50 protein-coding genes and 1 pseudogene (1 of these 51 running past the window's edge) are annotated in these 57671 nt (G+C 54.7%); 25 read left to right on the forward strand and 26 right to left on the reverse strand.

Going from position 1 to position 57671, the window contains the following annotated elements; genetic code table 11:
• Window positions 1-222, forward strand: a 222-nt coding sequence (locus ACR0B3_RS14175; protein WP_480809647.1) for a hypothetical protein, incomplete at its 5' end; no start/stop codon positions are given.
• A gap of 4 nt (window positions 223-226) precedes the next feature.
• Here ACR0B3_RS14175 and ACR0B3_RS14180 read toward each other — a convergent pair.
• The 7 genes from ACR0B3_RS14180 to ACR0B3_RS14210 all read right to left on the reverse strand — a co-directional run bounded on the left by ACR0B3_RS14180 (window position 227) and on the right by ACR0B3_RS14210 (window position 7765).
• Window positions 227-1738, reverse strand: coding sequence for a mannitol dehydrogenase family protein (locus ACR0B3_RS14180; protein ID WP_480809648.1), 1512 nt, complete (start codon window positions 1736-1738; stop codon window positions 227-229).
• Complete coding sequence (locus tag ACR0B3_RS14185; RefSeq protein ID WP_480809649.1) at window positions 1738-2511, reverse strand: L-iditol 2-dehydrogenase; 774 nt, start codon at window positions 2509-2511, stop codon at window positions 1738-1740. The genes ACR0B3_RS14180 and ACR0B3_RS14185 overlap by 1 nt, the downstream gene beginning before the upstream one ends.
• Entirely contained in the window at window positions 2508-3512 is a 1005-nt protein-coding gene (locus ACR0B3_RS14190; protein ID WP_480809650.1) for an ABC transporter ATP-binding protein, read from the reverse strand. The genes ACR0B3_RS14185 and ACR0B3_RS14190 overlap by 4 nt, the downstream gene beginning before the upstream one ends.
• A gap of 12 nt (window positions 3513-3524) precedes the next feature.
• Window positions 3525-4355, reverse strand: a complete 831-nt coding sequence (locus tag ACR0B3_RS14195) for a carbohydrate ABC transporter permease (protein ID WP_480809651.1) — start codon at window positions 4353-4355, stop codon at window positions 3525-3527.
• Window positions 4356-4367: 12 nt separating this feature from the next.
• The gene (locus tag ACR0B3_RS14200) at window positions 4368-5234 is read right to left on the reverse strand and encodes a carbohydrate ABC transporter permease (RefSeq protein WP_480809652.1); all 867 of its coding nucleotides are present in this window, start codon (window positions 5232-5234) and stop codon (window positions 4368-4370) included.
• A gap of 105 nt (window positions 5235-5339) precedes the next feature.
• On the reverse strand, window positions 5340-6644 hold the full coding sequence (locus ACR0B3_RS14205) for an ABC transporter substrate-binding protein (protein WP_480809653.1): 1305 nt from the start codon (window positions 6642-6644) through the stop codon (window positions 5340-5342).
• Between the two features lie 95 nt (window positions 6645-6739).
• A complete protein-coding gene (locus ACR0B3_RS14210; protein WP_480809654.1) occupies window positions 6740-7765 on the reverse strand; it encodes a LacI family DNA-binding transcriptional regulator in 1026 nt (341 codons plus the stop codon).
• A gap of 119 nt (window positions 7766-7884) precedes the next feature.
• Between ACR0B3_RS14210 and xylB the strand changes: the two genes are divergently transcribed.
• The gene (gene xylB / locus ACR0B3_RS14215) at window positions 7885-9321 is read left to right on the forward strand and encodes a xylulokinase (RefSeq protein ID WP_480809655.1); all 1437 of its coding nucleotides are present in this window, start codon (window positions 7885-7887) and stop codon (window positions 9319-9321) included.
• 236 nt (window positions 9322-9557) lie between these two features.
• Here the strand turns inward: xylB and ACR0B3_RS14220 are convergent, their stop codons facing one another.
• A complete protein-coding gene (locus ACR0B3_RS14220; RefSeq protein WP_480809656.1) occupies window positions 9558-10586 on the reverse strand; it encodes a LacI family DNA-binding transcriptional regulator in 1029 nt (342 codons plus the stop codon).
• A 238-nt stretch (window positions 10587-10824) separates the two neighbouring features.
• On the opposite strand from ACR0B3_RS14220, the gene ACR0B3_RS14225 reads away from it, so the two are divergent.
• From ACR0B3_RS14225 to ACR0B3_RS14240, 4 genes are all read left to right on the forward strand, one after another.
• The gene (locus tag ACR0B3_RS14225; protein ID WP_480809657.1) at window positions 10825-13014 is read left to right on the forward strand and encodes a DUF1989 domain-containing protein; all 2190 of its coding nucleotides are present in this window, start codon (window positions 10825-10827) and stop codon (window positions 13012-13014) included.
• A gap of 36 nt (window positions 13015-13050) precedes the next feature.
• On the forward strand, window positions 13051-14022 hold the full coding sequence (locus tag ACR0B3_RS14230) for an ABC transporter substrate-binding protein (RefSeq protein ID WP_480809658.1): 972 nt from the start codon (window positions 13051-13053) through the stop codon (window positions 14020-14022).
• Window positions 14023-14088: 66 nt separating this feature from the next.
• On the forward strand, window positions 14089-15138 hold the full coding sequence (locus ACR0B3_RS14235; RefSeq protein WP_480809659.1) for a quaternary amine ABC transporter ATP-binding protein: 1050 nt from the start codon (window positions 14089-14091) through the stop codon (window positions 15136-15138).
• Between the two features lie 10 nt (window positions 15139-15148).
• Complete coding sequence (locus tag ACR0B3_RS14240; RefSeq protein WP_480809660.1) at window positions 15149-16666, forward strand: ABC transporter permease; 1518 nt, start codon at window positions 15149-15151, stop codon at window positions 16664-16666.
• Window positions 16667-16885: 219 nt separating this feature from the next.
• Here ACR0B3_RS14240 and ACR0B3_RS14245 read toward each other — a convergent pair whose 3' ends face one another.
• The 7 genes from ACR0B3_RS14245 to ACR0B3_RS14275 form a co-directional block, all read right to left on the reverse strand.
• Complete coding sequence (locus ACR0B3_RS14245) at window positions 16886-17947, reverse strand: aldolase/citrate lyase family protein (protein WP_480809661.1); 1062 nt, start codon at window positions 17945-17947, stop codon at window positions 16886-16888.
• A 12-nt stretch (window positions 17948-17959) separates the two neighbouring features.
• Entirely contained in the window at window positions 17960-18760 is an 801-nt protein-coding gene (gene hpaH, locus ACR0B3_RS14250; protein WP_480809662.1) for a 2-oxo-hept-4-ene-1,7-dioate hydratase, read from the reverse strand.
• On the reverse strand, window positions 18757-19611 hold the full coding sequence (locus ACR0B3_RS14255; protein ID WP_480809663.1) for a fumarylacetoacetate hydrolase family protein: 855 nt from the start codon (window positions 19609-19611) through the stop codon (window positions 18757-18759). The genes hpaH and ACR0B3_RS14255 overlap by 4 nt, the downstream gene beginning before the upstream one ends.
• 88 nt (window positions 19612-19699) lie before the next feature.
• The gene (gene hpaD / locus ACR0B3_RS14260) at window positions 19700-20683 is read right to left on the reverse strand and encodes a 3,4-dihydroxyphenylacetate 2,3-dioxygenase (protein ID WP_480809664.1); all 984 of its coding nucleotides are present in this window, start codon (window positions 20681-20683) and stop codon (window positions 19700-19702) included.
• A gap of 12 nt (window positions 20684-20695) precedes the next feature.
• Window positions 20696-21547: a 3,4-dihydroxyphenylacetate 2,3-dioxygenase gene (gene hpaD / locus ACR0B3_RS14265; protein WP_480809665.1), complete on the reverse strand. Its 852-nt coding sequence runs from the start codon at window positions 21545-21547 to the stop codon at window positions 20696-20698.
• A 50-nt stretch (window positions 21548-21597) separates the two neighbouring features.
• Window positions 21598-23109 carry a 5-carboxymethyl-2-hydroxymuconate semialdehyde dehydrogenase gene (hpaE, locus tag ACR0B3_RS14270; RefSeq protein WP_480809666.1) on the reverse strand — a complete coding sequence of 504 codons (1512 nt, stop codon included), beginning with the start codon at window positions 23107-23109 and terminating at the stop codon, window positions 21598-21600.
• Window positions 23110-23111: 2 nt separating this feature from the next.
• Complete coding sequence (locus ACR0B3_RS14275) at window positions 23112-23495, reverse strand: 5-carboxymethyl-2-hydroxymuconate Delta-isomerase (protein ID WP_480809667.1); 384 nt, start codon at window positions 23493-23495, stop codon at window positions 23112-23114.
• Window positions 23496-23675: 180 nt separating this feature from the next.
• Between ACR0B3_RS14275 and ACR0B3_RS14280 the strand changes: the two genes are divergently transcribed.
• Window positions 23676-24041: a MarR family transcriptional regulator gene (locus ACR0B3_RS14280; RefSeq protein WP_480809668.1), complete on the forward strand. Its 366-nt coding sequence runs from the start codon at window positions 23676-23678 to the stop codon at window positions 24039-24041.
• A 34-nt stretch (window positions 24042-24075) separates the two neighbouring features.
• Here ACR0B3_RS14280 and ACR0B3_RS14285 read toward each other — a convergent pair whose 3' ends face one another.
• Both ACR0B3_RS14285 and ACR0B3_RS14290 read right to left on the reverse strand, forming a co-directional pair.
• The gene (locus ACR0B3_RS14285; protein ID WP_480809669.1) at window positions 24076-25428 is read right to left on the reverse strand and encodes an aminotransferase class III-fold pyridoxal phosphate-dependent enzyme; all 1353 of its coding nucleotides are present in this window, start codon (window positions 25426-25428) and stop codon (window positions 24076-24078) included.
• Between the two features lie 33 nt (window positions 25429-25461).
• A complete protein-coding gene (locus tag ACR0B3_RS14290; protein ID WP_480809670.1) occupies window positions 25462-26241 on the reverse strand; it encodes an IclR family transcriptional regulator in 780 nt (259 codons plus the stop codon).
• A 108-nt stretch (window positions 26242-26349) separates the two neighbouring features.
• On the opposite strand from ACR0B3_RS14290, the gene ACR0B3_RS14295 reads away from it, so the two are divergent.
• The 14 genes and pseudogenes from ACR0B3_RS14295 (at window position 26350) to ACR0B3_RS14360 (ending at window position 43190) form a co-directional block, all read left to right on the forward strand.
• Window positions 26350-27279 carry a tripartite tricarboxylate transporter substrate binding protein gene (locus tag ACR0B3_RS14295; protein ID WP_480809671.1) on the forward strand — a complete coding sequence of 310 codons (930 nt, stop codon included), beginning with the start codon at window positions 26350-26352 and terminating at the stop codon, window positions 27277-27279.
• 61 nt (window positions 27280-27340) lie between these two features.
• The gene (locus tag ACR0B3_RS14300; RefSeq protein WP_480809672.1) at window positions 27341-27877 is read left to right on the forward strand and encodes a tripartite tricarboxylate transporter TctB family protein; all 537 of its coding nucleotides are present in this window, start codon (window positions 27341-27343) and stop codon (window positions 27875-27877) included.
• Window positions 27878-27886: 9 nt separating this feature from the next.
• Window positions 27887-29419 (forward strand): tripartite tricarboxylate transporter permease, encoded by a 1533-nt coding sequence (locus tag ACR0B3_RS14305; RefSeq protein WP_480809673.1) that lies wholly within the window; start codon window positions 27887-27889, stop codon window positions 29417-29419.
• A gap of 5 nt (window positions 29420-29424) precedes the next feature.
• The gene (locus tag ACR0B3_RS14310; RefSeq protein ID WP_480809674.1) at window positions 29425-30909 is read left to right on the forward strand and encodes an aldehyde dehydrogenase; all 1485 of its coding nucleotides are present in this window, start codon (window positions 29425-29427) and stop codon (window positions 30907-30909) included.
• A gap of 15 nt (window positions 30910-30924) precedes the next feature.
• Window positions 30925-32220 (forward strand): aspartate aminotransferase family protein, encoded by a 1296-nt coding sequence (locus ACR0B3_RS14315; RefSeq protein WP_480809675.1) that lies wholly within the window; start codon window positions 30925-30927, stop codon window positions 32218-32220.
• Complete coding sequence (locus tag ACR0B3_RS14320) at window positions 32217-33167, forward strand: phosphotransferase enzyme family protein (protein WP_480809676.1); 951 nt, start codon at window positions 32217-32219, stop codon at window positions 33165-33167. Before ACR0B3_RS14315 ends, ACR0B3_RS14320 begins: the two co-directional genes overlap by 4 nt.
• Entirely contained in the window at window positions 33164-34396 is a 1233-nt protein-coding gene (locus tag ACR0B3_RS14325; protein ID WP_480809677.1) for a Tm-1-like ATP-binding domain-containing protein, read from the forward strand. Before ACR0B3_RS14320 ends, ACR0B3_RS14325 begins: the two co-directional genes overlap by 4 nt.
• A 335-nt stretch (window positions 34397-34731) precedes the next feature.
• Window positions 34732-35100 (forward strand): putative quinol monooxygenase, encoded by a 369-nt coding sequence (locus ACR0B3_RS14330; RefSeq protein WP_480809678.1) that lies wholly within the window; start codon window positions 34732-34734, stop codon window positions 35098-35100.
• A gap of 292 nt (window positions 35101-35392) precedes the next feature.
• Window positions 35393-35533 (forward strand): annotated as a pseudogene (locus tag ACR0B3_RS14335) (double zinc ribbon domain-containing protein); the annotation flags it as partial.
• A 120-nt stretch (window positions 35534-35653) separates the two neighbouring features.
• Window positions 35654-38749, forward strand: a complete 3096-nt coding sequence (locus tag ACR0B3_RS14340) for an adenylate/guanylate cyclase domain-containing protein (protein WP_480809830.1) — start codon at window positions 35654-35656, stop codon at window positions 38747-38749.
• A gap of 56 nt (window positions 38750-38805) precedes the next feature.
• The gene (locus ACR0B3_RS14345; RefSeq protein ID WP_480809679.1) at window positions 38806-39747 is read left to right on the forward strand and encodes a hypothetical protein; all 942 of its coding nucleotides are present in this window, start codon (window positions 38806-38808) and stop codon (window positions 39745-39747) included.
• Window positions 39734-40210 carry a hypothetical protein gene (locus tag ACR0B3_RS14350; protein ID WP_480809680.1) on the forward strand — a complete coding sequence of 159 codons (477 nt, stop codon included), beginning with the start codon at window positions 39734-39736 and terminating at the stop codon, window positions 40208-40210. The genes ACR0B3_RS14345 and ACR0B3_RS14350 overlap by 14 nt, the downstream gene beginning before the upstream one ends.
• Window positions 40207-42111 carry a GMC family oxidoreductase gene (locus ACR0B3_RS14355; RefSeq protein ID WP_480809681.1) on the forward strand — a complete coding sequence of 635 codons (1905 nt, stop codon included), beginning with the start codon at window positions 40207-40209 and terminating at the stop codon, window positions 42109-42111. Before ACR0B3_RS14350 ends, ACR0B3_RS14355 begins: the two co-directional genes overlap by 4 nt.
• Window positions 42108-43190 (forward strand): ferritin-like domain-containing protein, encoded by a 1083-nt coding sequence (locus tag ACR0B3_RS14360; RefSeq protein ID WP_480809682.1) that lies wholly within the window; start codon window positions 42108-42110, stop codon window positions 43188-43190. Before ACR0B3_RS14355 ends, ACR0B3_RS14360 begins: the two co-directional genes overlap by 4 nt.
• A gap of 99 nt (window positions 43191-43289) precedes the next feature.
• Here the strand turns inward: ACR0B3_RS14360 and ACR0B3_RS14365 are convergent, their stop codons facing one another.
• The 6 genes from ACR0B3_RS14365 to ACR0B3_RS14390 form a co-directional block, all read right to left on the reverse strand.
• A complete protein-coding gene (locus tag ACR0B3_RS14365; RefSeq protein WP_480809683.1) occupies window positions 43290-46079 on the reverse strand; it encodes a bifunctional aconitate hydratase 2/2-methylisocitrate dehydratase in 2790 nt (929 codons plus the stop codon).
• Between the two features lie 260 nt (window positions 46080-46339).
• The gene (locus tag ACR0B3_RS14370; RefSeq protein ID WP_480809684.1) at window positions 46340-46750 is read right to left on the reverse strand and encodes a RidA family protein; all 411 of its coding nucleotides are present in this window, start codon (window positions 46748-46750) and stop codon (window positions 46340-46342) included.
• A 15-nt stretch (window positions 46751-46765) separates the two neighbouring features.
• Entirely contained in the window at window positions 46766-47263 is a 498-nt protein-coding gene (locus ACR0B3_RS14375) for a sarcosine oxidase subunit gamma (RefSeq protein ID WP_480809685.1), read from the reverse strand.
• 1 nt (window position 47264) lies between these two features.
• Window positions 47265-50135, reverse strand: a complete 2871-nt coding sequence (locus tag ACR0B3_RS14380) for a 2Fe-2S iron-sulfur cluster-binding protein (protein WP_480809686.1) — start codon at window positions 50133-50135, stop codon at window positions 47265-47267.
• On the reverse strand, window positions 50122-50379 hold the full coding sequence (locus ACR0B3_RS14385) for a sarcosine oxidase subunit delta (protein ID WP_480809687.1): 258 nt from the start codon (window positions 50377-50379) through the stop codon (window positions 50122-50124). The genes ACR0B3_RS14380 and ACR0B3_RS14385 overlap by 14 nt, the downstream gene beginning before the upstream one ends.
• A 14-nt stretch (window positions 50380-50393) precedes the next feature.
• Window positions 50394-51644 (reverse strand): FAD-dependent oxidoreductase, encoded by a 1251-nt coding sequence (locus tag ACR0B3_RS14390; RefSeq protein WP_480809688.1) that lies wholly within the window; start codon window positions 51642-51644, stop codon window positions 50394-50396.
• A 297-nt stretch (window positions 51645-51941) separates the two neighbouring features.
• On the opposite strand from ACR0B3_RS14390, the gene ACR0B3_RS14395 reads away from it, so the two are divergent.
• Window positions 51942-52718 (forward strand): phytanoyl-CoA dioxygenase family protein, encoded by a 777-nt coding sequence (locus ACR0B3_RS14395; RefSeq protein WP_480809689.1) that lies wholly within the window; start codon window positions 51942-51944, stop codon window positions 52716-52718.
• Window positions 52719-52751: 33 nt separating this feature from the next.
• Here the strand turns inward: ACR0B3_RS14395 and ACR0B3_RS14400 are convergent, their stop codons facing one another.
• Entirely contained in the window at window positions 52752-53801 is a 1050-nt protein-coding gene (locus ACR0B3_RS14400; protein ID WP_480809690.1) for an aromatic ring-hydroxylating dioxygenase subunit alpha, read from the reverse strand.
• A gap of 104 nt (window positions 53802-53905) precedes the next feature.
• Window positions 53906-54826 carry a LysR substrate-binding domain-containing protein gene (locus ACR0B3_RS14405; RefSeq protein ID WP_480809691.1) on the reverse strand — a complete coding sequence of 307 codons (921 nt, stop codon included), beginning with the start codon at window positions 54824-54826 and terminating at the stop codon, window positions 53906-53908.
• Between the two features lie 95 nt (window positions 54827-54921).
• Here ACR0B3_RS14405 and ACR0B3_RS14410 point away from each other — a divergent pair, with 95 nt between their 5' ends.
• From ACR0B3_RS14410 to ACR0B3_RS14420, 3 genes are all read left to right on the forward strand, one after another.
• Window positions 54922-56007 (forward strand): hypothetical protein, encoded by a 1086-nt coding sequence (locus tag ACR0B3_RS14410; protein ID WP_480809692.1) that lies wholly within the window; start codon window positions 54922-54924, stop codon window positions 56005-56007.
• A gap of 154 nt (window positions 56008-56161) precedes the next feature.
• The gene (locus ACR0B3_RS14415; protein ID WP_480809693.1) at window positions 56162-57106 is read left to right on the forward strand and encodes a fatty acid desaturase family protein; all 945 of its coding nucleotides are present in this window, start codon (window positions 56162-56164) and stop codon (window positions 57104-57106) included.
• A 3-nt stretch (window positions 57107-57109) separates the two neighbouring features.
• Window positions 57110-57427, forward strand: a complete 318-nt coding sequence (locus ACR0B3_RS14420; RefSeq protein WP_170723123.1) for a non-heme iron oxygenase ferredoxin subunit — start codon at window positions 57110-57112, stop codon at window positions 57425-57427.
• 7 nt (window positions 57428-57434) lie between these two features.
• Here the strand turns inward: ACR0B3_RS14420 and ACR0B3_RS14425 are convergent, their stop codons facing one another.
• On the reverse strand, window positions 57435-57671 hold the 3' portion of the coding sequence (locus ACR0B3_RS14425) for an amino acid ABC transporter permease (protein ID WP_480809694.1). It continues 645 nt past the right edge of the window; the window shows 237 of its 882 coding nt (coding positions 646-882); its start codon lies beyond the right edge, outside the window — the gene reads right to left on this strand; it ends in the stop codon at window positions 57435-57437.

A 57671-nucleotide genomic window follows, 5' to 3' on the forward strand; every position in this document is an offset into this window, starting at 1 on the left:
ACCCAGAACACCGAAACTTCAGCTTTGAAAAAACGAGCCGTTACGTTCGGACTTGCTGTGCTGGGCACCGGTGTATTTTGGGCGCTGAACCCGCAGTATCGGAACTACGCGGCCATGAAGTGGTTGATGGATCAAAAGTTGCCAAGTGGATATCCTCAAATCGCACGCTCACCAGCCGCTGCAAAGATAGGAGATCTGGGGGTCAGTCGAGAATTGCGATAGGAAATTACCGCGAATTTGTATACAGCGCAGAATATTCGGCAATAGCTGCCCGACTGCCCCGCTCCCAGATCAAGGTCAACCAAGAGGCAAAAGCTTTGGAATATTGTGCGCTGCGGCCAAAGTCTCCATAGTACTGGCTTTGATCGAGCCAAAGCTCGGGATCAAATTTTGACGCACGCGCTGTCTTTTGCAGGTTCTCCCAATGCGGATCATTGGGGGCGATATCTGAGCCATCTTCACGAATACCGGCACACATCCTGCACCAAAATGCCTCGGCCAGTGCAAGGCCATGTGTGGAAGTTCCGGATGCAACTGCATCGCGCAACGACGGCAGCAAAAACCCCGGGTGTCGGGAAGAGCCGTCAAACGCGACCCGGCGCGTTGTGTCATAAACGGCGCTGTTCGAAAACCGCTGTACAACCAAACCAAGATACTCTTCTCCGGTCGTCCCCGGCACGGCTTGAACATGGGGCAGGATTTCATCGCTCTGCACCTTCTGGAAAAACGCCAGGATATCGGGGTCCTGCATGCAGTCTGAAATAGTCGGGATATGCAAAATCTCTCCGACATTCGCGAGCAGTTGGTGGCCCCCGTTCAATATCCGCAGCTTCATAGCCTCATAGCTGTGAACATCCCGGGTGACCGTGACGCCTACTTGTTCCAAAGGTGGTCGCCCAGCGCAGAAATCATCTTCGATAACCCATTGGCGGAAATTTTCGTGTGATACGGGGGCACGATCATCGATCCCAAGCGCGTGGCATTGGGCGACAACCTGATCAGTCGTGGCGGGCACGATGCAATCCACCATCGAGTTCGGGAAAGCACCGTTCCGGTCTATCCAATCGGCAAGATCAGGATCAGATAAACGCGCCAGTCCCACCACACAATTGCGCAATATCGTTCCATTGCCCTGAAGGTTATCGCAGCTTAGTGCCGTAAACGGTGGCGCTCCGTTCTCCCGGCGTTGCTTTAGCGCGGCAACGATTGCTCCAAAGGCTGTATTCGGCTGATGGGGGTTGGTGACATCATGGCGGATTTCTTCGTGATCTGCGTCGAATTCGCCCGTGTTGGTGTCCAGGAAATACCCGCCTTCCGTGACAGTAAGCGAGACAATACGAATGGATGGATCAGCCATTTTGCGGATCAACGTCGCGTTGCCCTGCTCGATCGGCAGGTAGTTGACCATTGGACCAATAACTTCGGCAGAAACACCCCGTGGATCAAGCTCAATCAATGTCGTCAAACAATCCTGGGCCAACAACTTTTCTCGCATCCGGGCATCGTAGCTTCGCACGCCCGCCCCCAGGATCGCCCAATCCGTAGCTAGCCCTTGTTGCATCAACTGATGAAAATACCAAGCTTGATGCGCCCGGTGAAAGTTACCCACTCCGATATGGACAACACCCGGTGTTAAATCCGAGACGTCATATGTCGGCGTTACGACCGCGTCGGTCAACGCGGAAAGACCTCCTCGCCCGAGCTCTACCAGAGCATTAGTGTTTGCCGCAGGGTTCATCAGCTCATCCAGTTTCCGCCGTCGACATTGTAGGTTTGCGCAACGATGTACTCGGCCTCATCAGAGGCCAAAAATACCGCCATACCGGTCAGGTCTTCCGCACGACCCATTCGGCCATAAGGCACAGACTCCGCAACTTCGCGTTTTTTCTGCCCGGGCGGCTTTCCTTCGTGCTTAGCAAAGAAAGCATCCACACCGTCCCAATGTTCGCCATCCACCACGCCCGGAGCTATGGCGTTAACGTTGACCCCATAAGAGATCAGATTCAGCCCGGCGGATTGTGTGAGCGATATGATCGCCGCCTTGCTTGCACAATAAACGGCAACCAAAGGCTCTCCCCTTCGTCCGGCCTGAGATGCCATGTTGATGATACGGCCCTTGGTCCCGTGCTCGATCATATGGCGTGCAACCGCCTGCATCGTGAACAGCGTTCCAGACACGTTGATGTCGAACACGCGGCTATAGTCGTCTCGCTCAATCTCAACGATTGGGGCGGCTGAGAATATAGCCGCATTGTTGATCAGAATATCGATCGGACCAAAGTGTTCAGCCGTTTGTGCAACGGCTTGGTCAATGCTTTGCTGGCTGGTCACATCCATCCGAACGGCGATTGCGGCATCACCGATTTCGGCTGCTGCATCTTTCGCGCGCTCGGTATCGACATCAGCAATTGCAACACGCGCGCCCTCTGCCGCATAGGCCTTGGCAAAGGCGAGCCCAATGCCACGTGCAGCCCCGGTGATCAGGGCAGTTTTGCCCGCAAGACGTTTCATTCGATCCGCAAACCACTTGCATCAAAACGGTGAATCACGTCTGACCGTGGAGTTAGATGAATGCGATCTCCGTGGCGAAAACCAACCTCACCGTCCGCGCGGACTGTGATTGTATCGGCCAGACCGGTCTCGTGCACGTGGAAGAAGGTATCAGAGCCCAGATGCTCTGAAACACTCACAACGCCTGACCACTCCCCTTCGGTTTCCGATACAGTGATATGTTCGGGACGGATGCCGATGCTCTGAGCGCCATGTCTTGCGGCCTCTGGACCCTCGATGAAATTCATCTTGGGTGAGCCGATGAACCCAGCAACAAATTTGTTGCGTGGCGCACGGTAAAGCTCCAAAGGGCTGCCGACTTGTTCGATTACTCCGGCCTGCAGAACGACGATCTTGTCGGCCATTGTCATGGCCTCGACCTGATCATGGGTCACGTAGATCATCGTGGTCGCAAGACGTTCGTGCAACTCGCTGATCTCCAGCCGCATACCAACGCGCAGTGCCGCATCCAAGTTCGACAGCGGTTCGTCGAACAGGAAAGCGGCCGGTTCACGAACAATCGCGCGACCAATTGCAACGCGCTGACGCTGGCCGCCTGACAGTTGCCCGGGGCGTCGATCCAAATAATCGCTCAGGTTCAGAACGCTCGCTGCACCTTCAACGCGCTTGTCGATTTCGGCTTGGTCCAATCTGGCCATGCGTAGCGGAAATGCGATGTTCTTGCGCACGCTCATATGTGGGTACAAGGCATATGACTGGAAAACCATCGCCAGACCACGCTTGGCGGGCGGCACATCAGTCGCATCCGAACCGTCAATATCGATGGAGCCCGAGGTGATATCTTCCAGCCCAGCGATCAAACGCAGCAGCGTGGACTTGCCGCAGCCCGAGGGGCCGACGAAGACAGTGAACTCGCCATCTTCGATGGTCAGATCCAGAGGTGGAATGACCTGCACATCACCGAAGCTTTTGGTCACAGACTTGAGTTGAATACGTCCCATAAGTCGTTTTCCTTATTTCACAGCGCCGAAGGTCAGGCCGCGTACAAGTTGTTTCTGGCTGAACCAGCCAAGGATCAGGATAGGTGCGATCGCCATTGTCGAGGCCGCACTTAGCTTGGCAAAGAACAGGCCTTCGGGGCTGGAATAACTGGCGATGAAAGCTGTTAGCGGAGCCGCATCAACGGCCGTCAGATTAAGCGTCCAGAACGCCTCATTCCAAGCCAAGATGAAGTTCAACAGAACGGTCGAGGCGATACCGGGCACGGCCATTGGTGTCAGGACATAGAGGATTTCCTCTTTCAGCGTCGCCCCGTCCATCCGCGCGGCTTCCAGAATTTCGCCCGGAATTTCGCGAAAATAGGTGTAAAGCATCCATACGATGATCGGTAGATTGATCAGCATCAGCACGACAACCAGCCCTCCGCGTGTGTCGAGCAGCCCCAGTCGAATGAACAGCAGGTAAATCGGATAGAGCACCCCAACCGCAGGCAGCATCTTGGTGGACAGCATCCACAGCAGGATGTCCTTGGTCCGCTTGGACGGGACAAAGGCCATTGCCCAGGCTGCGGGAACCGCGATGATCACACCCAGTATGGTTGAACCACCCGCGATGATCACCGAGTTCCAAAGGAACCGCATATAGTCCGAGCGCTCTTGCACGATGGCATAGTTCTCAAGCGTCCAGTCGAAGTTCAGGAACAAGGGTGGGCTTGCAATCGCCTGCGCCTCTGTCTTGAAACTGGTCAGGATCGTCCAGAGGATTGGAAAGAAGATCAGCAAACCAATTGCCCATGCGATTGCGGTGTTCAGTGATTTACGGCGGGTTGTGACGGCGCGGGCCATGATCTTACCTCCTCACGCGTCCAGGTTCTTGCCGACGATGCGCATCAGGAAGATGGCAACGATGTTGGCAAGGATGATTGCGTAGACACCTCCGGCTGAACCCAGGCCAACATTCTGGCTTTCCAGCACGCGCTGGAAGATCAGGTAGGTGAGTGTACGGGTGCCGAATGCGCCGCCGGTGGTCACGAATATCTCGGCGAAGATCGACAAAAGAAAGATTGTCTGGATCAGGATCACGATCGTAATCGCTCGGCTCAGATGCGGCAGAACGATGTGATAGAACCGCTTCAGAACTGGCGCTCCGTCCATTTCTGCCGCTTCCAGCTGTTCGCTGTCCAGAGACTGGATCGCGGTCAGCAGGATCAGCGTCGCAAACGGCAGCCACTGCCACGAGACGATCATGATGATCGAGGTCATCGACGCTTCGGACAGCCACGAGATCGGCTCGGCCCCGAAAAAACGCCATAGATGCGCCAGCAGGCCGTTCACCGGGTCCATGAACATGTTCTTCCAAACCAGTGCCGATACGGTGGGCATCACAAAGAACGGCGCAATCACAAGGATGCGGACGACGCCCTGCCCCCACATGGGTTGATCCAGCAGCATCGCAAGCAGGATGCCCAGCACGACGGTGATGATCAGGACACCGCCTACGATCACCAAGGTTGCTTGGACCGCAGGCCAGAAGGAACTGGACGAGACAAACCGGACATAGTTGTCGAACCCGACCCAGCCCAAATCACCACCGCGCAGCGGCAGATACTTCTTGAAAGAAAAATACAGCGTCATCGTCAGAGGCACCAGCATCCAGCCAAGCAGCAGGACCACTGCAGGTGCCATCATCAGGCGAGCAACGGATCGGGAATGTTGAGTAGCCATTACGCAAACCCTCTCTGTTCAGGCGTAACTCAGCCTGTGAGAAAAACGCGAATTGTGGAAGGGTAAAGCGGGGGGCAAAAGCTGCCCGCCCGCGGGGAGTGTGCCTCAGTAACCTGCGGCTTCCATTTCTTCAGCGGTGAAGGCCTGCGCTTTCTCAAGCGCCTCCTCTACCGTTTGCTGCCCGGCATAGACGGCCGAGAATTCCTGGCTCACTTGCGTAGCAATGCCCGCAAACTCAGGAATTGCTGCAAACTGTATGCCGACATAGGGCACTGGTTTGACCGTCGGGTTGTTCGGATCAGCTGACAGGATCGAATCCAGCGTCATCTGTGCGAATGGAACCTTCAGGTATTCCGGGTTTTCATACAGAGATGTACGTGCACCCGGTGGAACATTGGCCCAGCCTTCATTTTCGGCAACCAGTTCGATGTAATCCTTTGAAGTGGCCCACTCGATGAACTGTTTGGCCGCATCCTCTTGCTGGGTGCCCGCCGGGATCGCCAGAGCCCAGGCCCAGAGCCAGTTCGAGCGCTTGTCGACACCTTCCGAATTCGGAGCCAGCGCAAAGCCAACCTGGTCAGCAACCGTCGAGTCGTCAGGATTGGTCACAAACGACGCCGCAACGGTTGCGTCGATCCACATACCGCATTTGCCCTGCTGGAACAGCGAGAGGTTTTCGTTGAACCCATTGGTTGCATAACCTGCCGGACCGGATTCCGACATCATGTCGACAAAGAAGGTCAGCGCCTCATTCCATTCGGGCTGATCGAACTGGGGCTTCCAGTCTTCGTCAAACCATCGCGCACCAAATGAGTTTCCGGTGACGGTGATAAAGGCACCGCCTTCACCCCAACCGGCCTTGCCGCGCAAACAGATACCGTTGATGTCATTGTCACGGTCGGTCATCGCCGCCGCTGCTTCGCGGATAAACTGCCAGGTTGGCGCCTCAGGCATCTCAAGACCAGCCTTTTCCATCAGGTCCTTGCGATACATGATCATCGAGCTTTCGCCATAGAAAGGCGCGGCATAAAGCGTCCCTTCGTGGCTGAGACCATTGCGCATGGCGGGCAGAATGTCATCCACATCATATTCGGCCGACATCCCCTCAAGCGGCACCAACCAGCCATTTGCGCCCCAGATCGGGGTTTCGTACATGCCGATGGTCATGATGTCGAACTGACCACCTTTGGTAGTGATGTCGGTGGTTACGCGCTGACGCAGCACGTTTTCTTCAAGTGTTACCCACTCGACGTCAATGCCGGTCGCTTCGGTGAATTTGTCAGTATAGCCCTGCATCCGGATCATGTCGCCGTTGTTGACGGTGGCGATTGTAATGGATTGCGCGTGGGCAGCTGCCGTGGCGACGAATGTCAGTGCAGTCGCCGCACGAAGTGCGTTCTTCAGATACATCCCTGTCCTCCCTGAGCTTGGATGTCGTACAGAGAACCTAGGATATAAATTGTCGCGGCGTCAATAAAAACTTTACGCGCGTTAAAATTTGAATCTCACGCAGAATCCCTCAGGACAAGCCGCGCGGGAAATAGCGTTTCGGTCCGATCGTCGAATTTTCCTCCACTTTCAATAAGTTCAAACAGCGTCTCCACACTGCGCCCGGCGACATTATCGTAATCATGCGCCGCTGTGGTCAGTGACGGGCATGTAAATTTTGCGAACGGATGATCGTCATTTGACGCAACGCGCAACGTGCAATCTTCCTTTCGGCCGACCCGAATCCCCTGCTCAAAGCAAGCCGCAAGGAAGCCAATGGCCAGTCGATCATTGCTGCAAAGAACGGAGTTGGTTTTTAGCGTGCGCTCTTGCAGGGTCTTCAACGCGCCTTTGTGCCCGATCTGTTCAAACGCCCACCCTTTGCCATCGACCTTGATGATATGCGGCTCGAACCCAAGACGCTCCATCACTTCAACATAGGCCTTTCGGCGTTTATTGGCGTTCGGGTTCGCGGGCGTGCGCATCTCAAAGAAAGAGGGCGGTTCGCCTGTCCGGGTCATGTATTCCACGGTCTGCGACACAAAACTGAAATTGTCCGATCCAACAAAAGCGGCCCCTAACCCATCAAGGTTACTGTCAAAGAGCACCGTTGGTACATTGGCACAAAATTTCTCAATCGCTGAGCGGTCTGAAATCCGACCCAATGGCGCCAACAAAACTCCCGCCGGCTTCATAGATTGCAGGCCGTCCAGAATCTCGTTTTCCAACTTTTGCTCACCATGGGCGCTGAAGAGCGAAGGCCTATAGCCCGCAGCAATACAGCTTTGTTCCAGATAGCGCGCAATCTCGGCGAAAAACGGGTCGGCCAGATAGGGAACAACAATGCCGATATTCTTTGTCAGCTTCCGGTTCTGATTCACGGCGTAGATGTTTGGACGATAGTCAAACCGTTCAAGAGCCTCTTCGATGCGGGCCCGTGTTGTTTGCCGAACGCTATCTGGATCGTGGAAATACTTGGATACCGTGGGCCGCGAGATCCCGCTGAGGGCCGCGAATTCTTCCATATTCTTGATTTTGGTCATGCCGGTCTGCCTGCGGATCTTGGTCGCCTTGATCTTATCCTAATTTTACATATTCTTTGCGCGCGCTAAAAATCAATAGCCAGACATGGTCCGGGCGATTGTGCAAGCATGGGGTTTAGATGTATCTTGGGATCGATATCGGAACGTCAGCAATCAAAATTGTTTGCGCAGACGCTGATCGAATTCTAGCCACCTCTTCAAAAGAGATTCAGACTTCCTCTCCGCAGCCCGGCTGGTCAGAACAGCACCCGGACCTGTGGTGGCAGGCAACGCGTGATGCACTGAAGCAGCTTGCCGGGCAAATCACGCTATCAGACGTAAAAGCCATCGGATTGTCCGGTCAAATGCATGGAGCCGTTTTGCTGGACCGCAATCTGCGCCCGATTCGCCCGGCAATCCTTTGGAATGACAGCAGGGCGGCACAAGAATGCGATGAACTGCGCCTATCCCAGCCGCAGATTGGTCAGATCGCAGGCGTCCTTCCGCTGCCGGGATTTACAGCGCCCAAGATTGCGTGGCTCAAAAAACATGAATCTGCAAACTATGACCGACTTGCATATATCCTGCTGCCGAAAGACTATGTCGGCCTATGCCTACATGGAGAGTTGGCGACCGACACGTCCGATGCCGCCGGGACACTGTGGCTCGATCAAGCTTCACGTACTTGGCACGGTGGCGTTGCAGAGGCCACTGACGTAGTGCCCGAATGGCTACCGCAAGTTTTCGACGGCCACATCGTCGTTGGGACAGTTACCGCACAAACTGCAGCAAAGACCGGACTGAAACCCGGCATCCCCGTCGTGGCAGGCGGAGGAGATGCGGCAACTGGCGCAGTATCTTTAGGCGCGACCGAACCCGGGCGCGGATTTATCTCTCTCGGAACATCCGGCCAACTGTTTGTTGCAGATCGTAAATTCAAACCCAACCCGGAACGCTACGTGCACGCCTTTGCGCACACAGTACCGGACCGCTGGTACCAAATGGCAGCAATGCTGAACGGAGCAAGGCCGATTTCGTGGATCGGCGGACAACTGGGATTGTCTGCGTCCGAAGTTGTTGCGCTTGCAGAAACGGTCAGCAGCGACCGAATGCCGATTTTCTTGCCCTATCTGACAGGCGAGCGTAGCCCGCTCGGAGACCCACATATCCGGGCCTGTTTTTTCGGCCTTGAGGATTCGACAACACGCGCAGATATCTGCCGTTCCGTGGTCGAAGCAATTGCATTTTGCTTTGCTGACGCAGCGCGGAGTTTCGGCGACACAATAGACAACTTGCCGGAACTTGCCGCAATTGGAGGTGGCAGTAGATCTGATCTGTTGCTGGGTCTCATCGCAACTGTGATCGGGAAACCCATCGTCCGCTCAAACGGTGCGGATTCCGGCCCAGCCCTTGGCGCCGCTCGATTGGCAGCTTGTGGCATCGGCGCGTTGAGCATTGATGATATTGCGAGTCAACTTCCGGGCACTGACAGGTTCGAACCCGCTGACACGCCAGAATTGTTCGAGCGATTGTCGCGGTTTCGCAAGTTGTATTTCGCAGTCCGTGCTGTCGATTAGTTGCCTTTGTGAAAAATTCAGCCGCAAACCATGATCGGCTTGTTGCAGCACCATGAGGCATTATCCATCCGATGATTGATTTTAGGCAGCACGCAGGAATATCTGATACCGGACTTCAAAAGCTTCGCTTCCACTGCAATAGCTCTGGTAAGAATCAAAGCCGCCAACATGATCCGCCTATGACGTTTTGGAGTCTCAATAAGCAATTGCACATAGCCAGCCGATCAAAGATCGCTCTAGCCGTTCGAGCTTCTGTTGCGGATCGTTGAGCTTCTTTCAATCAGATTTGCCTCCAGCTTTTCAGCCATTGGCCTGTCCTGAGACGAGATCCAACGCGCAAGTGCCGCAGCGGCCCTTTCACCCATTCGAGAGACAGGAAGATGAATCGTAGTTAATGATGGGACAGCAACAGCAGAGCTCGGCAAGTCGTCAATACCCATCAACGATACGTCATCGGGCACACTTATTCCTTTCGATTGGAGCCCAAAAAGGACGCCTAACGCTAGAACATCTGAAAGGCATAGGATGGCGTCGGGCGCAATCGATCTACTTACAATTCGCTCAGCGGCTTTGGCGCCACCGCTGAGGCTAATATCGGTCTCAATCATTGAGAGTTCATCCGCCTCGTGCTTAGAGCGCAGGCCAGAAAGCCGCGCTCTTGTGCGATCATTGTTATGAACAGGCCCGTGCACGATTGCAATTCGTCGATGACCAAGCCCGATAAGGTGTTGCATCGCCAGTTGCGCCGCAGCTTTGTTGTCGTACCCAATCGTTGGGAACGGGTTGGTGTCATCGTAGCTGGACGTAACAATCGTCGGGATGATTGTGCGATCAATCAGATCGTGAAACTCGGCGTTGTGCGTTACTCCGGTGACGATCAAACCCTCCGCCCCGATATCCACCAGACCTTTCGCCTTTGCAGCTTCAACGTCCAGGTCAGAATCGGTTGTGGAGACTATCAGCGAAAGCCCATCTTCGGACAACCTTCGTTCGAGAGCGGCCAAAAATCGAGCAAAAATGGCATTGTCCAATGTAGGAACCAGAGCGCCAACGAATCGGGTGCGACCAGAGTTGATTGCCCTCGCAGCTGCACTGGGTACAAAACGAAGTTCTTCAATTGCATTCTGGACTTTTTCCAGCGTGTCTTTCTTTACTACGCCCGGCTCGTTCAAAACCCGCGATACTGTTGCGACCGACACACCTGCTGCTTTTGCAACATCCCTGAGATTTGCGCGCTTCTTCAGCGCAGGGTCTTTTTGTTTCACCTGAAATTGCGTCCATCTGTCGAATTCTTATGAAAGTGTTGACATATGTAACTAGTTTCATCAACCTCTGTAACTAGTTTCATAACAAGAATCCAAAGACGATATGCAAGGTACCGAAGTCTTACACGCATTCACAAATACAGGGTTCGATAGCCTGGGGCGCAGGTTCCCGGGCTTCCCTGAAACCGCCAACTCTCGGAGATTTGTCTTAGCCCCACGTGAGGCGGAACGCGTTGAGATGAGCACCGGAGACCTTTTGTCTTTGGATGCAACGCTGCAGTCTGTTCCTGTCGACATCGTTGCCATTTCCAATGGGCGATCCGCACTATCACACCTAAAAATCGAGGCCAACGGGGCGGTTGATCAAGCAAAATTCGACAGTGAACGATACGCGAGTTGGATTTTATCAAATGGTGGCAACCCCGAACACGAGGTTGCGTGTCACAGATTAATGACCTCTTCCGAACCCTTGATTCTGCGGGCCTTTGATCACGTAACACTATGGTTGATCCGACCAACCCCAGTTTCTGGCCTGATCAAAGGTATGGGGACAGGTTGCGTTACAGCTTCGCATCAACGTGCAAATTCGGACGATCCCCTGCTACCGCCACTGCTTGGGGATACGCGGGATGAATTCACCGTTCGGCGCGGAACAGGGATCGCATACGAACTGAAGGCAGGTGAATTTGTACAGATCATCGACGTAGAGGGGCAGCAGTGCTCTGACTTCATGGCATTTCGTTCTGACGCGTTGGAACGAGGATCTGAGTGGATGATCGACTCGACCGCAACTCGCTCGATTGTCCGGCGGGCCTATCCCGGCCCCGGTTTGCTGGACAAGTTTTACGATCGAGAAATGCGGCCACTGTTGAACGTAATGCAGGACACCTGCGGTCGCCACGACACTTTCGGCCTTGCCTGTACCTCACGAGGTTATGAAGAGCGCGGCTTTCCAGGCCACGTAAACTGTTCTGACAATATGTCGAACGCGCTGGCTCCTTTCGGCGTCGCAAGGCGATCAGCTTGGCCAGCGATCAATTTCTTCTGGAATACATGGATCGACCCAACGTCGCATCACATTCTGACCGAAGAATCCTTCTCACGACCCGGCGACTATATCGCAATGCGCGCTATGGAAAATCTTGTTTGTGTTTCAACCGCTTGTCCGGATGACGTTGACCCAATCAACGGATGGAACCCGACAGATGTGCATGTACGCATCTACCGTCCTGAAACCCCGATCCGTCGCGCTGTTGCCTATCGCGAAAAGGAAGATGCCCCAATGTCGATCAGTCAGGAATCTGCATTTCATGACCGGCTTGCCCCTCTGACTCAGCTCTTCGCACCCGCACGCGATCTTTGGACGCCGGTCAGCTTTCCCGCGCATGGCACACTGGGCGAGTATTGGGCATGTCGTGAGGCTGTGACTGTGCAGGATATGAGCGGCTTGCGCAAATTCGACATCATTGGTCCGGATGCCGAAAAACTGCTTCAGCAGGCTACAACGCGCAATGTCGCCAAACTGGCTGTCTGGCGGGGCTCCTATACGCTTATGTGCGATGAAAGTGGCTCGGTCATAGATGATGGAACGCTGTTCCGCCTTGCGCCCGATATTTTCCGTTGGTGCTGCGGCTCAGAAGAAAGCGGCAGAACGCTACAGTCTTTGGCAACGGATTTGGGCCTTCAGGCTCGCGTTCACGCAATGCGAAACGCGATGCCGAACCTTGCAATTCAGGGACCAAATTCGCGAGCCCTTCTGCGTAAGTTAGCTTTCACCCAGCCGCACGTACCTTCGTTGGATGATTTGAAGTGGTTCGGTGTCACTGTCGCACGGCTCAATGATCGAGAGGGCGCTCCGTTCATGCTGTCGCGCTCCGGCTATACAGGAGAATTGGGCTACGAGATCTTTTGCTCAAAATCCGATGCGGTCGCTATATGGGATGCCGTGATAGAAGCGGGAGACGAATTCGGGATCACGCCCATGGGTTCTGCCGCGCTGGACATCATCCGGATCGAAGCTGGGTTAGCAGCGGCAAACGCGGAATTCGCACCAGGTATAGACGCGTTCGAGGCGGGGTTGGGCTTCGCAATCGATCTGAACAAGAACAACTTTGTTGGCAAAGCAGCGCTTGAACGAAATGCACGAGAGCCGCGCCGATTGCTTAAAGGGCTCTTGATCGGATGTGATGACGTGCCGGCCCACGGTGCCCCAGTCTATGTAGGCGAGCGGCAGGTCGGGGTGGTCACTTCGGCCACGCGCTCACCAATGTTGGAACACGCCGTCGCAATGGCGCGTCTTTCGGTTGAGTTTGCACACAACGGCACCCCGCTCGAAATTGGACAGCTCGACGGACGGATGAAGCGCCTGAGAGCAACGGTATCAGACACTCCATTCATAGACCCGCAACGCAAGCGGGCGCGCGCCTGATGGCGCACCACAAACTACGCAACGGGAGAATATCAGATGAATAGACTAACAACACTTACAGCAACACTGGCTTTCGCTTTGGGCACGACATCTGCACTGGCGCAAGAAAAAGTTATGGTTGGTGAGCCCAGCTGGCCCGGCGCAAAAATCATGAGCCGTGTGATCGGACAGGTGATCGAAACTCGTTTAGGCGGTGAGGTTGGTTACGCACCGGGTGCCAACGCCGTGATCTTTGCATCCATGGACGGTGGCCGCGGCGATATCGACGTGCATCCGGACGTTTGGTTGCCGAACCAATCTTCATTCACCGATGAATATGTAGATCAAAAAGGCACTGTCGCGCTGTCTTCTGGAAATTACGAAGGTCGCGCAGGTATTTGTGTTCCTAACTATATGGTCGAAGATCACAATATCAGATCGATCTACGATCTGGCCACGCCGATGGCACAAGAGCTGTTTGATTCTGATGGTGACGGCACGGGCGAAGTGTGGGTAGGGGCATCTGGCTGGGCCTCGACCAATACCTTCAAGGTTCGTGTTCGGGATTATGGGATCGAAACGTTCCTGACGCCAACCACCGAGGATGAAACAGTATTTTACTCGCGCCTCAAGGATCAGATCGATCAGAGGAAAGGCGCTGCCTTTTATTGCTACGCACCGCACTACGTACATGCGCTCTATGACGTGACAATTCTGGAAGAACCCGAGCACGACGCAGCAACCTACAAGATGGTTCAGCCGGATCAGGATGCGGATTGGTATAACAAATCCCATGTCAGCACGGGTGAGCCCGTAAAGACCGTGACAGTTGCCCATTCCAAATCGTTGGAACAGCGCAATCCGGCAGCGGCTTCATTTCTAAGCAATATCAATATGGAAGCCGATCAGCTAAGCGGGCTGACCTACGAAGTCGTTGTGAAAGGGCGCGACACTGATGAGGTTGTCGCCGAATGGATCGCGGCAAATGGCGATACGATTGATGGTTGGCTTGGACTGAAAACCAACTGACGTCGAATTGCCCCCGACTTGTTGGTCGGGGGCAATATCTGCAAGTTAGACCAAGGTGGGATCAGCATGACAGCGGATATCGCAATTGATGCACGCGGCGTTTGGAAGGTGTTCGGACCAAAGGCACAAGATGCACTGAAAGCTATTCATAGTGAGGGGCTTAGCAAAGCCGAAGTATTGGAACGCTTCAATTGCGTTGTTGGCGTCGCCGATGCCAGCTTTGAAATCGAGCGCGGGGAGCTGTTCTGCGTAATGGGACTGTCCGGTTCAGGAAAATCGACCCTAGTGCGTCATGTGAACCGTCTTCTTGAACCCACGGACGGACATATTTTCCTGGATGGCGATGATGTCATGGGCCTAAACGACGAAGGCCTTCGCGATCTGCGCAACCGACGCGTTGCCATGGTCTTTCAGAACTTTGGCCTGATGCCTCACCGCACCGTTCGAGACAACGTCGCCATGCCATTGGAAATTAGGGGCACAGGTAAAGCGCGGCGCTGGGAAGAGGCGGACCGCGTTCTTGAGCTTGTGGAACTTAACGGCTGGGAAGACAAATACGCACATGAACTCTCGGGCGGTATGCAACAGCGCGTCGGGCTTGCCCGCGCTATCGCTGCAGATCCGGAGATTTTGTTGATGGACGAACCGTTTTCGGCACTCGATCCGCTGATCCGCAAGCAATTGCAAGATCAGTTCATGGAGCTCAGTCATAAGCTTAACAAGACCACAATGTTCATTACACATGACCTCGACGAGGCAATACGCATTGGTCATCGCATCGCCATCATGAAGGATGGGCGTATCGTACAGATCGGCACGCCGGAGGAGATCATTCTGAACCCCGCCGATGACTACGTCGCCGATTTTGTCGCAGGAATTTCTAAACTTAATATGATCTTCGCCCACGCGGTGATGAAACCGGTCGATGAATTCGAGGCAAATCACGGTGAGGTTCCCAATGACGCCAAGAAAGCACATCCCGATATGGATTTGTCTGACTTGATGAACCTTTGCGTCGATGGGCATGGCGTTGTGGCGGTCACGCAAGACGGCAAGACCGTTGGTGTGATCAATCGCGCGGGGCTCATCCGCGCAATTCAAGACAGTCAGGCTTAAGGGGGCGACAATGAAACACGTTGATGCACAACAGGTCCAACCCGAAACCGCCGACCGATTGGATTCCCTCATCGGTGAATTCGTTGGCCAGAGTCAGGCTTATTATCAAAAAACCTTCTCTTACATGATGCAGGCGCCGGGATATCGCTTTACCCTCAACAAGGCGGCGGCAATTCTTGGCCCGATCTGGTTTGGTGCTCGCGGCCTCTGGTCTTGGTTTCTGGGCTTTCTGGTGCTTGAAACCCTGGCCTATATTCAAATCGGATTGGGCCTCTTTGGCGATCTTGGGAGGGAATTCCGAGAGCGCGCTGATCAGATCGAGCAAACATTAGAGCTGCGTCGACAGCAGATCCAAGCAGCGGAGCAATCCGGGGCGGCATCACTGGACTCTTTGAAACGAGCCGCGGAGTCACTCGAAGGTGCGTTAGCCAATGCTCAGAACGCCGCTCAAAATGCAGATTCCACAGGCGTGACTTATCTGGCTGTCGGGATAGTTCTGCTTTTGGCAATAAAATTCCTGGCGGCATCATTGGCAAACTGGACGCTGGAAGGACAATTCGCCAGATGGCGTTCGGATTCCAGCGTGCCTCATGGGTGGTCCGCGCCCCGGATGATCATCGCCTCGGTGCTAACTCTGGTTGTTGTCGTGCTCTCTGCGATCAAATTCGCGCAACCAGATGCCTTGGCTGTTCTGAAGACTTTTCCAACCAACCGTGATTGGCGTCTGAATGTCGGTGACGGTGTGCAGGCCGTATTTGAGTGGACCAAGACCGCCGGCAGGGGGTTCTTTGACGGTCTAACCTATGGCATGCGCACATTGCTGGACTGGATCGAAGTGGTTCTTGTCGATACACCTTGGCCCGTCGTGGCATTGGTGATCATTATGCTGGGCTACCTGTCCGCTGGACCGCGTGTCGCAATCTTCACAGGCGCAGCTCTCGCCTATCTGGGCCTGCTGGATTTCTGGGAAAAAGCGATGACAACTATCGCGCTGCTTGGGGCTGCGGCGCTGATCTCAATTACTCTGGGAATTCCACTTGGTATCTATTGCGCGCGCCGCCCTCGGGCTTTTGCGATCGTGCGACCCATCTTGGACTTCATGCAATCGATGCCTTCATTCGTATACTTGATCCCCGTTGTCGCTTTTATTGGGGCAGGCAAACCTGCTGGAGTTGTGGCGACAATGATTTTCGGTAGTCCACCAGTCATTCGCTTTACCGTGCTGGGGCTACAACAAGTGCCTGAAACTGTGCGAGAGGCAGCGCTCGCCTTTGGTGCAACTCCTCGGTATCTGCTCTGGAGGGTGGATCTTCCGTTGGCGCATAAAACAATCATGGCAGGCGTAAACCAAACCATTCTGATGTCACTGGCAATGGTCGTTGTTGCCTCTCTGATCGGGGCAAAGGGATTGGGCGAAGATGTACTCGAAGCCCTACAATACGCCGCTGCGGGGCAAGGTATCTTGGCCGGTTTGGCAATCCTCTTTTGCGCATTGATCCTTGATCGCATTGTGGCGGGCAAGAAATGAAATAGCGCTGCAAATATTGCGCCTTAGGTGTCGCAACCAACTTCCGGGGCTTGTTAGCGCAAGCCCCACCCGCAAAAATCAAGACACCGTGAGGCAGCGATGACAATCGCGAAAGCCCTCGTTAGAGAATGAGGGCTCAGAAGCGAAACATACGCTACTTGTCGACCACACTCAGGCAGCACACTAGAGCTGTCCTTAAATACGCTTCACCTTACTCCATCAGTCAGCTTTCCAGATCAACTCAAATTCTTCGCGAAAGGCGAAGCGTTTCAGATGGTCTGTTATTACCGTTTTCCATAGTTTCAGATCCCCACGGGGACCGGTTGAAGCCTCAATTTCCAGACCTTCAGGGTTGGCTGTCATCTTAACTACGTTGCCGTTGTCAAAAGTCACTGTCCCCTGATTGGTATCGAATTCAACCTGACCTTTATGCGACCAGTGCTTGCACAATTGTTGTAAGTATTTGCCCGCATTTTCAGTCGCCGCGTAACCGGATACTGCCTGCCTTGGCAACAACGCAAGACCACTTTGCGCTTTGGATCGCATACTGTTTGCGAACAGTGTGACATCAATATCCGTGGCCAGAAAAGTTACCCCGATATCAAGGCATCTCCGCTGCATGGCCGGGTCCAGCGTGAGTATTCCTGCAGCCCTTCCCGCCGCGACAATGCGTTTCAGACCGTCTTCAACCGCCTGCATGACGTTCGGGTGGCCAGCATCGCCGATGTGGCCCATATCGGCGGCAAGGTCAGCCGGCCCGATAAAGATGCCATCAACACCATCAACCGTCAGAATCTCGTCCAACGCCGCCATGCCAGCGTTGTTCTCGACCTGTATCAACAAGCAAATCTGGTCATCCGCCGTCGTAAGGTAGTCCGGGATTGCTGCAAATTGCGAAGCGCGCGCTAGGGACGAACCCACACCTCGGACACCGAATGGCGGGTATCGCACCGCGCGTACCAGTTCGCGCGCTTGATCCGCGCTTTCGACCATCGGAACCAAAATGCTCTGAACACCCGCATCAAGGTATTGCTTGATCATCCAGGTCTCACCGATCGGCAGACGTGCGACCGGAGCGCTGGGTGAGCCTTCGATCACGCGGACCTGTTCAAGCGTCGAGCGCAGATCATTGGGCGCATGTTCGCCATCAACCAACAGCCAGTCGAATCCCGCTGTCGCGGCGATTTCTGCTGCGTAGGCATCAGCCATCCCGATCCAGCACCCGATCTGAGGTTGCCTGGCCTTCAGCGCGGCCTTGAACGCGTTTATGGGTGCGGGCATGGCATTGCTCCTTTAGGCAAAATTGATATCAACAGACCCGAAGGCCCCAAAATCGGCGTGGATTTCCGTACCCGATGGGCAGGCAATTGGGCGGATGAAGCTGCCCGAAAGGATGACTTGGCCCGGTTCGATGGTTTGACCGTATTGCGCCATACGATGGGCCAGCCAGACAACACTTTCAACCGGATCGTTCAGCACACCGGCCCCCAGACCCGTTTCTTCAATCTCACGATTGCGGAAGGTCAATGCACCAACCCAACGTAGATCAAAAGCATCTACCGCGTGGCGTTCAGCACCCAACACGATACCGGCATTGGCAGCGTTGTCGCTGATCGTATCAAAAACAGTACGAGACTTTCCGGTTTCTGGGTCCATTGGTTGAATCCGAGTATCGAGGATCTCGATTGAGGGCGCTACGTAGTCGGTTGCTTGCAGAACTTGCGCGCGGGTCACGCCTGCGCCACCGATGGCTTCCTTCATGACAAACGCAATCTCAGCCTCGATCCGGGGTTGAATGAACCGGCCTGCGGGTACAGTTCCGCCATTTTCGAACACCATATTATCAAACAAAATACCGCTGTCGGGAATGTCGATATTCAGCGCATATTGCATCGCTTTTGAGGTCAACCCGATCTTCCACCCAATCACTTTGCGCCCTTCAGCCAGCTTGGCGCGATAGATGGCGTTCTGGACCTCATAAGCATCGTCCATCCCCATTTCGGGATGGCGCAATGTCAGAAGGCCGATCTGTTCATGAGTCTGCTCGGCCCGTAGCAGATCGGTCGCGGCGCGCGCGTGGTCTTCTGGGGTCATACGTGTTCATCCTCGATGGTGTTGCGCAGGGTACCAATACCCTCGACCGAGACTTCCACCACATCACCAGGCGCCAGGTATTTAGGGGGATCAAACCGCGCCCCTGCCCCCGAGGGTGTGCCCGTGACAATGATATCGCCGGGCTGCAAGGTCATGAAGGTTGAGATGTACTCGATCTCACGTCGGATCGGGAACATCATTCGGTTCAACCTGTCGTCCTGCCGAAGCTCACCATTTACATGGGTCTGAATACGGGCCGCATCCAGCTGGGCGGCATCGGAGAAAGGCACCAACCACGGGCCTATCGCACCCGAGCGGTCCCAGTTCTTGCCTTGCGTGACATTGAATTTTGCATGGCGAACCCAGTCGCGGATCGTGCCTTCGTTACACAAGGTCAGGGCGGCGATATGATCATAGGCATCATCCTGGGAAATCCGGCGACCGGCCTTGCCGATGACGATGGCCACTTCGCCTTCGTAATCTAGTGTGTGGTTCTCGGGCGGGCGGATCAAAGGGCGGTTATGGCCGGTAAAGCCACTGGCGAACCGCGGAAAGAGCGACATGTATTTCGGCTGGGCGCTACCATCTTTGTATTCCGCATTGCGATCAGGAAAGTTCACACCAACGCAGAGAATGCGCCGGACATCGGGCATCACCATCTCATAGGTGAAGTCGGTATGTATCACGGATTTGCCTTCGGTTGCCAATGCCAATTGGCTGAACGCCCCTGAGGCGATAACCTCATACAGGCTTCTGTAACTGGGAAAGTCATCATTCAACGCGATCGCGCCCGCATCGGTGATGGCACCAAAAAATGTTTCACCGTTGGCAGTGTAGGTTGCAAAGCGCATCAGGCCTCCTTGGCGGAACTATGCCCACTGGTTCAGAGATAGGTAAGTTCCACGACATCCTCCAGCCCGGAACATGAAAGCAATTGTTCTAAGGGGCGATGATGGGGGATGCATCAAGGTCTGGCTCGTTAACATCCAAGCCAACAAAGGGAGTGCCATGCTCAAACCAACTGCGCGGTGCCGGGGCACCCCAAAGCGTTTGACGCTGCGGGTCCTTCAAGTCCCACTTGATCGGTTCGAGATCAGGGTCAACTGTCTGATAGTCCGAGCAATAAATCTCGATCCGGTGACCGTCCGGGTCGAGAATGTACAAGAAGAAAGCATTCGAAATGCCATGCCGTCCCGGCCCGCGTTCGATGTTGTCGACATAGCCGGTGGTTGCCATCAAATCGAGCAGATCGATGATGTTCAACGGCGTTGGAACCCAAAAGGCCACATGATGCATCCGAGGGCCTTTGCCATTGGTAAAGGCCATATCATGCACCCCACCCTTGCGATGCATCCAGGCGGCCCAGAGCCGTTTGCTGTCCTCGTCTTCCGTATACTCGGTCACACGGAACCCGAAATCACTGTAAAAGGCGACACTGTCGTCGACATTGGTCGAGAAGCAGTTGAAGTGATCGATCCGCAGTGGTTTCACACCACGATACAGCGCGTATTTCTGATGGATCGGCTCCAGGCGTTCCATCTTGTGATAGAACTCCAGCGGTATGCCCATATTGTCCGAGGTTAATAGAGTCCGGCCCTGATAAGTACGCTCGACCCATGAGGTCGGGCGGCCTTTGGATTGAAAATACGCCTCAGCCCGATCCAGATCCCCTTCGTCGAAGGTTTTGAAACCCATGACTTCAACGGTGCCCGGCTGATCGGACTTCTGCAGGATCACACAGTGGTGCCCGCGTTCTTCCATCGCGCGCAGGTAGACATGCGTGTCACTTTCATCCGAAACCTGAAGGCCCAGAACCTCTGAGTAGAATTTGCGCGATGCAGCCAGATCGCTGACGTTCAGGCAAACATGGCTCAGCCGGATCGTGTTGAAGTCGGGGTACAGGTTAGGGGCTGGAACGGGCATGGAAACCTCCTGTTAAACGGGGAAGATGGCGTTGGTCTGACCTGTGCCAGAGCTCGGGAAATACTCGGTCACAACCTCGCATTTCTTGTCATAGGCATCCCACCCCAACGCGCCATAAAGCATTGATGTGTCATGCATCGAGCCTTCGCCACAGCAAAAATTGGCATAATCGCCCAGCATTTTCAGGAACGTGGCGTGGTCGCCGTTCTTCCACATCTCAAGCACATGCAAGTCCATCTGACGGTTGAATTCCGAGCTGATAGTGAAAGTGCCGTTATTGGCGGCATAATCCTTGTTGGACCAGATCTTGTGCGACAGCGAGCCTGACGCGACCAACAGCACCTTTTCATCGCTGGCCTCAACCGCTTCGCGAATGGCCTCGCCGACGATGCGGCTTTCATCATGGCTGTGCACAGTGGCCCAGGCCGCGACCGAGACAACTTTCATCTCATGTTCGCGGCTCATGAACCGCATCGGGACCAGCGTGCCGTATTCAAGTTCAAGACTGTCCAGGTGATGCGCCAAAGTGTACGCGCCCTTGTCCGACGCAATCTTTGCGATGGCGTCGCCCATTTCAGGATTGCCCTTATAGGAGTACGGCAAGTTTTGAATGAATTGCGGGAACTCGTTCGACGTGAACAGACCTTCGAACTTCTCATTGGCATTAATATGGAACCCGGCATTGATCACCCAATGCGTGTCGCAGATGATCAACGTGGTAGCACCAAGCGCTTTGGCACGGCGCGCGATATCGCGGTGGCCATCAATGGCGGGCTGGCGTTTGCCTTTCACCGGGCCTTCCTGCTCGGACATGAGCAATGTGGGCACATGGGTCATTTTTGCGGCAAGAACGATTTCTCCCATGGTCTCCTCCTGGAGTTATGGTTTTCGCGCGATTGTTGTCTGAGGGGCCGCTATAGCTTGCCCAACTGCATGATCTTGTGTTGGCCCGTAGCAAAGCCGATGTGCTTTTGTTCCATGTAAAATTCAAAACTCCAGTCGCCGCCATCACGGCCGATGCCGGACGCTTTGACCCCACCAAATGGTGTCGGCAGATGACGCACGTTTTCCGAGTTGACCCAGATCATTCCGGCCTCAAGCTTGTCTGTGAAACGCAATGCGCGGGTCAGGTCGTTGGTCCAGACATATCCGGTGAGGCCGTATTGAGTATCATTTGCGATCTGCAGCGCCTCTTCTTCGGTTGAGAACGGAATCGCGGTCAGGACAGGGCCAAAGATTTCCTCGCGCGCGATACGCATCTGGTTGTTGGCGTTGGTAAACAAAGTGGGACGCACGAAATACCCTTCTTCACCCACCTTGACGCCACCGGCTGCAATCGCTGCGCCGTCTTCTTTGGCGATGTCGAAGTATGAGGTGACCTTGTTGTAATGCTCTTCGGTCACTAGCGGGCCGATCTCGGTGGCCGGGTCGAGCGGGTGTCCGACCTTGATATTGTTAACACGCTCGACCAGTTTGGCCTCGAATTCCTCCTTGATGGTGTCTTGTACCAGCAGGCGGGAAGAGGATGTGCACCGTTCGCCGTTGATCGAATAGATCATGAAGATCGCTGCATCCAGCGCACGATCCAAATCGGCATCGTCAAACACGATGACCGGGTTTTTACCACCCAATTCCAGATGCATCCGTTTCAGAGTGTCTGCACCCTGCTTCGTGATAATGCTCCCCGTGCGGCTTTCACCGACGAAGGCAATGGCCTTGATCAACGGATGCTCGGTCAGTCGTTTACCGGCATCTGGACCAAAGCCGTTGACGGTATTCAGTACACCTTTGGGAAGCCTGGCCTCTTCCGCGATTTCCACCAGTAGCCGGGCTGACAGCGGTGAATCTTCAGCTGGTTTGTGGACGACCGTACAACCAGCAGCCAGTGCCGGAGCGATCTTCCACGTCGACAACATAAATGGCGTGTTCCATGGGGTAATCACACCAACGGGTCCAATCGGTACACGGGTGGTGATGTTCATCAGGGTCGGAGATTTTAGGTGCTGACCATCCCGTGCCTGCACAACTTGATTGGCGAAATACCGAAAGTTCTCAGCCCCGCGCAGGGCCGCTTTGGACATGAACCGCAGGGTCTGGCCAGTATCCCAGCACTCACACAGCGCGATTTCTTCCGCGCGAGCCTCAATCCCATCCGCAACATTCAGTAGAATCCGACGGCGTTCTGCGGCAGGCATATCTCGCCAATCCGCGAATGCATCATGTGCTGCCTGCGCGGCCACATCAATATCTTTCGCAGTACCATGAGCGACGTTGCAGATTACCGATTTGTCGACCGGTGAAACCGACTGAAACACCCCACCCGAGCCGTCCCTGTCTTCACCTGCGACCCGGTTCTTAATTCCGCTTTCCTTAAAGCGAGCAAGAAAGCTATCCAATTTTTCTATGTTTTTATTCAGATCGCTCATGTTCAGGTCTCCAGATGGTCTCGGATCGTGCCGGTTTTGGGAGAGAGGTCAGGATCGATGTCCCGCATCTCAACCGACAGCGCGATAGAATGTTGACGCATAACGGGCTCCAGATAGGATCGGGCGCCTTCAAAAATGCGCTGCGTTGCGTCTTTCTTTACGGCGCCTGACCGACCAGCGCGCAACCGGATCGAAATATCGACGAAGCCATGCGCAGGATTACCATCGGCGATTGCATAGTGATCAGCGCGCATGGCCCGAACACGAATGCCGGGCGTCGGGAAAGTCTCGATCCCGGCAGCCGTCTTACGAATGCATTCGCAAAGCCCACTTATGTCGACCCAGTCGTCAAGATTGCCGGAATATTCGACGTGGAAATGCGGCATGATTCTCCCTCATTTAGTTAACATGTTTACTTTATGATTTCGACACCGTCAAGATGTTGCTTTGTTAATCTTTGCAATTCCCAAGGCAGCAATCTACAAAACAGCATGAACGCTCAGAGCCATACAAAAAGTACATCCCGATCTCTGCCGATTGCACTATTGCGCGCACGCGAGACCGTGATGGCACCTGTCCGCGATATGCTGCAAGGCATTCAAATAACCGAACAAAAATGGCGCATCCTTCGCGTGCTGGATGAGCTGGGCGAAGTCGAACAAAGCACGATCGCCAACGAGGCTTGCTTGTTACTGCCCAGTCTTACACGCATCCTGCGAACGATGGAGGCAGATGGGCAGGTTACCCGCCGCCAGAGCGCACATGACAAACGGCGTACCATGGTGACGATCACAGATACGGGGCGTCAGATCCTGAAAGACAACCTAGCAACGTCACTGGCAATCTCCAAAAGCATCGAGGCACAGATGGGTCAGGAGAAGCTGGACAAGCTGCTGGATCTGCTCGAAGAGCTTCAGGCGGTCAAAACATGACCCCGCTTGATTGAGAAGCAGGGCCATAACGGATTCACAAACGCGCCAATCCAGTATCCAGCGCTGAAAGTATCTTGGCCACATCGTCGGATGTAACGATCAGCGGCGGCGAAAGGATGATGTTGTTGCCAGAGACCCGGACCATCACACCGTCCTCATAAGCCCCTTTCTGCACTTTCAACGGTAGGTGTTTCGCTATAGGGGCCTTGGTTTCGCGATCCGAGACCAGCTCCAGCGCACACATCAGCCCTTCACCGCCGCGCACATCGCCGATTGCGTCATGCTTATCAGCCAGTTTCATTAGGCCCTCGAACAGTTCATCCCCGCGGGCTGCGGCGTTCTCCCAAATCCGCAGACGATTGATTTCCGAAAGCGCCGCCAAGGCCGCTGCTGCACCAACCGGATGGCCAGAATACGTATAGCCCTGATCGACCGAAGCCATTCCGGTGGTATCGCTCTCGAACACTTCAGCAACCGAGCCCGAAATCATCGCCGCACCAAACGGGAAATAGCCATTGGTAATGGCTTTGGCTGTTGCCATGATATCGGGCCTAACCCCCCAATGCCGCGCGCCGCTCTCGCTTCCGGTACGGCCAAAGGCTGTGATGATCTCGTCCGAGATCAACAGAATTCCGTACTTCGAACAAACCTCGCGCACCATGGGCATAAAGCTTTTGTGCGGTGGAATTACGCCCCCTGCCCCCAGAACCGGCTCCATTATGAAAGCCGCGACAGTATTCGCACCCTGAAAGGCAATCTCGGCCTCCAACGCCTTGACGCACAGCTGGGCCAGCCGCTCGGGATCAGTTTCGTCAAACGGGTTGCGATATGTCCAAGGGGCTGGCACGTGGAAACAGCCGGGCATCATTGGCTCATATGCCGCGCGGAACTTCTGATTGCCGTTAACTGAGGCAGCCGCGAAATGAGTACCGTGATATCCTTGCTTGAGGCTGATGAACTTGGTGCGACCAGCCTCGCCGCGCACTTTATGGTACTGACGCGCAAGCTTCAGCGCGATCTCAACGGAATCCGAACCACCCGAGGTAAAGAACGCCCGCGTGAGCCCGTCAGGCGCGAAAAACTGCGCCAACTCATAGGACAGCTCAATCGCCTTGTCATTGCTGGTGCCCCGAAAGGTCGAGTAGTACGGCAGCGCGTTCAGCTGATCGTTGATCGCTTGTTTCACCGGTTCGCAGGAATAACCCAAGTTGACATTCCACAGACCACCCACTGCATCAATCGCCTTGTGACCATCAATATCGATAATGCAGACCCCTTCTCCACCGGTCAGGATCGTCGGCGGATTGTTCTGGCTATCTGCCGGATGCGCCATTGGATGCCAGAAATGGCGGGCATTGTTTTCCTTAAGGAAGTTGGAGTCTTTCATGTCACGGTTCTCCGGAGGATCGTCCACCAACGGTCATGGGTGGAACACGGTTGGAAAATTTTCAGGCAACTGACCGCCGAAATTTGCGGTCAGATCACGCGAGAGAGATTGAAGTGATTTCAGGATCACTGGCAGGCGTTCGCTGGTCGCCCGATTCTCGGGAACAGCGATCGAGATCGTTCCCAGGGCGATCTGATCGATGCCGAAGATGGGGGTGGCGAAACCAAATACGCCCTCCTCAAAGCTGCCATTGCTGTTGGCCCAGCCGGCCTGCTGAACCTGAGCAACCTTTTCTTTGATAAGCTTGGGATCGGTCAAAGTGGATTCGGTGAAACGCACCTGCTCCGATTGATCCAGACCGTCCAACAGGAAGGATGGACCAAAGGCGAGCATGCATAGACCCGCTGCTGTAGCATTAACAGGGATTATCTCGCTTGGGTCGAAACTGACTCGGACGCTATGCATGGTGGCCTCAACCACCACCGCAGTCTGCAATATCCCTTGCTCCAACAGGGTAAGATGCAGGCTCTCACCAACCTCCTGCATGGCCATCTGCATTCTCTGGCGCGCGCCTTCCAAGCCAGGTTTGGCAATTTGGCGCAACGCGGCCAGTCGCAAAGCAGCCGGTCCAATTGCGTAGGTTTTTGATTGAGGGTTCTGTTCTATCAGCCCGAATTCTTCAAGCGCCCTCAGGTGACGCAATGCTGTTGCTTTATTCAATCCGGACATACGCGCGATCTGACTCAGGCCGATTTCAGCCATAGTGTTTGAAAATAAATCTAGCATTTTTAATGCGTTAAGCGCCGCGCCCATGAGATTACTTCCTCCCGCTGAGGTTATACTTGACAGAATGAACTTAACAAAGCAAGATTATTATTGTTAACACGGTTCAAATAATGAACCACTTATCGGGAGGTGTAAATGAAAAAGTTTTTAGCGGCAGCCCTGATGGCAGCCTCTGCGACCGCTGCTTTGGCAGAGTATCCAGAAAAGCCGGTATCCTTCGTAGTTCCGTGGCCTCCGGGTGATCTGGAAGACGTCCTCACGCGGATGATCGCGGATGAATTTCAGGCGATGTACGGCATCCCTGCAGCGGTGGTGAATAAACCCGGTGGCGGCGGTGGCCCTTTCCCCGGCGCTGTTGAAGTCGCGACTGCACCGGCAGACGGGTACACGGTCGGCTCATTCGTGATTGGCGTACCTGTCATCGGGCCGGAAATTGGCATTCCCGAGTTGAACCCAAATCCGTTTGAGCCAATCGGCATCTTCCTGACCTACCCGTTCGTGATTGCGTCAAGCAAAGATGCTCCGTTCCAGAATTGGGGCGAACTGGTTGAGCACGGTAAATCAAATGATGTGGCGCTTGGCCATTTTGGTTCGGTTCTTCCACCCACCCAGGTCACCTTTGCCGCCGCAGTCAGCAGCGGGTTCGATTTTGCCAGCGAGGCCGCGTTTGATGCACTGGACTGCAACACTCTGGCGTCGGGTGATGTAGATGTCATCAACACCACACTGCAACTCATTCTGCCCTGCCTTGATCAGGTGAATGTTCTGGCCAGCATCGGTGGGGATCGGATTTCACTGGTTCCTGATACGCCGACTGTCGTTGAGCTGAACCCAGAACTGCCGTTGGCGCTGTGGAACGGATTGTTTGTTCATAAGGACACGCCTGCAGATGCGCGTGAGAAGATCACTGCGGCTGCTCAAAAAGCGCTGCAATCGGACAAAGCCAAGCAGCTGGCCGAGGAAACCGGTGCACTGATCTATTGGCAGGATCCCGACACTTCGAATGCGCAGATCGAGCAGGACAAAGCTTCGTTCGCAAAAATCGAAGAAATTCTGGGCGAATAAATCCCCAAGCAAGGCGCGGGCAGAGATTTCCGCGCCCTGCTTTTAGGGTCGGGAGGAAGACATGATCGCAAAGACGTTGCAAGACATGTTCAAGCGATATCGCCGTCCGGGCGATATAGTATTTGCCGTTCTGTTTCTTGCCTTTTCGGTATTTCTTCTGTCGCAGCTTGGCGAACAGACACAGGTCGTCAAGCGCACCAAATGGTTTGCACAACCCGGATTATGGCCCACGATCGCAGTTTGGTGCATGGTTCTGTTCAGCTTCCTGCATTGGCTCAGCTCTGCCTTGTCTGATCGGATCGAAGGTCGTTGGGTTGAGGTCGGGTTCTGGGTTCGGTCGCTGGAATATGTTCTCTATTTCCTAATCTATGTTCTACTGGTTCCCCAGCTTGGTTATCTAGCTTCCACGATGTTATTCGCGGTTTTTCTGACCCTGCGCTCAGGTTTCCGTGGCTCGGGCGCAATTGGCATCGCGGCCCTGTTCGGCTTTGTTGTGACCATCGTGTTTCGGGGGTTTCTGCAAGTCAAAATCCCTGCCGGAGCCATCTATGAATACCTTCCTGATTCAGTCCGCGCCCTCGCGCTGACTTACCTGTAGGGGGCTATTATGGAAACACTTCTGTCCGGTGTTTCGATCCTGCTGCAATGGCAGGTCATCGTCGCCTTGTTTATCGGATCAATCGGCGGTGTCATTATAGGTGCGTTGCCTGGAGTGGGCGCTGCCGTTGCCATCGCCATCCTTCTGCCAGCCACCTTTGCCTTCGAGCCTATCGTCGGGTTGACGTTGCTGCTGGGTATCTACGGATCCTCTATGTATGGCGGCGCAATCCCAGCCATCCTGATCAACACACCCGGCACTGCCGTCAATGCGCTGACCACCTATGACGGCTATCCCATGACCAAGCGCGGCCAAGGTCACAGGGCATTGTCACTGGCCTATTCTGCCTCGTTCTTCGGGGGTGTTTTCGCGATCATCTGTCTGATGGTGCTTTCGCCGGTGTTGGCCATGATCGCCCCACATTTCGGCAGCCGTGAGATTTTTCTGGCCGCGTTGTTGGGAATTGTTCTGGTCGTTCTGGCCCACCGGGGTCAGATATTTGCGGCAGGCATGCTTGCAGCCTTTGGCGTCTTTCTGAACACGGTCGGGTTGGAGCCTGTCAAATATACCCGCCGCTATACGTTCGATCAAAGCTGGCTGGCCTCAGGTGTTGACTTGATCGTGGTCGTGCTGGGTCTGTTTGCGCTCAGCCAAGCTTTTCTTTTGCTTCTGGAAAAGAACCACGCACCGGAAGACACCCATGTCAGCGGTAATATCTTTGCCGGTTTGAAGGAACTGTTGGGCCTGAAAAGGATCGCCACCGTTTCTTCAAGCATCGGGGTTTTCATGGGCATGGTGCCGGGAACAGGTGAGTTCACCTCGCAATTTCTGTCCTACACTTATGCTCAGAAGTCATCGAAAGACCCTGACAAATTCGGCGACGGCTCGCCCGAGGGCTTGGTGGCGTCAGAGGCCGCGAATAACGCAGTGCCGGGGGCTGCGATGATCCCGCTGCTTGCCCTTGGTATTCCCGGTGAAGCGCTGACCGCGATGATGCTATCGGTCTTCTATGTTCACAATGTGATCCCCGGCCCGCAGCTGTTCGAAAACCAGATGGATTTCATCATGGCGCTGTATATGGCGCTGATCCTTCTGAATGTGATCGTTCTGATCTTTTTGCTGTTTTCGACAAACCTGCTGCTCAAGATCATTCAAATCCCCACACGCTTCCTTGGCGTGATGATCCTGATCCTTGCCTTTGTCGGCGTGTACAGCCTGCGCAACTCGATCACCGATTGCGCCATTGCTGCCGGGTTTGGGGTCTTTGGTCTGATCCTCAAAAGACTTGATCTACCGATTGTGCCGATCATCCTGGGCATGGTTCTGGGCGGCATTATGGAAACCAAGCTGCGCAGTGCGATGGCACGGGTCAAAACACCGCTGGATTTCATTGACCGACCGATTGCCGCGATTCTGTTTGGCCTGATCGTGCTGATCCTGATCCTTCATTTCCGTACGCTGTACTATGAATTCAAGAACAAGCTTCGGCCTGAACCCCATGTGCCCGCCGTGGATTCTGACCACCCGAACCAACAAGGATAATCTACATGGATCAGTCTTCCATTGATACGTTGCGCGTGCAGGAGATTGCCCCACGCGGCCTTTTTATCAATGGCGCCTTCCATGCTGGAGAAACCGGTGCCTTGCATCAGGTGCTATCGCCTATCGATGGCCAGCCACTGGCTCAAATCGCCGAAGGAAGCCCAGCGGATGTAGATTCAGCCGTGCGCGCCGCACGGACAGCGTTTCAGGATGGGCGATGGTCACGCATGGCCCCTGCGGGCCGCAAGAAGATTCTTTTGAAGCTGGCAGACCTAATCGAATCCCAGGCGCTTGAAATCACAGTGCTGGGTGTGCGGGACAACGGTACCGAGATCAATATGGCCTACAAGGCCGAGGCGCTCTCGGCAGCTGCGACCTTCCGATACTACGCCGAAGCCATCGATAAAGTTTACGGTCAAGTCGCCCCGACCAGCCACGATGTTCTGGGCCTTGTGCATCATGCCCCTGTCGGAGTTGTCGGGGCAATCGTTCCCTGGAACTTTCCGCTGATGATCGGCAGTTGGAAAATCGCCCCGGCCCTTGCGGCGGGCAATTCCATTGTCCTGAAACCTGCCGAAAGCGCCTCACTCAGCCTGTTGAAAATCGCCGAACTAGCCGCCGAAGCCGGTGTTCCTGATGGTGTGTTCAACGTGGTAACCGGGCACGGCGCGATCGTAGGCGAAGCGCTGGCCTTGTCCATGGATGTGGACATCATGGTATTCACGGGATCGGGTGCAACGGGTCGGCGGCTGCTGGAATACTCGGCACGGTCCAATCTGAAGCGTTGCTATCTGGAATTGGGCGGTAAATCACCAAACATCGTTTTTGCGGATGCGCCAGATTTGGCGGAAGCAGCCAAAGTCTCAGCCGCCGGGATTTTCCGCAATTCTGGCCAGGTCTGCATCGCCGGCTCACGTTTGCTGGTGCAACAGGATATTTACGAGGATTTCGTGGCCGAGATCACGCGCCATGCCGAAGCCTTCCGTGTGGGCGATCCGCTGGACCTGAGCAGCCAGATCGGCGCCGTACATAGCTTGCCCGAGCTGAAAGCCAATTTGGATTTCGTTACGAAAGCCGAAGCCGAAGGTGCCGAACGTCGCACAGGTGGTAACCGCATTCTGGCCGAAACCGGCGGCTACTATATGTCGCCCACGGTTATGGCTGGCGTCAAAGAATCGGACCATCTGTTCCAGAACGAGGTGTTCGGCCCGGTCTTAGCCGTAACTCCGTTCAAAGACGAAGCCGAAGCGATCCGGCTTGCAAATGCTACGGCCTATGGTCTGGCAGGCGCGGTCTGGACCTCGAACCTCAGCCGCGCGCATCGGATGGTCGCCGAAGTGCGGACCGGGGTCATGCACGTCAATACATATGGCGGTGCAGACCTGACCGTACCGTTGGGGGGCGTGGGCCAATCCGGAAACGGGCACGACAAGTCGCTGCATGCGCTTGAGAAGTATTTCGATCTGAAAACCGCCTGGATAAAGCTATGACCAAGGGATCGCTGAATGACGCTTCCGTCTAAATCTGTTGAACTTATCGAACGGCGGGCGCGGCTGCTGGGACCCAATGTCTCGACCTTCTACGAAGAGCCGGTGCACTTCGTGAAAGGCGAAGGGGTTTGGTTGTGGGATGCCGACGGGCGCAAGTATCTAGATTGCTACAATAATGTACCTCATGTCGGCCATTGCAACCCACGGGTGGTCGAAGCGATTCATCGTCAGGCATCGACCCTGAACACCCACACTAGATATCTTCATGACGGTATTCTGGACTATGTTGAGAAACTGACAGGAACAATGGATGCCGCTCTGGATACGGCGATCCTGACCTGCACCGGGTCCGAGGCAAACGACATCGCGTTGCGCATGGCCGAAAGCATGACCGGCAATCGCGGGATCATCGCCACGGATGCGACCTATCACGGAAACACCGCGCTGGTCAGCCAATTGAGCACGTCAAATGTCCCGACGGTTGGTTTCGGGTTAGATCAATACTTCCGCTTTGTCCAAGCCCCGGACAGCTATCGCGACCCCGATCCAGATGGTACAAAATTCGCAAATACCGTTGCAGAGCAGATTGCTGCGCATGAAGAAGCGGGAACTGGATTTGCAGCCTTAATTGTCTGCCCCTATTTCCTGAACGAAGGCTTCCCGGACCACCCCGATGGCTGGCTGAAACCCGCAGCCGAGGTGGTGCGCAAGGCAGGTGGTCTTTTGATCTGCGACGAGGTCCAATCCGGATTTGGCCGCACTGGAACCCATCTGTGGGCGCATCAAAAAATGGGTGTGGTGCCGGATATCTTTACTATGGGCAAGCCCATGGCAAACGGCCATCCTGTAGGCGGAGTTGTTACGCGCAGCGAAACCCTTGCGACATTCCGCAAAGGATATCGCTATTTCAATACGTTTGGCGGCAACCCCGTGTCTTGCGCCGCAGCAATGGCGGTGCTGCAGGAAATTGAAAACGAGGGTCTGGTCGCAAATGCAAAAGCCGTCGGGGACCACGCGCGTTCCCGACTTAATACGCTGAAACAGAAATATGACTTTATCGGAGACGTGCGCGGCTCGGGCCTAATATTCGGGGCTGAAATGGTCGTGGATCGCGACAGCAAAGAACCTGCAAGTGCGTTCACTGATCGCGTCATCAACGCAATGCGTCATCGCGGGATCATTCATTCCAAGCTGGGTCGCCACAAAAACACACTCAAGATCCGCCCACCGATGCCGTTTTCAATCGAAAACGCAGATCTGCTGTTCGATACGCTAGACGAGGTTCTGGCGGAAACACCGTTGATCATATGAAGCAGATCGTCGAACAGGCCATTGCCAAATGGGGGATGCGAGGCGCTCAATGGTCGCTCGTCGCGGCACGGGAGAACCATGTCTATCGCGTAGAGTTTGCTCAGAAATCCTACGCATTGCGTTTGCATCGTAAGGACCTGCGCACGGATGCAGAACTCCGGTCTGAACTGCAATGGATGGCCGCGTTGGGCGGTGAAGGTATTGGAGTTTCGGCACCAGTGCCCGCCACGGACGGTTCATTCCTGCATATGATTGATGGCATTCAGATCGACATTCTCAATTGGTTGCCTGGTCGCCCTTTGGGTGCAACCGGGTCAGGCATCGATCACCGAGACCGTCTTGGCATTTTTCAGAAAGTTGGCCAGGAAATGGCCCGACTGCATGAAGTTAGCGATAGCTGGAAGCGCCCAAGCGCGTTCGCGCGTTGGTCCTGGGATCGATCCGGTTTGCTGGGAGACACCCCGTTGTGGGGTCGTTTTTGGGAAAATCCGACCCTAGGCCCAGACGATCGCGCGCTGTTGATGGACTTTAGGAATACCGCAAACAGTGATTTGCAGCGGCTGGAAAACAATCTGGACTATGGCTTGATCCACGCCGATCTTGTCCGCGAAAATATCATGGTCGATGCAAGCCGTGTTTGGCTGATTGACTTCGATGATTCCGGATTTGGTTTCCGACTGTTTGACATCGCCACAACGCTGCTCAAGAACCTGTGCGAGCCCGACTATGATCAGCTATGTGACGCTTTGCTAACAGGGTATCGCACTGAACGGCAGATTTGTACCGACCATCTTCCTTTATTCATGGCCCTGCGCGCCGCAACCTATGTCGGCTGGGTTTCATCCCGGCTTGAGGAGGATGGCTCAGTTCAGCGCAACAGACGTTTCGTGGAAGACGCCCGAGAATTGTTGTCCCAATACCTGAAACAAAGGGAGAGGAACCAATGACCAAAAAGACAATCCTGCTGATTGGGACTTACGACACCAAAGAACCTGAAATGCGTTTCATCGAAGAGGCCGTTAAGGCTCAGGGCGCTGAAGTTTTGACCATGGATGTCTCGGTTTTGGGTGATCCGTCTGAACCAACCGATATCTCCAAACACGACGTTGCCCGTGCTGGCGGAATGACGATCGATGAGGTCATCTCTCAGGGGGATGAAAACAAAGCCTTTCGCGTAATGTCGGCGGGTGCTGCAAAAGTGGTTGCGCAGGCCTATGCTGAGGGACGGTTTGACGGAATGTTGGCAACCGGGGGTACCATGGGGACCGATCTGGCGCTGGATTGCGCGCAGGCTTTGCCCATGGGTGTTCCTAAATACATCGTGTCGACCGTCAGTTTCTCACCTCTGATCCCTCCGCATCGGCTGGCACCGGATATCCAAATGATCCTCTGGGCCGGGGGGCTGTATGGAATGAATTCGATCTGTAGATCGTCGCTTATGCAGGCGGCCGGAGCAGTAGTTGGCGCAACTAAGGCGGCGATCGCACCGGATCGCAGCAAACCGCTGATCGGAATGACAAGCTTGGGCTCATCCTGCCTGCGATATATGAAAACGCTCAAACCAGCGCTCGAAGATCGTGGGTTCGAGGTCGCTGTTTTTCACTCGACGGGCATGGGTGGCATGGCCTTTGAGAAATTGGCCGCCGATCGCGCATTCGCCTGCGTCATGGATTTCTGCATGCAGGAGTTCGGCAACCTTATGGCCGGGTCCGTGGTTTCCAGTGGAGATGATCGCGTCACAAATGCGGGTCGTGTGGGTACACCCCAGATGGTCGCCCCGGGTGCTCTGGACCTTCTGGATTTTGCCGGTTGGCAGGACATCCCAGAGCAATATGCTGATCGACCATTCCACGAACATAACCGCCTGATAAAAAGCTCGGTCTTCAATGGTGATGAACGCCGCGCGTGGGTGCGAGAGCTTACCAACCGGCTAGAGGCCGCGACCGGTCCGGTTCACTTCTTCTTACCGCTTCAAGGTGTCGAAGCTTGGGACAAAGAAGGTGAAGAGGCGCACGATCCCGAAGCACTGGCGGATATGGTGGACGAAGCACGCAAAACTATGCCCGGTCGGGTCCCGATGACCGAGATTGATGCGCATATCAACGACAAAGCGTTTTGCGATAGTGTCCTTGCCCAGTTCGACAAATGGGTCGCGGAAGGCGTCATCGTGAAATAACACGGACTCCATCACATTATCTCGAAAGAGAGTTTAACCATATCCGGCAAGTGTGTTGGCGAAGCTGGGCTCGCCAATACCTGAGCGCTAAGCTTATTGCTGGACGAACACCCATCATCGCCTGCATATTGGAGCTAAGGACCTTAGTTTCGGCGGAAAAATGTCACCAATTTAAGGTGACAACAGGCCTGCGGCTCATGGAAGATAAAAGCAGAATTCAAGTGTAGCGCAGGAAAATTGACCCGTTTCGCCGATGACGTTGCCAGCATTAAACGGCAACCCAACCGTTGGACCCAAGCGCGCCTTGCAAGCCCAACTCGCGAAAGGAACGAATAATGTTAACCACAATTGCAACATGGTATTTGAACCCGAAAACCCGGTCAGAGGGGATCGCGGCACTTCAACAACTTGCCAAAGACGTAAAGAAAAATGAGCCCGATACATGGGGATACCTGGTTCATACCGGGGGTGCAGGCTCGGTTCCCCCATGCGACGAAAATGAAATTGTGTTCGTAGAAATTTATAAAAATGAAAAAGCTTTCAAAAACCATCTAAAACCAAAATCGGACTTTTCAAAATTTCTGAAAAAGAATGGTCACCTCTTTCTTCCGGGTCCTGGAGGGAAAAACCCGTTTGTCCAAGTTCTGAATGTTGATCGTATTGGCGGGTTCCTGCGCCCGGAAGCTGGGTCTGCAAAGGGTTAACCGTGGATCGGGTAATCCTGCCAGTCAAAAAAGATAGCATCTCAAATCTTCGATGCCTGAAACGCCATTACAGCGGAGCAACTGGGTGGGTTGCACCCGCTCGCGTGTCCGGTGACGAGTGGCGCCAAATCGATAAAGCTTTTTGCGCCTTATCCCGGCCAACAGATATGCCGACATAACCGCCTGGAATTGGTAGGCGACGTATTGTTTATCTTATGTTATAAGAAGCCGAGATTTCGTTTTATCGTTTCTGATTTTGATCTGATCCATCTAACTCGCGAAAGCGTTCGTATTGGTAAGTCCAGACGTCAATTGCCCAAATTGTGGTTCGGCTAATCCTGCCGGATCGAAGTTCTGCCATAGCTGCGGCAATGCCTTAGCCCAAACATGTGCAGCGTGTGGCGAACCGGTTCTGCAAAAAGCGAAATTCTGTACGAGCTGCGGCGCTTCTTTGGCAGATACTCAGGTAAAAACATCCTCAATTGAGAGACCATCCCCAAACAAATCGGCGCCCATCGCTCCGACACCAGAAAACGTTGCCGAACGAAGGCAGTTGACCGTCCTATTTTGTGACTTGGTTGGCTCGACCGCCTTGTCAGAGAAATTCGATCCAGAAGATTACCGAGACCTGATTACCCAATATCGAGATCTGGTAGGAAACACTGTCGCGAAATTCGGTGGCGAGATCGCGAACTATGCGGGCGATGGCGTGGTGGCGATTTTTGGCTACCCCGTCGCACAAGAAGCCAGCCACTATTCCGCCGCGCTGTGCGCGCTTGAAATCACCAAGATAGCTGAAAGTATCGAGGTTGGTTTTTCCGGCAAACCTATATCGACCAACGTGCGTGTTGGTATGCACACGGGACCAGTTGTCGTGGGCACAGCCAACAGTTCTTCGCTGGATGAAAAGATGTGGTTGTTCGGGGATACACCAAACGTCGCAGCACGTATCCAGTCTGTTGCCGATATTGGGCAAGTTGTCATCTCGGAGGTAACGCGCCGTTTAATTGGTGAACGGCTCAATTATATCTCGCTGGGTGCGCCACCGTTGGCTGGTGTTAGTTCACCGATTGAGTTGTTTCAGGTTCAGCAGAAAGTGCAGGGCTTCGAGGCTGCGCGCAAAGACTTTTCCCACGATACGACGCCAACCATCGGCCGGACAGCTGAGATCGCTTTGGTCCGTTCAAGATGGGAAGGTGCATTGGAGGGCGAAGGGCAAGTTTTGTTGCTGACTGGCGACGCGGGCGTCGGTAAATCCAAGATTGCTTTTGGGCTGAGTGAAGATCTGGCCGATGAAGATGCCTCCCAGTTCATTTTGTTCGGGTCTCCCCTTCATCAAAGCAGCGCTTTTTATCCGGTAAAGAATGCGCTGACGGCGCTCACGGGTATGTCGCCAGATGAAACGACCGAGCAAAGTCGCAAGAAGGTCCTAAGCTTCTTAACTGACCTTGGGTTGGATGATCCGGCTTGTGCCCTTCCAATTCTGCGCCTTGTTGCTCTGGAAGACACCTCAGCACCAGCCGAACCGATGGCGCCTGAACGGGAAAAAGGGGCCCTAATCGAAGCATTGCTCCGACTTTGCGCGGGGCTCGAGCAAAGATCGCCGCTTATGTTGTTGCTGGATGACGTGCATTGGTTCGACGCCTCAACATTGGAATTCGTCAACGGGTGGGTTGAGCAGCTGTCAAACCGGCGCTGCCTGGTTTTGATGACCGCCCGCAGCGAATTCCAGTCTCCATGGCGAAACCAGTCCCATGTGACTTCATTGGAGTTAAATCGTCTGGTTCGGCGCGATATTTTCAAATTGGTTGAAAGCATCTCGGGAATTCGTCCGTCGGATGAGGTGCTAAGCCAGTTGGCGGATCGGACCGATGGTGTGCCCCTCTTTGTCGAAGAACTGACTAAAATGGCAATGGAATCCGGGTTGCTGGCAAGCAGGGGTCAAAGCAAGGCCGAGCTGTCGATGGCCATACCTGAATCCTTGCAAGACTCGTTGATGGCACGCTTGGATCGCTTGTCTGCCAGCCGAGAGATCGTGCAGGTTGCGGCTGCGATTGGCCGCAATTTCGAAAGAACTTTGCTGAGCCATGTTCTGAAATGGAGCGATCAGGAAATCACCTCGGCGCTTGATCAGTTGCTTGAAACAGAGTTGATCGTGCCAGCGGGTTTGCGCGGAGTGGAGGACACCTACAGGTTCCGACATGCCTTGGTGCAGGATGCAGCCTATCAGTCGATGCTGCGATCTACGGCGGCCAGATGGCATGGTCAGATTGCCGAAGTTCTTGAAGAAAATTACCTGGAAATTGTCAAACACGAGCCCGAGATTCTGGGCCATCACTATTGGCGGGCTGGCGATTATTCGGCGGCCGAGATTAACTTGATGCGGGCCGCACGTCAGGCGCTGGATCATTCTGCAAATGTAGAGGCGATCACCCATCTGCAGCACGCTTTGGAATGTTTGCAGGAATTGCCCCCGTCGCAGGATCGTGACCGCCGCGAAATTGATCTGCAAATAACAATCGCAGTTCCGTTGGCATTTGTCCGTGGCTATGCGCACAATTCGGTTTTGTCTGCGTATGCGCGCGCCCAAGATCTGTGCCGTGAATATGGCGAGACAGAACGGTTGTTCAAAGTTGTCTATGGCCAGTTTCGGTCGACGATGCTGGGGGGGGAATATGCTGTTTCCAAGCAGAATGCAGACCGCCTTGTGTCTCTTACCCAAGATCTGAAAAGCCCACTGGCGATTGTCTCTGCCGAAAGATCACTTGGCTCGCTACAAACCTATCTCGGCGAGCCGCAGAACGCTCTGACGCATTTAGTTGCTGGGATTGATGTCAATCTGTCACTTGAGCACCGGTTCATGGGACTGGATTTTGATGTTGTTGACCTGTCCGTCGCGCTTCAGGGCTATCGGGCGTTGTCTTGCTGGTTGTCCGGTGACACGGAATACGCATTGGATGCGATTGAAAAGGCCGTGCTTCATGCCGAAGAAACAGCACACCCCTTCAGTCAGTCCTTTGCAAATGCATTTCTGGGTTGGATTTCTCAGTTCAGAGGCGAAGAAAGCCTTGTACTGGAAAGCTCGGCCAACCTGATTGCCCTGTCGGAAGAGTACTCATTTCAGTTCTGGCGTGGCTGGGCACGGGTTATGAACGGCTGGGCGCGCAGGAACGAGTTGGGCGAAAGCGCCCTAAAGGAAATTGAGCTGGGCCTGCAGGAATGGCGAGACACTGGCTGTCGGCTAGGGCTGAGTTTCTTTCTGTACCTCTATGCCGATGCAGCCATTCTCCACGGGCGTCTCGAACTTGCCGAAGAACTGTTGGACGAGGCCGAACAGATCACACAGGATGGTGGTGAACAGTTCTGGATTGTCGGTCTGACGCGGCTGCGAGGAAGACTGGCACTGTCCCATGGCGATGAAGAAACCTGCATCAAGCATTTCGAGCAGGCAGTTTCATTGGCGCTGGATCGCGGGCACTTTGGCCCGCTGCTGCGCACCGTCAAAGAGCTGGCAAAGCTTAATCCATCCACTGATTGCATAAGGCGGATCGCCAAATCGTTTGAGAATGTCACCGCACCCGACGTTCCCGATTTGATCGAGACACGTTCGATTTTGAAGAAACTCGCAACTGCAAAGACGGAGAATTAATCGCGGGGATTTGAGGCATTCGAGTTAGTCAAAGCCAGTCGGGAGGACAAGCCATTATGACTAAGAAGAAATCAAAAGGCGCCCAGTGCCATCAGACCGATGTCACCGGCGTCATGCCAAAACTGCCCAAGCAGTTCGATACGTTTCCATTCTATTACGCCTCCCTGCAATGCCAATGGATGTATTGGTTTACTTCCGTCGAAGCGGCCAAACCCTTTGTTAAAGGGACAGGTTTGTGTGTCGCGGAATTTCCGGATGAAAACGGCGAGAACAAAGCCGTCATACTTTTAAACTTTCAGCGCTACACCGCCCACTACGACAATTCTTTGGGCTTCGTGAACGAGGTCGAATTCAACCTTCTGGCATATCCTTCGAACCGGGTGCCCGGTGTACCGAAGATGACGCTGACAGAGTATCTGCACGGCCGGGATCAGACCAAAACAATCGGACATCTGCGGATACATGTTGCCGCCGACAATGCAGTCGCCGTCAAGGCGGGGCGCCAGGCCTTTGGTGAGCCCAAGTTTCTTGGGCAGTTCAATTACAAGGTTCCATCTTTGAACGCCAAGATGAAAGGCCATCCGCCAATCTCACCAAAATCGTGGTGGATTCAGCTGGTTAATCCGGATGATCCACAAACCATCGTCTACGACCTAACCGCTGATTTGGGAAAGCTGGGTGGAAATCAGTGGACCACTACCAATTGCACTCCAATCCCGGAATTTGCGACTGGCCTTGGCCGCACCGTCTGGACCAGATGGACCATCTCGGGCCTCTTCGAAACCGCAATGCTGAACAACAAGGACGGCAAGCGCATCGCCAAGACATTCAAGCTGAAGCTCGGTGATAATGATTTTCCGATGACGCGCGACATGCACCGGTTGTTCACCGATTTTACCCCGATTGCCGTGCAGGTCTTTGAAAGCCCACCCGCCTGCTTTGAGCCGCGCGGGTTCTATGTGGATGCCATCGATGGAGACCGCCATGTCACATCATGACAATAGCCCAACATTCCAGCCATTCCTGACAATAAGCGCGGCGTTGACAGGTTATAATAGTGCCGAACTTCAGGGAACGGGTTGTGCAGGGGAATATTGGCATCAATTCAGGCAGGTTTTGCCAGAAGAGATACTGAACCGGTTTCTGTCCCACGCTCAATCGCTTGGGAAAGGTAACGATGACCAGATCATCCGCAACACCTATCTGTCTGACAAATGCCTCGGCCCAATTGCGCGGTCGCTGATACAGCTTTGGTATACGGGTCAGTGGGTGCCGCTATCGCAAGAATGGCGCGAAATCTACGGCGCGTCTCGGTTTGATGTGGTTAAGATCATCTCGACCCGCTCGTACAAGGAAGGTCTGGTCTGGGACGCCATCGGGGCCCACCCTATGGGGGCAAAACAGCAGGGTTTTGGGGCCTGGTCGCTTGAACCTCCTCGGAAACGGGAGGCAGGCCAATGAATGCGATAACAGACGATGACAGAACCTATGATGTCGTGATCGTAGGTGCCGGTTTTTCCGGCGCTATTCTTGCGAAAGAACTGGTATCAGCAGGGCATTCCGTCCTGATCCTTGAGGCCGGTGCAGATCATGGCAAGACCTGGGAGACGTACCGATCGTATCTTGACCAATACTATCTTTCGTTGGCCAAAACCCCGAACTCACCCTATCCGGATCTACCTACTTTACCCTCGCCTTCGGTTCTGGATATCACCGCTGTGCGAGGCACAGAGCCGGATACAAACGGATACTTTGTTCAGCGCGGCCCATTGCCGTTCGGCAGCAACTACCTGCGCGCCTATGGAGGCACTTCGCTGCATTGGCTGGGCACCAGTCTTCGGATGATGCCCGCAGATTTTGAAATGCAGAGCAGATTCGGTCTGGGCGTCGATTGGCCGTTTGGCTACAAGGATCTCCGATCCGACTATGAACGTGCCGAGTGGGAGATTGGCGTCTCGGCCGATGCCGAAGAACAAACACCCAGAGCGCTGGGAATCAAAACCTCGGGCAAGCATGACAACCGGGGGTACTTCGCCAAAGATTATGACTTCCCCATGCATTCAATCCCCTCATCCTATTTGGATGGGTTCTTTTCGCAAGCTGACGGGATGCCCATCGAGATTGGCGAAGATGCAGCGGATACCGTCAGACTGAAAGTGTCACGTACACCTCAAGGTCGAAACTCGACCCCGCGCAAGCCCAAGAATGCCAAGGGCATACCCGTGGGCCGCAAGATGCGGCAACAGTTCCGCCCGCGCGGCGCGACCGGCCCGTTTGCCTATATGGGTCAACGGTGCGAAGGTAATTCAAGCTGCATACCGATCTGTCCGATTCAGGCAAAATACAATGCGATGAAGACGCTGGAAGATGCCAAGCATGTCCGCAAACATCACATGAAGACGATCACGCAGGCTGTGGCATCGAAGGTTGAGCTTGCGGAAAGCGGGCGTGTCTCAGGTATCGTCTACAAGAAATATCCCTTTCCCGGCGTCGCCCAGTACGAGTTGCGCAGGGCCAGGGGCAAACAATATGTCCTTGCCGGTGGTGCGGTGGAGAACGTGACCCTCGCGCTGGCGTCCGAGATTTGTAAGACCAGTGGCGAGCTTGGTCGCAACCTGATGGATCACCCATACATGATTACATGGGGTGCCACACCCGAGCCTGTCGGCCCGTTTCGCGGACCGGGGTCGACGTCAAGCTACGCAAATTTCCGGGACGGTGGATTTCGTGACAAAACCGCGGCCTTCAGGCTGGAGATCGGCAATTGGGGTTGGAACCTTGCGACTGGGGCGCCGAATTCGGATGTGGCGCGTCTGGTTGAGCAGGAAAACCTTTATGGTACAGCGCTCAGGGATAAGCTGTATCATGATGTTCAAAGGCAGGTTAGGATCGGCACGCTGGTCGAGCAACTGCCCCGCGCAACCAATCGTGTTACGATCGATCCCGCCTATCGAACACCGATGGGCGAATACCGACCGGTGATCAGCTATGATCTGGATGATTATTCACGGGCCGGACTTGCGGCAGCCTATGACACCAGCATTCAGATTTTCCAACGACTGGGTATCCGCAATCACACCGCCTACGATCAGTCCGACGCCGGGTACTTCACCTACGATGGCCGGGGGTACACATTCTATGGCGCTGGGCATCTGGTTGGGACCCACCGGATCGGCACGCATCCAAGAAACTCGGTGACCAACGATGTCATGCGGACCTGGGATCATGACAATCTGTGGATGGTTGGTGCAGGATCCATGCCTACAATCGCCACATCGAACCCGACACTTACAATGTCGGCAATGGCCTACAGAGCGTCCCGGGCGATATCTGATGCCGTTCGGAAAGGGGGTGCGAAATGACTTCTAAAGAAAAGCTGGAGAAAGAGCGCAAAACACTGTGCGGGTTACTGCAAGACGCACTTATTCTGGAACTCACGACCATCCCCCCCTATGCGACGGCGTGTTATTCAATACTGGAACAAGGCCAATATGACCGATCCGAACCAACCATCGTGAATGCAGAACCGATTGAGGTGATCCGGCAGGTCATGGTCGAAGAAATGCTGCATATGGTTCTGGTCGCGAATGTCATGAATTCGATAGGTGGGACGCCAACGCTGAACAACCCCAAGCTGTTGCCGAAGTATCCTCAGCCGTTGTTGGGTGGCCGCGGCCCGACAGTTTATCTGCGCAGGTTCACACCGGAACAGATCAAAAGCTTTCGCGCGGTGGAAACGGCTCCCAAAAATCGGGTTAATGCCAGGAAAGGCGATTTTCAAACGATCGGAGGGTATTATATCTACGTCCGGGAACGATTGCGCAATGCCTGCGATACCTACGGCGACGCCGCGATTTTCACGGGAAATGAGGCGCGGCAAATCACAGGCGCCGACTATTTCGGGGCCGGTGGAGAGGTGATCGAAGTGATCGGCACCCCAGCACAGCGCCGAAAGGCCGCGCTGAAGGCAATAAAGATAATCATGGATGAAGGAGAAGGCGCAGACCTGGGCCACAGGGCTGGCGACAAAGACATTATTCCCGGCCCCGAGCACCACGAGGATGTCGCGCACTACTTCAAATTCAATGAAATCCTTCACAGCCGATACTACAAGCCGGATGACTGCGTGGATGGCCCTCCGACAGGAGGTGATCTGATCGTCGATTGGAGCGCAGTCTCCCCGATGCGGGATGACCCGTCCGAGAGCAACTACAGGAATGCGCGCGAGATAGCTGAAATGTCTGGCGAGTTTAATGCGACCTGGACCAGCCTATTGGATGGCTTGCACACTGCGTTTAACGAAGACAAATCCGCGCTAAGGTCTTTGGTGCCCACGATGTACGACCTTAAATCTCTTGCGCAGAAACTGATGCGCATTCCATTGCCGGACGGCTCGGGGGAAACCGCCGGACCGACCTGGACATATCTTGGAAAGTCATAGGTTTAACCAATTTTTCACTGGTTAAAACGGGCATTGGATACCACAAACGCGCTTGATAATAAGGGCCGGTCTACCTATGTGGCGACCGGCCCTATTCGATTAGAAATGCGCCGAATTGGTGTTTCCCGGTATCGCGACAGGCGGCGCAAAGCGGGTCAGGTCAATCCCTTCGACAGCGGCTTTGTATTCCTCGATTTTTGGAGTTCTCCCCAAAATGGCGGAAAGCACCACAACCGGAGTGGATGCGAGCAGAGATTCACCTTTCTTGTCCGGCGCATCTGCCACAACACGGCCTTGGAACAGGCGGGTCGAGGTGGCCAGAACCGTGTCACCCTTGGCGGCTTTCTCTTGGTTGCCCATGCAAAGGTTACAGCCCGGACGTTCGAGATACAGGATGTTTTCGTATTCTGTACGAGCCTTCTGTTTCGGGAACAGATCGTCGAATTCGAAGCCAGAGTATTTCTCGAGAACCTCCCAATCGCCTTCTTCCTTCAACTCATCGATGATATTGTAGGTTGGGGCGGCGACGACCAGCGGGGCCTTGAATTCGACCTTGCCGGTTTCCTTCTCAAGGTTCTTCAGCATCTGGGCTACGATCTTGATGTCACCCTTGTGCACCATGCACGAGCCGACGAAGCCCAGATCCACATGCTTTTCAGCATTGTAGTACGAGATCGGGCGGATCGTGTCGTGGGTGTACCGCTTAGAGACATCGGCGTTGTTGACGTCCGGATCCGCGATCATCGGCTCGACGATCTGATCCAGATCGACGACGACCTCAGCGAAGTAATTCGCATTGTCATCCGGGGTCAGCGCAGGCTTTTCACCTGACTTGATCTCCGCAATGCGCGCATCAGCAATGTTGATCAGCTTCTGCAGCATACCGTTTTCATGCTCCATGCCCTTGTCGATCATGATCTGAATGCGCGATTTGGCCAGTTCCAGCGAGCCGATCAGGGTCTCGTCATTCGAGATGCAGACCGAAGCTTTGGCTTTCATCTCGGCTGTCCAGTCGGTGAAGGTGAATGCCTGGTCCGCGAGCAGCGTCCCAATGTGCACTTCGATCACCCGGCCCTGGAACACGTTGTCGCCATGCTGTTCCAGCATCTGCGCCTGGGTCGCGTGTACCACATCGCGGAAATCCATGTGCCCGGCCATTTTGCCTTTGAAGGTCACCTTGACCGATTCCGGGATCGGCATCGAGGCTTCACCGGTGGCCAGCGCCAATGCAACGGTTCCCGAGTCGGCACCAAAGGCGACGCCTTTGGACATACGGGTGTGGCTGTCGCCGCCGATGATGACCGACCAGTCATCTACCGTGATATCGTTCAACACCTTGTGGATCACGTCCGTCATAGAATGATAAACGCCCTTCGGGTCACGACCCGTGACAAGACCAAAGTCATTCATGAACTTCATCAGGCGAGGTGTGTTTGCCTGTGCCTTCGCATCCCAGACCGAGGCTGTGTGACAGCCCGACTGATAGGCGCCATCAACGCTGGGCGACACGACTGTCGCGGCCATCGCCTCAAGCTCTTGCATGGTCATCAGACCGGTGGTGTCCTGCGAGCCGACGATGTTGACCTTTACGCGCACATCCGATCCGGCATGCAAGGTCTTGCCAGGCGTCGTGCCCACGGCGTTCTTGTTGAAGATTTTCTCGACCGCTGTCAGCCCCTGACCTTCGTGGCTGATTTCCTTGGATGCAGCGAAAACCAGGGGTGCTTCGACACCCAATGTCTCGGCCGCAAGCGTCTGCAGTTTCTTGCCGAACACAATGGCGTACGAGCCACCGGCCTTCATGAATTCAACTTTCTGCGGGGTGAAAGACGAAGACACATCCACTAGTTCATCGCCATCTTCGCTTAGAAGTTTGTGATCTTTGGTGTTGATCTTCAGAACCGTACCGGTAGCGACCGAGTACTTTTCTTCAAGGATCGGGTTGCCATCGTTGTTCATGATCGCTTTGCCGTCATCGTCCACTTTCTTGACCCAGTTTTTAAGGTCCAGACCGATGCCTCCGGTCACACCAACCGTTGTCAGAAAGATGGGAGAGATACCGTTAGTGCCCGCCACAATCGGGGCGAAATTGACGAAGGGCACATAAGGGCTGGCCTGCTTGCCGGTCCACAGCGCCACGTTGTTCACCCCGGACATACGCGACGAGCCTACACCCATGGTGCCTTTCTCGGCAATCAACATCACTCGCTTGCCGGGGTGCTGCAGCTTAAGCGCTTCAACTTCTTGCTGCGCCTTATCCGAGATAAAGCATTTGCCGTGCAGTTCACGGTCAGCGCGCGAGTGTGCTTGGTTGCCCGGCGACAACAGATCGGTCGAGATATCGCCTTCAGCTGCAACATAGGTCACAACTTCGATTTCTTCGTCGATATCGGGCAGTTTGGTGAAGAACTCTGCCTTGGCATAGCTTTCAAGGATGTCGCGCGCGATCGAATTTCCAGCGTCAAAGGCCTCTTTCAACCGGTCCGTATCTGCCTCGTACAGGAAGACCTGCGTTTTCAGCACCTCGGCGGCCTGCCCGGCAATTTCTGCGTTTTCTCCCAATGCGAGATCAAGAAGAACCTCGACTGACGGGCCACCTTTCATGTGCGACAACAGCTCGAATGCAAACGGAACCGAAATCTCTTCGACGGTTGCATCGCCAAGAATAATCTCTTTCAAAAAGCGCGCCTTAACACCGGCGGCGCTGGTTGTGCCCGGCAGCGTATTGTAGATGAAATGGTGCAGTGAATCTGTTCGATGCTCATGCGCATCGTCTTTGATCTGCACAACCAGCTCTTCGACAAGCGCTCCGTCATCGATCGGCTTCGGGTGCAGATCTTGCGCCTTGCGGGTTTCGATTTCATCGAGGTATTCAGTGTAAAGGCTCATGGCTCGTTCCGATCAATGTGGCTCGATTTCAGGCATTCAAGGATGGGTCGAATGCCGGGAATTTCTAATTGTATGCGGCGGTATACTAAATCAGAATAACTTGCAAGCCCTACCCGTGTGACGCGATGTCCCGTGCAGATCAAATTTTCGAATACGATCATGATCGGGTTTGAGACTGATTGAACGGATTCTTTGAAGCTGAATATCGGGCAAAGTAAGCGCTGTCAGCGCTACTGATATTTGGCAAGGCGTCCTGAGGCCTAGGTGCCCGCCCCATCATCATCGATCACTGCCATAGCGTCGATTTCGACCAACAGTGTGGGATCAGCCAGCCCTTTCACCACAACTCCGGTCGAACAGTGATGAACGCCCTCAAACCAACGATTGATCGCTTCGTAAACAGCCGGGCGGTATGAGATATCGGTGACATAGACAGTCAGCTTGCATACATCGGACAGGCTGCCCCCAGCCTCTTCCATCCATCGCTGGATATTTTTGCATGCCTGGTCGGCCTGCGCTCCAGGGTCACCCTCACCGATAAGCGTTCCGTCCAGCAAAGTGCCAACCTGACCTTGCATGAACACGAAATCACCACGCGCGCGGATAGCTTTGGAGTAAGTCGCCTGCGCGTGATAGCGGGTCTGATATTTGTGGATATGCGTACGGGCCATAAGCTCTCCTTTTTGTCAGGCCATGGCGCGGGCCAGGTAATCTTCGACCATGTCCCCAAAGCTCTGTTCGACTGCGAATTCGAAACCGCCATTGCACCGCATCACCAACGCTTTGAGGCCAAACACTTCGGAATAGGTGACCGCGTCGTCTGCAAACACAGTGTCGTGCAGATCAAGCGGGCAAGCAATGGACATGATTTCTGATGCTTTTGATCCAGTGACGCTGAAGAATGTCATCGTGTCCGAGACCCGGACGATACTGATATCGGCAGGGCAATCCGCAGGTTTGAACTGCGCCTGCAGCATCTCTTCCGCCTCCAACGGGGCCCTTACAATCCAGTGATCACGCCCGATGTAATACAATTCGGTTGTGCCCTTGTTTGCCCGGGTATTGGGCATGTCGGGCAAGGAAGGCAATGCGTCTCCGACCCATTTCTGAACCGCTCCGGAACTGCCCTTGAGATCAAATAGTGCATTCAGATCTTGGCGTTCAATTTGTGCATCGTAGCTCATCTCAGGACCTCAGCAACTTACCTTCAGGGTCATGGAACACCGGTTTTGTGATGGTCACTGGGATCACCTCGTCTTTCACACGAACATGTGCGATTTGTCCGTGGCGTTTGTGGCCATTTTTCAGCAATGCCAACCCAATCCAACGGTTGTTGACGACGCTCCAGACGCATGCGGTGACCAAACCTTCGGTGGCCTCTTTCCGGCCTTCTGGTGTAAGCGGCGCGCCTTCCGGCACCTGCTGGTTCGGGTCATCCGGCAAGATGCCAACTAGTTCCCGGCGTGCGGTTTCCGCTTCGCGGCGTAATAACACCGAACGCTTGCCCAGATAGTCGGGCTTTTTCTTCGACATGGCCCAGCCCATGCCCAGGTCAAAAGCATCGACCGTGCCGTCGACCTCATGGCCCAGCGAGAGAAAACCCTTTTCAACCCGCAGAACGTGGCTGGATTCCGAGCCGACTGGCAAAATGCCTAAGGGCGCGCCAGCCTCCATCACCTTATCCCACAAGGCCGCCATGTGGCGTGGGGCGACGTTGACCTCAAAGGACAGCTCGCCGGTGAAGCTGACACGCACGACCCGCGCAGGAAATCCTGCGACCTCGCCGTCCCGGAGTGCCATGAAGGGAAAAGCTTCTGGCGACAGATCGATATCTGTACCCAGAGCGTGCATGACATCGCGCGCACGTGGCCCACAAATGGTGGCGTTATTCCATTGGCTTGTCACCGTAGTGATCATGACCTGCCAGTCTGGAAACTCGGTCTGAAGCAGTTTTTCCATGTGCTGGTTGACTGCATCCGCATGGCCCGTTGAAGTTGAGATCATCCAGCGATGCTGATCCAGCCGAAACGCCACCCCGTCATCCAGGATCAGCCCGTCATCAGACAGCATGAGACCATAGCGACCTTCACCAGGCTTCAGGCTGGACATGATGTTGGAGTACAGAAAGTCCAAAAGGCGCGGCACATCGCGCCCCTTAAGCTCAAATGTCCCAAGCGGAGATCCATCGTAGACGCCAACACCCTCACGCACCGCGCGGCATTCCCGGTTCACCGCATCTTGCAGGCCTTCGCCGGATTTTGGGAAGTACCCTGGGCGGCGCCAGCGGGCACCAGCCTCATACATCACAGCGCCATTATCCTTGTTCCATTGCGTCGCCGGCGTGTGCCGATAGGGGAACAACACCGATTCCTCACGCAGCCCTCCGATCGCACCGAATGAAACCGGTGTATAGGGGGACCGGAATGTGGTCGTGCCAACCTCTTGCAAAGGTACGCCCTTTTGCAGAGCGACGGTGCCGATAATGTTGATATTGCCCGTTTTGCCCTGATCTATGCCCATCCCGCCGGTGGTATAGCGTTTGACATGTTCAACGTTGTCATATCCTTCGCGCAGAGCCAGATGCACATCACCAACCGAGACATCGTTCTGGATATCCAGGAAAGCCTTTCCGCCCTGCCCAGGCACATCCACGCACCATAGTGGCTCGATTGCATATGGCAGATCTGTGCCACCGTCGATAATCCGATCCAGTGTCAGATCACCCTCCGCTGCGCCTACGGCACGACAGGATTGGACCGCCCGATCCGGCACAAACGCAGAGAGGTCCTCATCAAACTGCAATGTGCTGCGGGACTGAGACCACAGATGCACGGTCGGGTTCCAACCTCCGGAGTGAACCAGCAGATCGCAGTTGATCCAGCTGCCCACGCCTCCGGCCTTGGGAAGGGCTTTGACGGCGCGTACGCGTTTGTGACCGCGTATGTCGGCAACAACCGTTCCAGCGTGGACAGTCATCCTAGGCACCATGTCCAGCGCGACTTGCGGAACGACATCACGAGAGTCGAGGATTGCTTCCAACGTGATGCCCGCAGCTGCCAGATCAGCTGCCACGGCATAGGCACTGTTGTTGTTAGTGAACAGGACCACACTCTGCCCAGGCGTCACGCCCCATCGATTGACGTAAGCCTGCAAGGAGGAGGCCAGCATGACCCCCGGTCGGTCGTTGCTACTAAACACCATCGACCGTTCAGTGGCCCCGGTGGCAATAACAACTTCTGCCGCACGAACCCGCCAGCTACGTTCCAGAATGCTGGCCTGATCCGCCTTACGTTCATTCACGATCATTAGGTTGTGTTCGCGATAGGCCCAGACAGTTGCGTTCTGCAGATGGGTCACGTTTGCCATGTCGCGCAACTCGGCTACTGCGTCAGCAACCCAATCCATCGCGGGACGTTCCCCGATAGTCAGGTTCCGGTTCAGAAGACTTCCACCTGCCTCAGTGCCCTCATCCGCAAGGAAAACCCGCTTTCCTGCCCGACCGGCCTCAAGCGCGGCTAGCAGCCCGGCTGGGCCTGCGCCCGCAATCAAAACGTCAGCATGTGCGTGACGTGCCTCGAAATGACCCGATTGTGGCGGGCGTTTTGGTGCCGCTGCCAGCCCGGCCGCCTTGCGAATGGATGGTTCAAACAGGTGCCAGTTGGGCCATTTGAATGTCTTGTAGTAAAAGCCCGCAGGAATGAACCTGCTCAGCAATTGATTGATTCCACCCAGATCAAACTCGGGTGAAGGCCAACAATTGACCGAGCGTGCGCAAAGCCCTTCGCGTAACGGAACCGTGGTCGCCGGGCGGTTGCCCGATGCGTCCTCGCCGTCCAATTCCACCAGAGTTCCCGGCTCTTCGGGCCCGTGCCCAACAATGCCGCGCGGGCGGTGGTATTTGAAACTACGGGCGGTCACCCGCACCCCATTTGCCAAAAGGGCCGAGGCCAGAGTGTCCCCTTCGAACCCTTCGTAAGATTTTCCATTAAATTGGAACGTCAGAGCGCGGCTGCGATCAATACGACCACCGGATGCACGGCGGTTACTCTGAGCCATCGGGCGCCTCCACAATGTCATGGGTCACGGTATCCCGCCAGATTGTCAGCCATTCGCCGCAGCCGCGCGCGTGCCACCACCGTTCTTGGACCGGCCCCTGCGGGTTGGGCGCGACCGTCAGGTATTCCACCCATTCAGCATCGGTGACGGCGTTGGGATCAGGACGGTCAGCACCAACAGGGCCGCCATAGGTGAACTCGCTTTCATTACGTTTGCCGCAGAATGGGCAGGGGATCAGCATCATAGTCCTGTCCTTTTCTATCTTGCTGTCGTGGTGCCAGCTTCCATCACAAATTCCAGATGACGGAAGCGATCCAAAGTGAATGAGGCCATCAGCGGATGCGGTTCGCCTTTGGCGACCAGATGTGCAAGCGTCAGTCCCCCGGCTGGGATTGCCTTATACCCGCCCCACCAACCGGCAGTGACGAACAGGCCCGGCACCTCGGTCTGATCCATGATGGGTGAGGCATCATGGGCAATATCCAGATGCCCGCCCCACTGGCGCATTAGCTTGAGCTTCTTGAAGCTCGGGAAGAGCGATAGCATCGCGGTCACCGTGTCTTCAAAGACATGTTGCTTGATATCGCGACGAAAGCTCTGGCCCATGTCGGGCGCCCCGCCAATCACCATCTCACCCTTGTCAGACTGGCTGAAATAGAAACCACTGTCCGGGCAGTTCACGATGACATCCACCAAGGGCTTCACCGGTTCGGACACAAAAGCTGTCAGGTTCATCGTGCGCAATGGCAGCTTGAGCCCGGCGGTCTCGGTCAGTGTGGTGGTATGGCCTGACACGGCCACAACAACCTTCTTCGCGCGCACGGTGCCGCGATTGGTTTCGACACCTTCGATGTGACCATCTGCGCAGCGTATCAATGATTGCACAGCAGTCTGTTGGTGCATCTCGACACCCATCGCATCCGCAGCGCGGGCATAGCCCCAAGCCACAGCGTCATGCCGATTTACACCCGCATCTGTATGGACCATGCCACAGATGATCGGCATGCGCGCATCTGGCCCTCCACCGGTCAGCGCAGGTATGCGTTTGCGCAATTCTTCAGTCGTGATCTGCTCATAGGTCGAGCCATAGATGTCCATCACCAGCTGCCGACGCCGCAGCTCTCGCAGTTTGGGCCAAGTTTGCACCACATCCACCATGGTGCGTTTCGAGTGCATCATGTTGAAGTTCAGCTCATGCGTGAGCCCTTCGTACATTTCGACAGATTTGACGTAGAACGGGATCGACTCGTCCCGCATATAGTTGGATCGGATCGTCACCGTATTGCGCGCGATGTTGCCTCCGCCCAACCAGCCGCGCTCCAATACGGCCACGTCGGTTATGCCAAACTCTTTGGCCAGATAATAAGCGGTGGCCAGCCCGTGACCCCCTGCCCCGATCACCACGACCTCGTACTGATCTTTGAGTGGAGGGCTACGCCAAGCCCGAGGCCAGTTTTTGTGACCCGAAATTGCATTTCGCGCGAGCGAGAATATCGAATATCTTTGCATGACAGTTATACTATTTACCTTTGGTAATGTATCGTCAATAAATTTATTTACCATCACGCAATCTCACTTGGATGATCCGCAAAGTTCGGTTATGATGCCTCATGGCTTTTCAAGTGGAACAGTTTCATCGAGGTCTTGTCGGCAAATGGTCGGCACGTTCCAGATGGCCCTGTTTCATCATAAATTGCCGCAGCTCTCCGGTTCTGTAACTCCATGCGAAAATGGCGCGACGCGCCCGAATGAAACGCGCCCAGACTTGGGAGGAAAGTGATGGATGAATGAGCTATGACAACGACCATGCAAACGACGACCCTGCAGGAAACCTATGCACGCGACGGCGTCGTATTGTTGAAGAATATCCTTTCCGATGAGTGGCTTGGCAAGCTGCGTGATGCAGTTGATGCCGAGGTCAAGAAAGGCGATCGGTACTTTGCCTATAAGAATATGCGTGAAAGCCCGGGCGTCTTTCAGGATTACTGTCTGACCTCGAACATCGGGCAGCGCGTGGCCGAAGTGGCTAGAAGCCCCTGGACCTCGCTGATCTACGACCAGATTTTTGTGAAAGAACCGGGAACACGCACGCAGACCGGCTGGCACACGGATCAACCCTATTGGCCCGTTGCTGGCCCGATCATGACGATATGGATCGCGCTCGACCCCGTTGATCCGGATAACGGAGCGCTGGAATTCGTGCGCGGTTCGCACGCTTGGGGCGCAAAATACCGTCCCTTCAAGACCGATCAGCTGGGCGGGTTTCTTCACTATCTGGAACAGGACAACCCAGACTATATCGACATGCCTGACTTTGAGGCGGATCGAGAGAAATATGACATCTTCCACCATGAACACATGGAGCCCGGTGATGCACTGGCTTTCGATGGAATGACAGTGCATTCGGCTATGGGCAATCGAACGACGACCCGGCGCAGGCGCGGGTATGCGATACGATTTGCTGTCGAAGGTGCCACCTATGAGCCACGCGATACGGTCACCGAATGGCTGCATGATGACGGTCTGACACCCGGCGCGCCCTTTGCAGGGGGGCGGTTCCCCGTCATTTACAAGGCCGACTAGGGTGCGGGGCCGGTTACCCGGCCCTTGCCAAACTCAGGCTTGAAGCAATGTGCCTTCGGGTTGGGGGGCCTCAGCCTCAATCGCCCGGTCAAGCACACGCCGGAAAATTTTGGCGCCGGCATCCAAACCCAGATCGATATGGGGCGTCCGGGCGTGCTTCATACCCTGATGCACTTTCTCCAACACTTCTTTATCCTCAAGAAACGCCATTCGGGCCCCGTCATTCATGAACTTTGAAACCTCGGCATTATCCGGGTCAGAGTTGCGATGCTGGAACCAGAAGTATCTGGTCTGATCCTCATTGATCGGGGTCATGAAGTTGTAAGAGATGTTGATGAATGTCTCATCCACCGGATCTTTGTCATAACCACCGGTGCCAACAGGCGTATAGATCGACTTGTTCAACCCGATGGCGGGCATGCACATCTCGTAATGCTGCAGGCGGTCGCAATCGCCCTGAAACGCGACAATCTTGGCGTAGTAGGGCGAAGGTGGCTTATTCTCGATCCAGCGCGAGACGATCACACCGCGATCAGTCTTTTCGACGTTCAATGGCTCTTCATCCGTACCTGCCCCGGCAAAGGACGAGACATGGACCCAGGCCACGTGACTGGGATCAAGTAGATTGTCGCAAACCCAAAGATAATGGCAATCAATGTCCATCACTCCGCCATCAGTCATGCCCCAGGTAGCATTCTCAAAGTTCTCGATTGGAAAAATCAGATCCGGGTCAGCCAGTTCAGGATCGCCCATCCAGATCCAGAGCAGACGATAGCGGTCAACAACAGGGTATGATTTTACCACCGCTCGGCGCGGTGTCATCCCGCGCTGCGTCGGGCTGTCGATACAAGTGCCCGAGCAATCGAATGTCAAACCATGGTATCCGCATTCAACGAGATCACCCTTCAGATTACCGTTGGAAAGCGGAAGTTTGCGATGCGGGCAAGCATCCTCAAGCGCCACAGGCGTTCCATCTTGCTGACGATATAGCACGATGTTCTCACCCAGATACGTCTCAGCTTTAAGGTCTCGCCCGATATCCTTGCTCCAGGCTGCGACATACCAACAATTCCTGAGGTACATGTTGTGCTCTCCTATTAAGTCAGGTGGCTATGGGCATTATGGCAGGGTCAGAGCGATGCGCCATGTTGGATTTGTAATGACATATATAAGGACAACTAATTCGGTCACGACTGTGACGGCGGCAAATCGGGCTGTGAATTAGCTTCGGATTTGATCCAGTTCAAGAACTCACTGACTTTTTGGCTATCCTTGCTTTCAGGTCGACGGACCAGCCAATAAGACAGCGGCGATTGTGTCAGATAATCGAATGGGCGCACCAGACGACGATCGCACAATGCATCTATTACCAATGGCTCGCGCCCCAACGCGACACCCAACCCTTCAATTGCAGCCTGCACCACCATATTAGATTGCCCGAAGCGACGGGTGCGCAGGTCTGGCGGTAAAGTCAGGTTACATTGCCGCGCCCAATATTCCCACGTCGGGCTGGATGACCCATGGTGTAAATTTTCATCGACTAAAAGGGTATGACCCGGCAAATCCTTTGTACCTTTTAGCGTTTGTAAAAGCGCAGGTGCACAAACAGGAAACAGCCGTTCGCCCATCAACAGGTCCACATGAAAACCCGGGTATTCACCTAGGCCATATCGAATACCGATATCGGAATCTACGCCAGAAAATGGATAGAACCCGGTATCGGTGGCAATCGAAATCGACAGGTCCGGATGGGCCAAATCAAAGTGTAAAAGCCGTGGAAACAACCAGTTAAACGCAAATCCTGGCAAACAAGAGATCACGATAGTCTTGTCAGTCCGCGTTTTGTCGCGCAGTTGCGAACAGACATCCGAAATACGGCCCAGACCTTCGGCGATTGCCAATGCCAATTGCTCTCCGTCTCGGGTCGGCCGCGACTGCCGCGCGCCTCGCACCAACAGATCTCGCCCTAACCATTCCTCTAGCGTTCTGACGTGCTGACTGACCGCACTTTGGCTGACACCCAACTCATCGGCTGCTGATGAGAATCCCGAGTGGCGCACAACCGCCTCGAATGCCCTTAGCGCGGAATATGGTAAGTTCAAGATCATATTAGTTACCCTAATGATAGCCATTATCACTTTCAAATGGATTGGTGCGGGCGTCAGGCCTTAAATCTAGGACATCAAGCAATCAGGAGATGTCGATGCCCGACATGACGCCAGAGCGCGGCGCTTACAATCTGTTGGTCAATTGCGCCCACGCAGCGGCGGGTGACAGGTTGCTGATCGCCTATGAACCTCCGGAGTATGGGTATTTCGATGCCGACGGCGTGGATGTCGTCAGACAGGCTGCCCGCCAGCTTGGGTTGCAGGTCGAAACGGTTGATGTCGGGTTCAACCCCGACAATCCGCATTTGTCCCATGATCTACTAGAGCGCTTTGAGGCGGCGGACATCATTCTGTTTCTCGCCCGGCTTGGGGATCAGTTGCGGTTCTCGGACATGCCTCAGGGCAAAAAGATAGTCGTCAGCTTCGCATTATCCAAAGAGATGTTGGGGTCTGGATTTTCCAACGGACATCACGACGCGTTCATGGAGCTGAAGGCTGATATCAATTCGGTGTTGAACTCAGCCGAAGAAGTGCGGATCACTTGCCCTTTAGGGACGGATGTTCGCGGCCGGCCGATGATGAACTTGCAGCCTTCAGGCGACACATCGATTCTGCGGTTTCCGATGTCCGTATTCACCCCGGTTCCAGCGCACAGTTTTTCTGGCCGTGTAGCGATCAGTTTTCTGACCGGTACCGGGTCGAAATACTATGATGATTATACGATCGAATTCGACCGGCCGGTTTTTGCCATGATGGAGAACGGACGGTTGCTACGATTTGATGGCGACCCTGTAAATGCCGCACGGGCCGAGGCGCACTATGATCGCGTCGCCAATCAGCTGGGAATTGACCGCAACTTTATACATTCCTGGCACGCTGGCATTCATCCCGGATGCGGCTATCCCTGGGATATGCGCGACAACTATGAACGCTGGGGCGGGTCGGCCTTTGGCAATCCGCGTATCCTGCATTTCCACACCTGTGGTGCCTATGCGCCCGGTGAAATCAGCTGGAACGTTATTGATGCATCCATCGTGATTGATGGGGTAACCTATTGGGACCGAGGTGTATTCCATGCGGAACGGTTGCCCGGCGGGCAATCTGTCCTTGATCGTCACCCTTGCGCGGCTGCGTTATTTGCCAATCCCGACCCAGATATCGGGCTGCGCGATGTGGGCTAAGCAATCGCAACTTGATCGAATCACGTACCGGCGAAATACTCTATGTTAATAGGGCCTGTCCGAGTTGGTCCTATGGTGCGGAGCACTCCCGTCTCCGGTGCCGGAATATGCGCAGAGGGCACGACCCCCGCTCCGGCAAAATCATGGAAATCACATGTCAAAAGCTATCGTCACGCCGCTGACTCAGGCTCTGGCCGAAGGAAAACTGACACGCGAAGAGCTTAAAGGATTCATGCAACGCTCGAACGGGCCCGGATTGCGCCATCTGGCACTTTGGGTTCTGGTGCTGGCCTGCACGACCACGCTGATTACTCTAGCCTGGAACAGCTGGCTGATCTGGCCCGCGATGTTCTTGCAAGGCGTCGTTTTAGTGCACCATTTCTCACTGCAACATGAATGTGTGCACTATACTGTGTTTCGCACCCGTTGGCTGAACGATCTGGTTGGACAGATCTGCGGACTGATCATAATCCTTCCGCATCGGTTCTTTCGGTATGAACATTGCGATCACCACACCTACACGCAACTGACAGGAGAAGACCCTGAACTCATCCCACTGCCGAAAACACGTGGGGAATATCTACTGTACCTGTCCGCCTTGCCCTATTGGCGCGCCAAGTTTACCGAGCTGTTTCGCCACGCGTTTGGCAAACTCAGCGAGGCTGAGCTGCGCTTTATACCCAAAGAAGAACACCAATCGGTCTATTGGGACGCGCGCCGCATGCTCGCCATCTACGCCGCCGTCTTTCTTGCAATGGCGATCACCGGATGGTGGGGTCTGATCTGGTACTGGATCATACCATTGTTTCTGGGCGAGCCGGTGATGCGGTTTGTGCGCATGACCGAACATGTTGGGCGGCCAACCGTGGCACAGATGTCTGAGAATACACGCACCAATCTGGTGTCGAAACCGATGTCCTTTCTATGCTGGAACATGAACTATCATGCTGAACATCACTATGTCGCCTCGGTCCCTTTCCACGCCCTGCCCCGGCTGCACGAGAAGCTGAAGGATCACATCTTCGTCGAAAAGGGCGGATATCTTGCCGCGCATCGCGATATTCTGCACCAGATCATGCAGCGCAAAGCGAAGGCCTGAGCGATGAAGGCAGACAAACCATGGCGCGATCTGATCGAGGCATCCAAACTGGAAAAAAACTGGGTCACGCGGGTTGAGGTTGGGCCACGGATGATTGCCGTCTATGACACACCCAGCGGTGTCTACGCCTCACTGGCGTTGTGCAATCACGGCGGCGCCGATCTTTGTGATGGCTATTTCGACGGCCATGTCATCGAATGCCCCTTGCATCAGGGCGCGTTCGACGTTCGGGATGGCAAGCCTGTTTCTGCACCTGCGACCCGAGCCATGCGTGTATTCGAAACGCGCATAATAGACGGGATGGTTCAGGTCCGTATGTGACCTGAACCTAGCGCTTATCAGATCGTTTTTCGAGCCGCGCAAAAATACGGCTGAGACCGAAACAGACAACAAAGTAGAATGCCGCCGTTGTAATCCATGCCTCGAATATCATTCGAGACGAGGCGACCAGTTCGACGGTCTTGTAGGTCAGTTCCTGAACCGAGATCAGCGACAGGATTGAGCTGTCCTTGATCAATGAGATAAACTGGTTCGCTAACGGTGGCACAACCTTTTTCATCGCCTG

The sequence above is a fragment of the Ruegeria sp. CE9 genome, assembly GCF_056537425.1.

Coding starts and splice junctions, on each gene's coding strand:
- ACR0B3_RS14395 (WP_480809689.1), top strand. CDS start 51,942: ATGCAAACGACGACCCTGCAGGAAACCTATGCACGCGACGGCGTCGTA.
- ACR0B3_RS14190 (WP_480809650.1), bottom strand. CDS start 3,512: ATGGGACGTATTCAACTCAAGTCTGTGACCAAAAGCTTCGGTGATGTG.
- ACR0B3_RS14210 (WP_480809654.1), bottom strand. CDS start 7,765: ATGACCAAAATCAAGAATATGGAAGAATTCGCGGCCCTCAGCGGGATC.
- ACR0B3_RS14405 (WP_480809691.1), bottom strand. CDS start 54,826: ATGATCTTGAACTTACCATATTCCGCGCTAAGGGCATTCGAGGCGGTT.
- ACR0B3_RS14285 (WP_480809669.1), bottom strand. CDS start 25,428: ATGAAAGACTCCAACTTCCTTAAGGAAAACAATGCCCGCCATTTCTGG.
- ACR0B3_RS14385 (WP_480809687.1), bottom strand. CDS start 50,379: ATGATGCTGATCCCCTGCCCATTCTGCGGCAAACGTAATGAAAGCGAG.
- ACR0B3_RS14330 (WP_480809678.1), top strand. CDS start 34,732: ATGTTAACCACAATTGCAACATGGTATTTGAACCCGAAAACCCGGTCA.
- ACR0B3_RS14245 (WP_480809661.1), bottom strand. CDS start 17,947: ATGCCCGCACCCATAAACGCGTTCAAGGCCGCGCTGAAGGCCAGGCAA.
- ACR0B3_RS14205 (WP_480809653.1), bottom strand. CDS start 6,644: ATGTATCTGAAGAACGCACTTCGTGCGGCGACTGCACTGACATTCGTC.
- ACR0B3_RS14290 (WP_480809670.1), bottom strand. CDS start 26,241: ATGGGCGCGGCGCTTAACGCATTAAAAATGCTAGATTTATTTTCAAAC.
- ACR0B3_RS14410 (WP_480809692.1), top strand. CDS start 54,922: ATGCCCGACATGACGCCAGAGCGCGGCGCTTACAATCTGTTGGTCAAT.
- ACR0B3_RS14255 (WP_480809663.1), bottom strand. CDS start 19,611: ATGCGCTTTGCAACCTACACTGCCAACGGTGAAACATTTTTTGGTGCC.
- ACR0B3_RS14305 (WP_480809673.1), top strand. CDS start 27,887: ATGGAAACACTTCTGTCCGGTGTTTCGATCCTGCTGCAATGGCAGGTC.
- ACR0B3_RS14280 (WP_480809668.1), top strand. CDS start 23,676: ATGGCACCTGTCCGCGATATGCTGCAAGGCATTCAAATAACCGAACAA.
- ACR0B3_RS14275 (WP_480809667.1), bottom strand. CDS start 23,495: ATGCCGCATTTCCACGTCGAATATTCCGGCAATCTTGACGACTGGGTC.
- ACR0B3_RS14420 (WP_170723123.1), top strand. CDS start 57,110: ATGAAGGCAGACAAACCATGGCGCGATCTGATCGAGGCATCCAAACTG.
- ACR0B3_RS14310 (WP_480809674.1), top strand. CDS start 29,425: ATGGATCAGTCTTCCATTGATACGTTGCGCGTGCAGGAGATTGCCCCA.
- ACR0B3_RS14400 (WP_480809690.1), bottom strand. CDS start 53,801: ATGTACCTCAGGAATTGTTGGTATGTCGCAGCCTGGAGCAAGGATATC.
- hpaD (WP_480809664.1), bottom strand. CDS start 20,683: ATGCCCGTTCCAGCCCCTAACCTGTACCCCGACTTCAACACGATCCGG.
- hpaE (WP_480809666.1), bottom strand. CDS start 23,109: ATGAGCGATCTGAATAAAAACATAGAAAAATTGGATAGCTTTCTTGCT.
- ACR0B3_RS14230 (WP_480809658.1), top strand. CDS start 13,051: ATGAATAGACTAACAACACTTACAGCAACACTGGCTTTCGCTTTGGGC.
- ACR0B3_RS14375 (WP_480809685.1), bottom strand. CDS start 47,263: ATGAGCTACGATGCACAAATTGAACGCCAAGATCTGAATGCACTATTT.
- ACR0B3_RS14370 (WP_480809684.1), bottom strand. CDS start 46,750: ATGGCCCGTACGCATATCCACAAATATCAGACCCGCTATCACGCGCAG.
- ACR0B3_RS14235 (WP_480809659.1), top strand. CDS start 14,089: ATGACAGCGGATATCGCAATTGATGCACGCGGCGTTTGGAAGGTGTTC.
- hpaD (WP_480809665.1), bottom strand. CDS start 21,547: ATGGGAGAAATCGTTCTTGCCGCAAAAATGACCCATGTGCCCACATTG.
- ACR0B3_RS14185 (WP_480809649.1), bottom strand. CDS start 2,511: ATGAAACGTCTTGCGGGCAAAACTGCCCTGATCACCGGGGCTGCACGT.
- ACR0B3_RS14365 (WP_480809683.1), bottom strand. CDS start 46,079: ATGAGCCTTTACACTGAATACCTCGATGAAATCGAAACCCGCAAGGCG.
- ACR0B3_RS14380 (WP_480809686.1), bottom strand. CDS start 50,135: ATGGCTCAGAGTAACCGCCGTGCATCCGGTGGTCGTATTGATCGCAGC.
- ACR0B3_RS14225 (WP_480809657.1), top strand. CDS start 10,825: ATGAGCACCGGAGACCTTTTGTCTTTGGATGCAACGCTGCAGTCTGTT.
- ACR0B3_RS14345 (WP_480809679.1), top strand. CDS start 38,806: ATGACTAAGAAGAAATCAAAAGGCGCCCAGTGCCATCAGACCGATGTC.
- ACR0B3_RS14350 (WP_480809680.1), top strand. CDS start 39,734: ATGTCACATCATGACAATAGCCCAACATTCCAGCCATTCCTGACAATA.
- ACR0B3_RS14295 (WP_480809671.1), top strand. CDS start 26,350: ATGAAAAAGTTTTTAGCGGCAGCCCTGATGGCAGCCTCTGCGACCGCT.
- ACR0B3_RS14200 (WP_480809652.1), bottom strand. CDS start 5,234: ATGGCTACTCAACATTCCCGATCCGTTGCTCGCCTGATGATGGCACCT.
- xylB (WP_480809655.1), top strand. CDS start 7,885: ATGTATCTTGGGATCGATATCGGAACGTCAGCAATCAAAATTGTTTGC.
- ACR0B3_RS14315 (WP_480809675.1), top strand. CDS start 30,925: ATGACGCTTCCGTCTAAATCTGTTGAACTTATCGAACGGCGGGCGCGG.
- ACR0B3_RS14390 (WP_480809688.1), bottom strand. CDS start 51,644: ATGCAAAGATATTCGATATTCTCGCTCGCGCGAAATGCAATTTCGGGT.
- ACR0B3_RS14355 (WP_480809681.1), top strand. CDS start 40,207: ATGAATGCGATAACAGACGATGACAGAACCTATGATGTCGTGATCGTA.
- ACR0B3_RS14320 (WP_480809676.1), top strand. CDS start 32,217: ATGAAGCAGATCGTCGAACAGGCCATTGCCAAATGGGGGATGCGAGGC.
- ACR0B3_RS14300 (WP_480809672.1), top strand. CDS start 27,341: ATGATCGCAAAGACGTTGCAAGACATGTTCAAGCGATATCGCCGTCCG.
- ACR0B3_RS14415 (WP_480809693.1), top strand. CDS start 56,162: ATGTCAAAAGCTATCGTCACGCCGCTGACTCAGGCTCTGGCCGAAGGA.
- ACR0B3_RS14325 (WP_480809677.1), top strand. CDS start 33,164: ATGACCAAAAAGACAATCCTGCTGATTGGGACTTACGACACCAAAGAA.
- ACR0B3_RS14360 (WP_480809682.1), top strand. CDS start 42,108: ATGACTTCTAAAGAAAAGCTGGAGAAAGAGCGCAAAACACTGTGCGGG.
- ACR0B3_RS14180 (WP_480809648.1), bottom strand. CDS start 1,738: ATGAACCCTGCGGCAAACACTAATGCTCTGGTAGAGCTCGGGCGAGGA.
- ACR0B3_RS14195 (WP_480809651.1), bottom strand. CDS start 4,355: ATGGCCCGCGCCGTCACAACCCGCCGTAAATCACTGAACACCGCAATC.
- hpaH (WP_480809662.1), bottom strand. CDS start 18,760: ATGACCCCAGAAGACCACGCGCGCGCCGCGACCGATCTGCTACGGGCC.
- ACR0B3_RS14240 (WP_480809660.1), top strand. CDS start 15,149: ATGAAACACGTTGATGCACAACAGGTCCAACCCGAAACCGCCGACCGA.